The sequence below is a fragment of the Streptomyces sp. NPDC032126 genome (genome assembly GCF_055580085.1).
The window spans coordinates 808,026-864,481 of the sequence record NZ_JBVIMA010000001.1 but is presented as its reverse complement, the minus strand read 5'-3'; the positions used below and the strand labels follow the sequence as shown (position 1 = coordinate 864,481).

At 72.9% G+C, this 56,456-nt stretch carries 49 protein-coding genes and 2 pseudogenes (2 of these 51 cut by a window edge); 30 read left to right on the top strand and 21 right to left on the bottom strand.

All coding sequences use genetic code 11. From position 1 onward, the window contains the following. Positions 1-1,033, bottom strand: the 5' portion of a protein-coding gene (locus ACZ5NW_RS03645; protein WP_468742053.1) for a CaiB/BaiF CoA transferase family protein. 164 nt of this gene lie to the left of the window's left edge; the window shows 1,033 of its 1,197 coding nt (coding positions 1-1,033); it begins with the start codon at positions 1,031-1,033; its stop codon lies off the left edge, out of view. 204 nt (positions 1,034-1,237) lie between these two features. On the opposite strand from ACZ5NW_RS03645, the gene ACZ5NW_RS03640 reads away from it, so the two are divergent. Beyond that, positions 1,238-2,416, top strand: coding sequence for a saccharopine dehydrogenase family protein (locus tag ACZ5NW_RS03640; RefSeq protein WP_468742052.1), 1,179 nt, complete (start codon positions 1,238-1,240; stop codon positions 2,414-2,416). A gap of 43 nt (positions 2,417-2,459) precedes the next feature. On the opposite strand, the gene mmpA is transcribed toward ACZ5NW_RS03640, so the two are convergent. Both mmpA and ACZ5NW_RS03630 read right to left on the bottom strand, forming a co-directional pair. Continuing rightward, positions 2,460-2,606 carry a morphogenic membrane protein MmpA gene (mmpA, locus tag ACZ5NW_RS03635; RefSeq protein WP_468742051.1) on the bottom strand — a complete coding sequence of 49 codons (147 nt, stop codon included), beginning with the start codon at positions 2,604-2,606 and terminating at the stop codon, positions 2,460-2,462. Positions 2,607-2,704: 98 nt separating this feature from the next. Then, positions 2,705-3,400, bottom strand: coding sequence for an endonuclease V (locus ACZ5NW_RS03630; RefSeq protein ID WP_468742050.1), 696 nt, complete (start codon positions 3,398-3,400; stop codon positions 2,705-2,707). Positions 3,401-3,463: 63 nt separating this feature from the next. On the opposite strand from ACZ5NW_RS03630, the gene ACZ5NW_RS03625 reads away from it, so the two are divergent. Further along, positions 3,464-3,760, top strand: a complete 297-nt coding sequence (locus ACZ5NW_RS03625; RefSeq protein ID WP_468742049.1) for a YciI family protein — start codon at positions 3,464-3,466, stop codon at positions 3,758-3,760. Positions 3,761-3,893: 133 nt separating this feature from the next. Here ACZ5NW_RS03625 and ACZ5NW_RS03620 read toward each other — a convergent pair whose 3' ends face one another. Continuing rightward, complete coding sequence (locus ACZ5NW_RS03620; protein ID WP_468742048.1) at positions 3,894-5,045, bottom strand: oxidoreductase; 1,152 nt, start codon at positions 5,043-5,045, stop codon at positions 3,894-3,896. A gap of 256 nt (positions 5,046-5,301) precedes the next feature. Here ACZ5NW_RS03620 and ssgD point away from each other — a divergent pair, with 256 nt between their 5' ends. Next, positions 5,302-5,718, top strand: coding sequence for a spore wall synthesis regulator SsgD (ssgD, locus tag ACZ5NW_RS03615; RefSeq protein ID WP_468742047.1), 417 nt, complete (start codon positions 5,302-5,304; stop codon positions 5,716-5,718). Here ssgD and ACZ5NW_RS03610 read toward each other — a convergent pair. After that, on the bottom strand, positions 5,667-6,554 hold the full coding sequence (locus ACZ5NW_RS03610; protein ID WP_468742046.1) for an isocitrate lyase/PEP mutase family protein: 888 nt from the start codon (positions 6,552-6,554) through the stop codon (positions 5,667-5,669). The genes ssgD and ACZ5NW_RS03610 overlap by 52 nt on opposite strands. Positions 6,555-6,900: 346 nt before the next feature. Between ACZ5NW_RS03610 and ACZ5NW_RS03605 the strand changes: the two genes are divergently transcribed. From ACZ5NW_RS03605 to ACZ5NW_RS03595, 3 genes are all read left to right on the top strand, one after another. After that, positions 6,901-8,514 (top strand): ABC-F family ATP-binding cassette domain-containing protein, encoded by a 1,614-nt coding sequence (locus ACZ5NW_RS03605; protein WP_468742045.1) that lies wholly within the window; start codon positions 6,901-6,903, stop codon positions 8,512-8,514. Positions 8,515-8,682: 168 nt separating this feature from the next. Beyond that, entirely contained in the window at positions 8,683-9,459 is a 777-nt protein-coding gene (ddaH, locus tag ACZ5NW_RS03600) for a dimethylargininase (protein WP_468742975.1), read from the top strand. A gap of 238 nt (positions 9,460-9,697) precedes the next feature. Then, positions 9,698-10,672, top strand: a complete 975-nt coding sequence (locus ACZ5NW_RS03595; protein WP_468742044.1) for an acyl-ACP desaturase — start codon at positions 9,698-9,700, stop codon at positions 10,670-10,672. A gap of 96 nt (positions 10,673-10,768) precedes the next feature. On the opposite strand, the gene ACZ5NW_RS03590 is transcribed toward ACZ5NW_RS03595, so the two are convergent. After that, entirely contained in the window at positions 10,769-11,014 is a 246-nt protein-coding gene (locus ACZ5NW_RS03590) for a WhiB family transcriptional regulator (protein ID WP_468742043.1), read from the bottom strand. A 225-nt stretch (positions 11,015-11,239) separates the two neighbouring features. Here ACZ5NW_RS03590 and ACZ5NW_RS03585 point away from each other — a divergent pair, with 225 nt between their 5' ends. Further along, the gene (locus ACZ5NW_RS03585; RefSeq protein WP_468742042.1) at positions 11,240-12,034 is read left to right on the top strand and encodes a VOC family protein; all 795 of its coding nucleotides are present in this window, start codon (positions 11,240-11,242) and stop codon (positions 12,032-12,034) included. 100 nt (positions 12,035-12,134) lie between these two features. On the opposite strand, the gene ACZ5NW_RS03580 is transcribed toward ACZ5NW_RS03585, so the two are convergent. Then, the gene (locus ACZ5NW_RS03580; RefSeq protein WP_468742041.1) at positions 12,135-13,178 is read right to left on the bottom strand and encodes a LacI family DNA-binding transcriptional regulator; all 1,044 of its coding nucleotides are present in this window, start codon (positions 13,176-13,178) and stop codon (positions 12,135-12,137) included. 114 nt (positions 13,179-13,292) lie between these two features. After that, complete coding sequence (gene ligD / locus ACZ5NW_RS03575; protein ID WP_468742040.1) at positions 13,293-14,327, bottom strand: non-homologous end-joining DNA ligase; 1,035 nt, start codon at positions 14,325-14,327, stop codon at positions 13,293-13,295. 74 nt (positions 14,328-14,401) lie between these two features. Here ligD and ACZ5NW_RS03570 point away from each other — a divergent pair, with 74 nt between their 5' ends. Then, on the top strand, positions 14,402-15,472 hold the full coding sequence (locus ACZ5NW_RS03570; protein WP_468742039.1) for an ATP-dependent DNA ligase: 1,071 nt from the start codon (positions 14,402-14,404) through the stop codon (positions 15,470-15,472). A 517-nt stretch (positions 15,473-15,989) separates the two neighbouring features. On the opposite strand, the gene ACZ5NW_RS03565 is transcribed toward ACZ5NW_RS03570, so the two are convergent. After that, positions 15,990-17,180, bottom strand: a complete 1,191-nt coding sequence (locus ACZ5NW_RS03565) for a zinc-dependent alcohol dehydrogenase (protein WP_468742038.1) — start codon at positions 17,178-17,180, stop codon at positions 15,990-15,992. Positions 17,181-17,443: 263 nt separating this feature from the next. Here ACZ5NW_RS03565 and ACZ5NW_RS03560 point away from each other — a divergent pair, with 263 nt between their 5' ends. Continuing rightward, positions 17,444-18,364, top strand: a complete 921-nt coding sequence (locus ACZ5NW_RS03560) for a DUF3048 domain-containing protein (protein ID WP_468742974.1) — start codon at positions 17,444-17,446, stop codon at positions 18,362-18,364. A gap of 45 nt (positions 18,365-18,409) precedes the next feature. Here the strand turns inward: ACZ5NW_RS03560 and ACZ5NW_RS03555 are convergent, their stop codons facing one another. Continuing rightward, complete coding sequence (locus ACZ5NW_RS03555) at positions 18,410-18,886, bottom strand: MarR family winged helix-turn-helix transcriptional regulator (protein ID WP_468742037.1); 477 nt, start codon at positions 18,884-18,886, stop codon at positions 18,410-18,412. A gap of 211 nt (positions 18,887-19,097) precedes the next feature. On the opposite strand from ACZ5NW_RS03555, the gene ACZ5NW_RS03550 reads away from it, so the two are divergent. The 7 genes from ACZ5NW_RS03550 (at position 19,098) to ACZ5NW_RS03520 (ending at position 25,280) form a co-directional block, all read left to right on the top strand. After that, entirely contained in the window at positions 19,098-19,853 is a 756-nt protein-coding gene (locus ACZ5NW_RS03550) for a CoA transferase subunit A (RefSeq protein ID WP_468742036.1), read from the top strand. Continuing rightward, entirely contained in the window at positions 19,853-20,497 is a 645-nt protein-coding gene (locus tag ACZ5NW_RS03545) for a CoA transferase subunit B (RefSeq protein ID WP_468742035.1), read from the top strand. The genes ACZ5NW_RS03550 and ACZ5NW_RS03545 overlap by 1 nt, the downstream gene beginning before the upstream one ends. Before the next feature lie 88 nt (positions 20,498-20,585). After that, entirely contained in the window at positions 20,586-21,359 is a 774-nt protein-coding gene (gene pcaH / locus ACZ5NW_RS03540) for a protocatechuate 3,4-dioxygenase subunit beta (RefSeq protein WP_468742034.1), read from the top strand. A gap of 5 nt (positions 21,360-21,364) precedes the next feature. Beyond that, complete coding sequence (gene pcaG / locus ACZ5NW_RS03535; RefSeq protein ID WP_468742033.1) at positions 21,365-21,970, top strand: protocatechuate 3,4-dioxygenase subunit alpha; 606 nt, start codon at positions 21,365-21,367, stop codon at positions 21,968-21,970. Next, positions 21,967-23,298: a 3-carboxy-cis,cis-muconate cycloisomerase gene (gene pcaB / locus ACZ5NW_RS03530; protein WP_468742032.1), complete on the top strand. Its 1,332-nt coding sequence runs from the start codon at positions 21,967-21,969 to the stop codon at positions 23,296-23,298. The genes pcaG and pcaB overlap by 4 nt, the downstream gene beginning before the upstream one ends. Then, positions 23,295-24,425, top strand: coding sequence for a bifunctional 3-oxoadipate enol-lactonase/4-carboxymuconolactone decarboxylase PcaDC (pcaDC, locus tag ACZ5NW_RS03525; RefSeq protein WP_468742031.1), 1,131 nt, complete (start codon positions 23,295-23,297; stop codon positions 24,423-24,425). The genes pcaB and pcaDC overlap by 4 nt, the downstream gene beginning before the upstream one ends. Before the next feature lie 63 nt (positions 24,426-24,488). Further along, entirely contained in the window at positions 24,489-25,280 is a 792-nt protein-coding gene (locus ACZ5NW_RS03520) for an SDR family NAD(P)-dependent oxidoreductase (protein ID WP_468742030.1), read from the top strand. A 70-nt stretch (positions 25,281-25,350) separates the two neighbouring features. Here ACZ5NW_RS03520 and ACZ5NW_RS03515 read toward each other — a convergent pair whose 3' ends face one another. Further along, a complete protein-coding gene (locus ACZ5NW_RS03515; protein WP_468742029.1) occupies positions 25,351-28,050 on the bottom strand; it encodes an ATP-binding protein in 2,700 nt (899 codons plus the stop codon). 776 nt (positions 28,051-28,826) lie between these two features. Here ACZ5NW_RS03515 and ACZ5NW_RS03510 point away from each other — a divergent pair. Further along, complete coding sequence (locus ACZ5NW_RS03510; protein ID WP_468742028.1) at positions 28,827-29,879, top strand: DUF2510 domain-containing protein; 1,053 nt, start codon at positions 28,827-28,829, stop codon at positions 29,877-29,879. Between the two features lie 147 nt (positions 29,880-30,026). On the opposite strand, the gene ACZ5NW_RS03505 is transcribed toward ACZ5NW_RS03510, so the two are convergent. Beyond that, positions 30,027-30,641: a TetR/AcrR family transcriptional regulator gene (locus ACZ5NW_RS03505; RefSeq protein ID WP_468742027.1), complete on the bottom strand. Its 615-nt coding sequence runs from the start codon at positions 30,639-30,641 to the stop codon at positions 30,027-30,029. 230 nt (positions 30,642-30,871) lie between these two features. Between ACZ5NW_RS03505 and ACZ5NW_RS03500 the strand changes: the two genes are divergently transcribed. Further along, complete coding sequence (locus tag ACZ5NW_RS03500) at positions 30,872-31,693, top strand: phosphatase PAP2 family protein (protein ID WP_468742026.1); 822 nt, start codon at positions 30,872-30,874, stop codon at positions 31,691-31,693. Further along, positions 31,690-32,679, top strand: a complete 990-nt coding sequence (locus tag ACZ5NW_RS03495) for a DMT family protein (protein ID WP_468742025.1) — start codon at positions 31,690-31,692, stop codon at positions 32,677-32,679. Before ACZ5NW_RS03500 ends, ACZ5NW_RS03495 begins: the two co-directional genes overlap by 4 nt. A 7-nt stretch (positions 32,680-32,686) precedes the next feature. On the opposite strand, the gene ACZ5NW_RS03490 is transcribed toward ACZ5NW_RS03495, so the two are convergent. Further along, the gene (locus ACZ5NW_RS03490) at positions 32,687-33,526 is read right to left on the bottom strand and encodes an LURP-one-related family protein (protein WP_468742024.1); all 840 of its coding nucleotides are present in this window, start codon (positions 33,524-33,526) and stop codon (positions 32,687-32,689) included. A 43-nt stretch (positions 33,527-33,569) separates the two neighbouring features. Further along, positions 33,570-35,621, bottom strand: a complete 2,052-nt coding sequence (locus ACZ5NW_RS03485; protein ID WP_468742023.1) for a phosphocholine-specific phospholipase C — start codon at positions 35,619-35,621, stop codon at positions 33,570-33,572. Between the two features lie 331 nt (positions 35,622-35,952). Here ACZ5NW_RS03485 and ACZ5NW_RS03480 point away from each other — a divergent pair, with 331 nt between their 5' ends. From ACZ5NW_RS03480 to ACZ5NW_RS03470, 3 genes are read left to right on the top strand one after another with little or no spacing between them, the layout of a single operon-like run. Beyond that, entirely contained in the window at positions 35,953-37,017 is a 1,065-nt protein-coding gene (locus tag ACZ5NW_RS03480) for a Rieske 2Fe-2S domain-containing protein (protein WP_468742022.1), read from the top strand. Continuing rightward, positions 37,014-37,211, top strand: coding sequence for a hypothetical protein (locus ACZ5NW_RS03475; RefSeq protein ID WP_468742021.1), 198 nt, complete (start codon positions 37,014-37,016; stop codon positions 37,209-37,211). The genes ACZ5NW_RS03480 and ACZ5NW_RS03475 overlap by 4 nt, the downstream gene beginning before the upstream one ends. Then, complete coding sequence (locus tag ACZ5NW_RS03470) at positions 37,208-38,143, top strand: PDR/VanB family oxidoreductase (RefSeq protein ID WP_468742020.1); 936 nt, start codon at positions 37,208-37,210, stop codon at positions 38,141-38,143. Before ACZ5NW_RS03475 ends, ACZ5NW_RS03470 begins: the two co-directional genes overlap by 4 nt. Positions 38,144-38,188: 45 nt before the next feature. On the opposite strand, the gene ACZ5NW_RS03465 is transcribed toward ACZ5NW_RS03470, so the two are convergent. Next, positions 38,189-38,860 (bottom strand): MmyB family transcriptional regulator, encoded by a 672-nt coding sequence (locus tag ACZ5NW_RS03465; protein WP_468742019.1) that lies wholly within the window; start codon positions 38,858-38,860, stop codon positions 38,189-38,191. Between the two features lie 245 nt (positions 38,861-39,105). On the opposite strand from ACZ5NW_RS03465, the gene ACZ5NW_RS03460 reads away from it, so the two are divergent. The 3 genes from ACZ5NW_RS03460 (at position 39,106) to ACZ5NW_RS03450 (ending at position 40,785) form a co-directional block, all read left to right on the top strand. Further along, positions 39,106-39,750 carry a helix-turn-helix domain-containing protein gene (locus ACZ5NW_RS03460; protein WP_468742018.1) on the top strand — a complete coding sequence of 215 codons (645 nt, stop codon included), beginning with the start codon at positions 39,106-39,108 and terminating at the stop codon, positions 39,748-39,750. Positions 39,751-39,782: 32 nt separating this feature from the next. Next, positions 39,783-40,313 (top strand): toxin-antitoxin system, toxin component, encoded by a 531-nt coding sequence (locus ACZ5NW_RS03455; RefSeq protein WP_468742017.1) that lies wholly within the window; start codon positions 39,783-39,785, stop codon positions 40,311-40,313. A gap of 220 nt (positions 40,314-40,533) precedes the next feature. Continuing rightward, complete coding sequence (locus ACZ5NW_RS03450) at positions 40,534-40,785, top strand: hypothetical protein (RefSeq protein WP_468742016.1); 252 nt, start codon at positions 40,534-40,536, stop codon at positions 40,783-40,785. Positions 40,786-40,791: 6 nt separating this feature from the next. Here the strand turns inward: ACZ5NW_RS03450 and ACZ5NW_RS03445 are convergent, their stop codons facing one another. Together ACZ5NW_RS03445 and ACZ5NW_RS03440 are read right to left on the bottom strand one after the other, a co-directional pair. Then, complete coding sequence (locus ACZ5NW_RS03445; protein WP_468742015.1) at positions 40,792-41,496, bottom strand: 4'-phosphopantetheinyl transferase family protein; 705 nt, start codon at positions 41,494-41,496, stop codon at positions 40,792-40,794. Continuing rightward, entirely contained in the window at positions 41,493-42,350 is an 858-nt protein-coding gene (locus tag ACZ5NW_RS03440; protein WP_468742014.1) for a metallophosphoesterase family protein, read from the bottom strand. Before ACZ5NW_RS03440 ends, ACZ5NW_RS03445 begins: the two co-directional genes overlap by 4 nt. Positions 42,351-42,827: 477 nt before the next feature. Here ACZ5NW_RS03440 and ACZ5NW_RS03435 point away from each other — a divergent pair, with 477 nt between their 5' ends. Further along, positions 42,828-43,976, top strand: a complete 1,149-nt coding sequence (locus tag ACZ5NW_RS03435; protein WP_468742013.1) for an ATP-grasp domain-containing protein — start codon at positions 42,828-42,830, stop codon at positions 43,974-43,976. Positions 43,977-44,156: 180 nt separating this feature from the next. Next, a complete protein-coding gene (locus ACZ5NW_RS03430; protein ID WP_468742012.1) occupies positions 44,157-45,815 on the top strand; it encodes a carbohydrate binding domain-containing protein in 1,659 nt (552 codons plus the stop codon). 294 nt (positions 45,816-46,109) lie between these two features. On the opposite strand, the pseudogene ACZ5NW_RS03425 reads toward ACZ5NW_RS03430, so the two are convergent. The 4 genes and pseudogenes from ACZ5NW_RS03425 to ACZ5NW_RS03410 all read right to left on the bottom strand — a co-directional run bounded on the left by ACZ5NW_RS03425 (position 46,110) and on the right by ACZ5NW_RS03410 (position 52,119). After that, positions 46,110-46,930: pseudogene (locus ACZ5NW_RS03425) on the bottom strand (alpha-L-fucosidase). A gap of 3 nt (positions 46,931-46,933) precedes the next feature. Further along, the gene (locus ACZ5NW_RS03420) at positions 46,934-49,978 is read right to left on the bottom strand and encodes a glycoside hydrolase family 38 N-terminal domain-containing protein (protein WP_468742011.1); all 3,045 of its coding nucleotides are present in this window, start codon (positions 49,976-49,978) and stop codon (positions 46,934-46,936) included. 33 nt (positions 49,979-50,011) lie between these two features. Beyond that, positions 50,012-51,349, bottom strand: a complete 1,338-nt coding sequence (locus tag ACZ5NW_RS03415; RefSeq protein ID WP_468742010.1) for a 6-phospho-beta-glucosidase — start codon at positions 51,347-51,349, stop codon at positions 50,012-50,014. After that, positions 51,346-52,119, bottom strand: a complete 774-nt coding sequence (locus ACZ5NW_RS03410; protein WP_468742009.1) for a DeoR/GlpR family DNA-binding transcription regulator — start codon at positions 52,117-52,119, stop codon at positions 51,346-51,348. Before ACZ5NW_RS03410 ends, ACZ5NW_RS03415 begins: the two co-directional genes overlap by 4 nt. Before the next feature lie 224 nt (positions 52,120-52,343). On the opposite strand from ACZ5NW_RS03410, the pseudogene ACZ5NW_RS03405 reads away from it, so the two are divergent. The 3 genes and pseudogenes from ACZ5NW_RS03405 to ACZ5NW_RS03395 form a co-directional block, all read left to right on the top strand. Continuing rightward, positions 52,344-54,054, top strand: a pseudogene (locus ACZ5NW_RS03405) (beta-galactosidase small subunit-related protein); the annotation flags it as partial. 33 nt (positions 54,055-54,087) lie between these two features. Continuing rightward, positions 54,088-55,953, top strand: coding sequence for a LamG-like jellyroll fold domain-containing protein (locus ACZ5NW_RS03400; protein WP_468742008.1), 1,866 nt, complete (start codon positions 54,088-54,090; stop codon positions 55,951-55,953). Positions 55,954-55,964: 11 nt separating this feature from the next. Further along, positions 55,965-56,456 carry the 5' end (the start) of a histidinol-phosphatase gene (locus tag ACZ5NW_RS03395; protein ID WP_468742007.1) on the top strand. 1,191 nt of this gene lie beyond the right edge of the window, so only the first 492 of its 1,683 coding nucleotides appear in the window; the start codon lies at positions 55,965-55,967; its stop codon lies beyond the right edge, outside the window.

Below are 56,456 nucleotides of genomic sequence, written 5' to 3'. Positions count from 1 at the left end.
CGGAGAAGCGGGGCGCGGGGGCGGGCTGGGTGAGGCCGGCGTGGTCGACGAAGGTGCCGCGGGCGGCGAGGTGGGGGTGGTGCGGGGCCTCGCGCAGGGTCAGGACGGGCGCCACGCACGCGTCGGTGCCCTCGAAGACGGCCGTCCACTCCTCGCGCGTACGGCTCCGGAAGCGGGCCTCGATCGCCGCGTGCAGCTCGCCCCAGCGGGTCCAGTCCTTGTGGGCGTCGGTGAAGCCGTCGAGGCCGAGCAGATCCAGGAACTCGGCGTAGAACTGCGGCTCCAGGGCGCCCACCGCCATGTGGCGGCCGTCGGAGGTCTCGTACGTGCCGTAGTACGGGCAGCCGCCGTCCAGGAGGTTGGCGCTGCGCCGGTCCTGCCAGCCGCCGGCGGCGAGCATGCCGTGGATCATCGCGGAGAGGTGGGCGGCGCCGTCGACGATGGCGGCGTCGACGACCTGGCCCGCGCCCGTCACGCGCGCGTGGTGCAGGGCGGCGAGGACGCCGACGACCAGGTAGAGGGAGCCGCCCGCGTAGTCGCCGAGGAGGTTGGCGGGCAGAGCCGGGGGACGGTCCGGGGTGCCGATCATGCCGAGGGTGCCGGTGAGGGCGATGTACGCGACGTCGTGGCCGGCGCGCTCGGCGAGCGGGCCCTCCTGGCCCCAGCCGGTCATCCGGCCGTAGACGAGCCGGGGGTTGCGGGCGTGGCACTGCTCGGGGCCCACGCCGAGCCGTTCGGCGACGCCGGGGCGGTTGCCCTCGATCAGGATGTCGGCGCGTTCGGCGAGGTCGAGCACGCGCGCGGAGCCGCCCGGGGCCTTGAGGTCGACGATCACCGAGCGCTTGTTGCGGTTGGTGACGTCGTACGCCGGATCGCTCGCGAGCCGGGATCCGCCCGGCCGGTCCACGCGGACCACGTCGGCGCCCAGATCGGCGAGCAGCATGGCGGCGAACGGGCCGGGTCCGATGCCGGCGAGCTCCAGCACGCGCACGCCCGTGAGCGGGCCGTGCCCGGGCGTTCCTGCCGTTGCCATCCAGCCCCCTTGCTGTGACACAACCGATGTAACACCAGTGATGCTAAGAACGGGTTCCATCCGGCACAAGACACGGCGAGCAAGCGCTTAGACAAGTTACTCCGTGTGAGGGCGCGCTCCGATCGGCCCTGCCGTGTCCGCGCCGCACTCCTCACGCTAGCCTCGGCCACCGACAGCGGCAGGGACCGCGCGACAAGGGGTGTCATGAGCAGGCTGAAAAAGACGGACCGTCCGTACGACATCGTGCTCTTCGGAGCCACGGGCTTCGTCGGAACCCTCACCGCGGAGTACCTCGCCGCCCACGCGCCCGACGACCTGCGCTGGGCGATCGCCGGCCGCGACGAGGCGAGGCTCGGGCGACTGCGCGAGCGGCTGCCCGGCGGGGAACGCGTCGGGGTGCTGCGCGCCGACGTGGCCGATCCCGCGTCGCTGCGGGCCCTCGCCGAGCACGCGCGCGTGGTGGCCACGACGGTCGGCCCCTACGTGGCCTACGGCGAGGAACTGGTCGCCGCCTGCGCGGACACCGGGGCCGACTATCTGGACCTCACCGGCGAGCCGGAGTTCGTGGACCTGACGTACGTCCGCCACGACGCACGCGCGCGGGAGACGGGGGCGCGGCTGCTGCACGCGTGCGGCTTCGACTCGATACCGCACGACCTGGGCGTGTACTACACGGTCCGTCAGCTGCCCGAGGGCGTGCCGCTGACCGTGGACGGCTTCGTGACGGCCGACGCCGCCTTCTCGGGCGGCACGTTCGCCTCCGCGCTCGGGCAGTTCGCCCGGGGCCGGCAGATGGCGGCCGCGGCGCGCGACCGGGCCCGGCACGAGCCGCGCCTGGTGGGCCGGCGGGCCACGACGCCGCTGGGCGCGCCCCGGTTCGCCCCGGAGGTCGCCGCCTGGGCGCTGCCGCTGCCGACCATCGACCCGCAGATCGTGCGCCGTTCGGCGAAGGCGCTGGAGCGCTACGGCCCGGACTTCCGCTACCGCCACTACGCGGCCGTGCGTCATCTGCCCGTCGCGGTGGGCGGCGTGGCCGCCGTCGGCGCGCTCGCCGCGGCCGCGCAACTGCCGCCCGCCCGGCGCTGGCTGTCGGACCGGCTGCGGCCCGGCGAGGGGCCGAGCGCGGAGAAGCGGGCGCGGAGCTGGTTCTCGGTGCGGTTCGTGGGCGAGGGCGGCGGCCGGCGGGTGTGCACCGAGGTGTCGGGCGGCGACCCCGGTTACGACGAGACGGCGAAGATGTTCGCCGAGGCGGCGATGGCCCTCGCGCTGGACCCGCTGCCGCCGACGTCCGGGCAGGTGACCACGGCGGTGGCGATGGGCGACGCGCTCACCGAGCGGCTGATCCGCGCGGGGATCCGCTTCCGGGTGGCGGCGCGCCGCTGACCTACGCGAGCCGCCGGCCGTCGAGCGATGCGCCGACCCGTCGTCAGAAGGGCTGGGCCACGAGCGTGTAGATCATGCCGGCTATCCAGCCGAGGCCGGCCAGCACGCCCAGGATCAGGGCGGCGTTCACGGCACGCTCGACGGGGCGGTCGGGGTCGGTGAGGGGCTTGGGGGCGCGGTGCGTCGTCATGCGGGCCAGCCTGCCGGGGCGCGGGGGCGCCGACATCCGTACGGGTACTCAGATGACGTACTCAGGCGACGTACGGGGAGGTGTGCCCCGTGCGGTGCTCAGGCGCCCTCCGTCGCCTCGCGCAGGGCGCTGCGGCACAGGGCGTCGGCGCGGCGGGTGGTCTCCGGGAGGCGGTAGGCCGGGGTGAGCGCGAGGGTGTGGGCGCAGGCGTTGTCGAGGCTCACCCGGTGGCCGACGGAGACGAAGACCGGCTTGACGCCGTCCCGGGTGCGCAGGGCGCGGCCGACCTCCTCGGTGCCGGAGAGGAGCGGGGACGTCGAGCCGCGCGGGGCGGCCGGATCCTCGTACGTGAAGGTGAACGGGTTCTTCGCCACGCCGATGGTGGGCAGGCCGGTGAGCACGCCCAGGTGGCTGGCCAGGCCGAAGCGGCGGGGGTGGGCGAGACCGTAGCCGTCGCACACCACCAGGCCGGGCGGGCAGGGCAGGGCGTCGAGGGCGGCGAGCACGGTGGGGATCTCGCGGAAGGCCAGCAGGCCGGGCACGTACGGGAAGGAGATCCGGCCGACGGCCGTGGCCTCGGCGACGACGTCGAGACTCGCCGCGTCCAGCACGACGGCCGCGGCCGCCACCACGTCCCGCTCGTCGTCGTAGGCGACGTCGACCCCCGTGACGTGCCCGGTCCCGGGCGGTGGCCCCGGCTCGTCGAGCACCACGCGCGTGCGCAGTTCGTCCTGGACGGCTGTGGCCTGTTCCTCGGTCGCGGGCCAGCCCGCGGGAATGTCTACGGTCGTCATGGTGAGGTCGAGCGTACGGGGCCGGGCCGGGGCCGCGGCGGGCCCGGGGGTAGGCTCGCGATCATGTTCGTGCTGGAGCTGACCTACACCGCCCCGCTGGACGCCGTGGACGCCGCGCTCGACGCCCATGTGGCCTGGCTGGACGAGCAGTACGAGAAGGGGGCGTTCCTCGCCTCCGGGCGCAAGAACCCGCGCGACGGCGGCGTGATCATCGCCGTCGCCCCGGACCGCGCCCGGATCGAGGAGATCGCCGCGGGCGATCCCTTCGTCCTCGCCGGGGTGTGTGAGTACCGCATCACGGAGTTCACCGCGACGAAGACGGCTCCGGAGCTGGCGCGCCACCGCGAACCGCTCGGCTGAGACCGGTTCGGACCACGCGGGGCGGTCTCCTCGGCGCGCTGCCACGTAGCGAGAACGTTCACTCCTCTCGCGTCCGCCCACCGGGTACCCCGCTCGCGGAGTCTGCGCGCGCCCGTCCTCGCGGCCCTGTCCGTCAGCGCTCCAGCCGTGCCGCCCTGCCCTGTTCGCCGGAGGCCCAGCAGGACAGGTCGGAGGTGCAGTCCACGGTGTCGTAGGAGCCGGTGTCGACGGTGCGCCAGGTGCGGCCGGCGTCCGTGGTCAGGTCGGTGCCGGTGGGGCCGACGGCGAGGGCGGTGGTGCGGCTGTACGGGAGCCAGGCGACGCCGGAGCGGTAGGCGGGCGGGGGCGTACCGGCGGGGTCCCAGCCGCGGCCGCCGTCGGTGGTCGTGGCGGCGGCCCGCGGGGAGGGCTGGTCGGCGCGGTAGTCTCCGCCGACGGCGAGGCCGTGCACGCGGTCGCGGAAGGCGAGGGCGAAGACGCCGCGCGCGGGGTCGCCGGCGGGGAGAGGGGCGTCGGTGACGGTCCAGGTCCGTCCACGGTCGGCGGTATGCATGATGCGGGCGACCGTGGCCCCGCCGGTGGCCAGCCAGGCGTCCCGGGGGCCCGAGGAGACGAGGCACTGGCCGCTCGCCGCGAAGCCGGCCTCGCCGTCGAGTGCCGACGGCATACCGTCGGCGGGCAGCACCCGCCACGACCGTCCGCCGTCGGCGGTCGACAGTATCCGGAACCGCCCGTCCACCGGGTCGCTCATCGCCAGCCCGTGCCGCCGGTCGAAGAAGGTCATGCAGTCGTAGAAGGCCCGCGCGTCGGTGTTGCGGAAGGTCTCCGTCCAGGTCGCGCCGCCGTCGTCGGTGCGATAGACCCGCGACGCCTCGCCCTCCCCGATCGCCAGCACGACCGCGTGGCGCGCGTCGAACGCCTCGACGTCCCGGAACTGAAGCTCCCGCGCGCCGGGCGGCGAGACGTCGCGCCAGCTCGCCCCGCCGTCCGTCGTCCGCAGCACGGTGCCCTGCGTCCCGGCCAGCCAGGCGACGTCCCGGCTCACGGCGGACAGACCGCGGAACCGCACGGCCGTGGTGCCGGTGTCCTTCGGCTGCCAGTGCGGCACGGCCCCGCCTCCCGAGGTCCGCGCCGGCCCCTGGGCCGGTGTCTGGACCGGTGTCCGGGCCTGGGCGGGGGCGGCGGTCAGCGCGGCCAGTGCCGCCGCGCAGGCCGCCGCCACGGCCGCGATCCGTCCCGTGCGTCCCCGGTGTGCCGTGCCCGTTCGACCTCGCGTGCTCCCCATGCGCCTCATGGCGGGCGAAGCTAGCCCACCGCCCCGGCCGCGTCCAGAGGGACCCCGATCGCCTCAACTGCCCCACGGCGCCCGGGAGAAGAGACACGCGGGTGCCCAGGGAGAAAGATGGGGCGCGCGGGGCATGAAAAGCGGTGACCGAGGTCACTCGACCCGGGTGTGCACGGATCGGCCGGTTCGGACGTCTCTTCCAGTGCCGGCCTCACCCGACCGGAAGTTCGTCCCGCCGTCACAAGGGAGCAAGGCGTTGTCCACCGTCATCGAGCAGCCCGTAGAGGCCCGCCTGGTCGCCGCGGCACCCCGCATGCCGAACATCCCGGCCACCCTGCACTACGACCGTCGTGACCCGTTCGCCGTGCGCATGACGTTCCCCGCCCCGGCGACGCTGGAGGGCGTCGAGGTCTGCTGGACCTTCGCCCGCGACCTGCTCACCGCCGGCCTCCACGGGGCCGAGGGCCACGGCGACGTGCGGGTCCGGCCGTACGGCTACGACCGGACGGTGCTGGAGTTCCACGCTCCCGAGGGCACCGCGATCGTGCATGTGCACTCGGCGGACATCCGGCGCTTCCTGCGGGCCACCGACGAGCTGGTGCCGGCCGGTCTGGAGCACCTTCAGTTCGACCTCGACCACGACTTGGCGGAGCTGATGCGGGACGCCTGCTGACGCGCCTGCCCCATCAGGGAGTTGAACTCCCCGTAGTCGAGTCCGCCGGCCAGCGACCCGTACGTCCCCGCGTCCAGCAGCTCCCGCGCGGCGCGGCGGACCAGGGCGTGCGCGGCCTGGGCGAGGCTCGCTCCCGCGCTCACCCGTGCGACGCCGAGCCCCGCCAGCTCGGCCACCGGAGGTGCGCCGGGTCCCACCATGATGTTCAGCGGGGCGTCGACGCCCTCGGCGAGCAGCTTCACGGTCTCCGGGTCGACGGCCCCGGGGACGAAGATCCCGTCGGCGCCCGCCGCGACGAAGGCCGCGGCCCGCTCCAGGGTGAGGTCCACTCCCCCGGCGCCGCGCAGGAAGGTGTCGATCCGGGCGTTGACGAAGAGCGGCACGCCCGCCGTGTCGGCGGCCTCGCGCGCGGCGGCGATCCGCTCGCACTGCTCGGCGACCGGACGCAGCGGTCCGCCTCCGTCCTCGTACCGGGCGTCCTCGATGTTGATGCCGACGGCCCCCGCGGCGAGCACGGCGCGGACGGTGTCGGCGACTCCCTCCGGATCCCGCGCGTAACCGCTTTCGACATCGGCGCTGACCGGCACCCGGACGGCGGCGGTGAGCGCCGCTACGGTGCTCAGGGCCGTCCCGCGGTCCAGCCGGTCGCCGTCCGCCGTGCCCAGGGCCCAGGCGACCCCGGCGCTGGTGGTGGCCACGGCACAGGCTCCGGCGTCCTCAACGAGCCGGGCGCTCGCGACGTCCCAGACGTTCGGCAGGACCAGCGGCCGGCCGGGGACATGGAGGGCGCGGAAGGCCAGGGCACGGTCGTGGAGTGGGGTGTTCGGCTGTGTCATGGCCGCCACTCAAGCAGTCCGGCGGGAGGGAGCGCTGGCAGGAATCCGACGCCGACGTGATGCCGGGAACGGCCCCCCATAAATTCCGTTGACGCGTGTGCGGGCCCCTCCTACCGTGTACATCGGTTCTGTTGCCGCCGATAGGAGAAGGACATTGTTCGTCTGAGGTCTGAGACACCGCGTCACACCGTTCTGAGGTGTGTGCGTCGCGTGCGACCTCGGCGTTCGAGCCGTCCTTGCGGAGCGGGACCCTCTTCTCGTCTCCGCCCGCGTTTCCGCGGTGGTCGCCGCCCTTCGGTGTCTCGATACGTGTTGCCCTGACCGCGCACGCCATCGTGAGGCCCACTTGTCCATCTCCCTTTCCTGCACCTCCCTCTCCTTCGCCTGGTCGGACGGCACGCCCGTGTTCGACGACCTCGACGTCTCCTTCGGCCCCGGCCGTACCGGGCTGGTCGGCGTCAACGGCTGTGGAAAATCGACCCTGTTGAAGCTGCTCGCCGGTGAACTCGCCCCGGCCGACGGCACCGTGCGCGTAGTGGGCGAGGTCGGCTACCTCCCGCAGAACGTCACGCTCGACACCCACCTGCGCGTCGACGAGGCCCTCGGTATCTCCGCCAGGCGTGCCGCGCTGCACGCCATCGAGGCGGGCGACGCGGCCGTGGAGCACTTCGAGACCCTGGGCGACGACTGGGACGTGGAGGAGCGCGCCGTCGCCACCCTCGGCGAACTCGGTCTCGGCCACATCGAGTTGGATCGCACGGTCGGCGAGGTCTCGGGCGGCGAGTCGGTGCTGCTGCGCCTGGCCGCCCTGCTGTTGCGCCGACCGGACGTGCTGCTCCTCGACGAACCCACCAACAACCTCGACCTGTACGCCCGCAGACGGCTGTACACGGCCGTCGCCTCCTGGCCGGGCGTGCTGGTCGTGGTCAGCCACGACCGTGAACTCCTGGAGCACGTCGACCAGATCGCCGATCTGCGCGGCGGTGAGATCACCCGGTACGGCGGCAACTACTCGGCGTACGAGGCGGCGCTCGCCATCGAACAGGAGGCGGCCGAGCGCATGGTGCGGGTCGCCGAGGCCGACCTGCGTCGGCAGAAACGCGAACTGGCCGACGCCCACGTCACGTTGGCCAGCCGCAAGCGGTACGGGCAGAAGATGTGGGACAGCAAGCGCGAGCCGAAGATCGTCATGGGGGCGCGCAAGCGCGCGGCGCAGGAGTCCGCGGGCAAGCACCGGATCCTGCACGAGGAGAAGCTCGCCGAGGCCAGGGAACGGCTCGACGAGGCGGTGGAGGCCGTACGGGACGACGACGAGATCCGCGTCGATCTGCCGTACACCGCCGTGCCGCCGGGCCGCGGCGTGCTCACCCTGAGGGACCTCCGCCTCGCCCATGGGGCGCGCGTGGACGGTGGCCTCGATCTGCACGGGCCGGAGCGGATCGCGCTGGTCGGGCGCAACGGCGCGGGCAAGACCACCCTGCTGCGGACGATCGCCGGGGAACTGGCGCCGGTGGCCGGCGAGGTGACGGCGCATGTGCCGCTGCGGTTCCTGCCGCAGCGGCTGGACGTCCTCGACGACGAGCTGACGGTCGCCGAGAACGTGGCCCGGTTCGCGCCCGGCGCCACCAACAACCGGATCCGGGCGCGGCTGGCCCGCTTCCTGTTCCGCGGCGCCCGTGCCGACCAGCGGGCGGCGACGCTCTCCGGCGGCGAGCGTTTCCGGGCCGCGCTGGCCGCGCTGATGCTGGCCGAACCGGCGCCGCAGCTGCTGATGCTGGACGAGCCGACCAACAACCTGGACATGGCGAGCGTCCGGCAGCTCACCTCGGCCCTGGAGTCGTACCAGGGAGCGTTGATCGTGGCCAGCCACGACCTGCCGTTCCTGGAGTCGATCGGGATCACCCGCTGGCTGCTGCTGGACGGGGGACTCCGGGAGACCGGACCGGAGGCGCTGGGGTAGGGGACGGCCGGCGGATCGGGCCGTGCGCCGGGCACCAGGGACGTGCGTACGTCTCAGGTCGGGCACGGCCCGGTCGTGCGGGTTTTGCGCGCACAGGCCGGGCCTGCATGATGGCGGACCGGCCCTGCATCATGGATGCCGACCCCCGCCGCCGACCCGGAGAACCCCGTGCCCAGCAAGAAGGCCCTCGTCCGCCGCCCCAGCCCGCGCCTCGCCGAAGGGCTGGTCACGCACATCGAACGGGAGAAGGTCGACATCGAGCTGGCCCGGGAGCAGTGGGACGCCTACGTCGAGGCGCTCGGCGCGCACGGCTGGGAGACCATCGAGGTCGAGCCGGAGGACGACTGTCCCGACTCGGTGTTCGTCGAGGACACCGTGGTGATGTACAAGAACGTCGCGCTGATCGCCCGCTCCGGCGCCGAGTCCCGCCGCGAGGAGACCGCCGGGGTCGAGGAGGCCGTGGCGCGCCTGGGCTGCTCGGTCAACTGGATCTGGGACCCGGGCACGCTGGACGGCGGCGATGTGCTGAAGGTCGGTGACACGATCTACGTCGGCCGGGGCGGCCGCACCAACGCGGTCGGCGTCCAGCAGATCCGCGCCGCCTTCGAGCCGCTGGGCGCGCGGGTCGTCGCGGTGCCGGTGAGCAAGGTGCTGCATCTGAAGTCGGCGGTCACGGCGCTCCCCGACGGCACGGTGATCGGCCACATCCCCAAGGTGGACCGGCCGTCGCTGTTCCCGCGCTTCCTGTCCGTGCCCGAGGAGGCCGGGGCCCATGTCGTCCTCCTCGGCGGCCACCAGCTGCTCATGGCGGCGAGCGCGCCGAGGACGGCGGAGCTGCTGACCGACCTCGGATACGAGGTGGTCGTGGTGGACATCAGCGAGTTCGAGAAGCTCGAAGGGTGTGTGACGTGCCTCTCGGTGCGGCTGCGGGGGCTGTACGCCTGACCGGGTGAACCCTTGCCTCGTCGGCCTCGGGACCTGCGGGTTCCGGGGCCGTTCCGTACCCGCGGGCGCGTGCCTCGGCAGGCCCGGGGAACAACCGGTTCCGGCCGCCTGATCTGCGGCTTTACGCAGTCCTTAAGCTACGGATTCGTAACCTACGGATTCGTAGCCTACGATCCCGTAAGTTCTGGTACCGCTCGCCGGAGTGTTCCACTCCGTTTCACGTCCCCCTGGAGTACCCGTGACGATCACTTCTCCTCACCTCGGCAGCCCCGCCGTCTGGACCGACGCCCGGTTGCTGTACGCACTGGAGGAAGTGGTCGAGAAGGAGCTGAACCGGCATCTGAAGATCGCCAAGGACTGGATGCCGCACGAGTACGTGCCCTGGAGCGACGCCCGCAACTTCCCCGGCTTCTTCGAGGACGGCGAGGCCTGGGACAAGGAGCAGTCGAAGGTCACCGAGATCGGCCGGATCGCGCTGGTGGTGAACCTGCTCACCGAGGACAACCTCCCCAGCTACCACCACGAGATCGCCTCGCTCTTCGGCCGCGACGGCGCCTGGGGCACCTGGGTGCACCGCTGGACCGCCGAGGAGGGCCGGCACGGCATCGTGATGCGCGACTACCTGCTCGCCTCGCGCGCCGTGGACCCGGACAAGCTGGAAGCGTTCCGCATGGCCCACATGAGCGAGGGCTTCGAGTCGGACAACCGGCACTCCATGCTGCACTCGGTCGCCTACGTGGCCTTCCAGGAGCTCGCGACCCGCATCTCGCACCGCAACACCGGGCACCAGTCCGGCGACCCGATCTGCGACCGCATGCTCGCCCGCATCGCGACGGACGAGAACCTGCACATGGTCTTCTACCGCAACCTGCTCAAGGCGGCCTTCGAGCTCGCCCCCGACCTGACCATGCAGGCGGTGCGGGACGTGGTCGTGAACTTCCGGATGCCGGGCCACGGTATACCGGGCTTCGAGCGGGCCGCTGCGCAGATGGCGATCGGCGAGGTCTACAACCTGCGCATCCACCACGACGACGTGCTGCAGCCCGTCCTGCGCTTCCTGAAGATCATGGAGATCGACGGCCTCGGCCCGGAGGGCCGGCAGGCGCAGGAGGAGCTGGGCCTGTTCCTGGGCGGCCTCGACGCGGAGGCCCTGAAGTTCGACGAGAAGCTCGCGGCCCGCAAGGCGCGGATGTCGGCACGCGCCGGGGCCTGAGCACGGACACGCACGCGCGTGACGTCCCGCGACGGCGGTCCGGACGGGGCGCGCGGGCGGGGCGGCGCGGGCGCGGCAGGCGGGGCGGCGCGGGCTTCAGTGGGAGGCGCGCCTGAGCTCCAGGCGTTCCTTCTCGGACAGGCCGCCCCAGACGCCGAACCGCTCGTCGTTGGCGAGGGCGTAGTCCAGGCAGGCGGAGCGGATCGGGCACAGGCCGCAGATCCGCTTCGCCTCGCGCACCGAACTGCCGGGCTCGGGGAAGAAGAAGTCCGCCCCGGTCTGCGCGCACAGCGCCTCCTGCTGCCAGGCGAGATCGGGCATGGGCATCGTGTCGGTGTACATGGCGGAAATCGTGCCGCGCGGCGAAAAACGTTCGATCAACGCGGGATCAACACGGCGCTTCGGGGCCTCCGGCCGCCCTGATGATGCCCCCGGGAGGCGGTCCGGCGCACGGCGGCGCGCGGAACGTCCGCCGGAGCGCGCCCGGCGTGGCTCCGGCGGCGATTGTCAGTGGGCGGTGCCAGACTCGGCAGAGCAGTCAGCGGGATCCTCTCAAGGAGGGCGCAGATGCTCACCACCCGTTTCGTCAACGGTTCCCCGAACTGGACCGACCTCGGCACATCCGACATCGACGGCGCCACCGCCTTCTACCACGCCCTCTTCGGCTGGCAGTTCCTGTCGGCGGGGCCGGACGCGGGCGGCTACGGCTTCTTCCAGCTGGACGGGAGGACGGCCGCGGGCGCCATGCAGACCACCCCGGAGCAGGGCCCGCCGTCCTGGACCGTCTACTTCCAGACCGCGGACGCGCAGGCCACCGCCAAGGCCGCCGAGCAGGCGCACGGCAGTGTGCTCTTCCAGCCCATGGACGTGATGGGCCAGGGCACCATGGCGATCCTCGCGGACCGGGCCGGCGTGCCGTTCGGCCTGTGGCAGCCGGGGCTGAACAAGGGCCTGGACATCGCGAACGAGCCGGGTTCGCTGTGCTGGGTCGAGCTGTACACCCCGGACATCGCCGCGGCCGCCGCGTTCTACAACGCCGTGCTGGGCCTGGAGACGTCGGGGGTCCCCTTCCCGGGCGGCACGTACACCTGCGTCAACCCGGCCGGGGAGAGCGAGGAGGCCATGTTCGGCGGGATCGTCCCGCTGGCCGACGATCCGATCGAGGCCGCGTCGGGTGCGTACTGGCTGCCGTATTTCGAGGTCACGGACGCGGACGCGGTCGTCGCCAAGGCCCAGGAGTTGGGCGGCACCGTGCGCATGCCGGCCACGGACCTGCCCGACGTGGGCCGGATCGCCAAACTGGCCGACCCGTACGGCGCCCGCTTCGCGGTGATCAAGAGCGTGCCGCAGCGCCAGGATTAGCACCGCGACGGCCTGAGCGGCGGGGTGGCGGGGGCAGCATCGCGACGGCGTGAGCGGGCGCGTCGGCGAGAGGTGCGCCGCGGCGATCGGTGCGCGGCCCCTAGGCCGAGGCGCGGCGTATCAGGGTCGTCGGCAGGACCGTGCCCGCCTCCCGCTCGGACTCCGGGGGCGGGGTACGGGGGTCGAGGCGGCGCAGCAGGAGGCGGGCCATCAACCGGCCCATCTCCTCGATGTCCTGACGGACCGTCGTCAGGGGCGGGTCGGTCTGCTCGGCGACCGGCAGCATGTCGTCGAAGCCGACGACGGCCACGTCCTCCGGCACGCGCCGCCCGTGCTCGCGCAGGACGCGCAGGGCCCCGGCGGCGGTGAGGTCGTTCGCGGCGAACACCGCGTCCACCTCGGGGCAGCGGTCGAGGAGTTCACGCATCGCCCGCTCTCCCCCGGCCGCGGTGAAGTCGCCCTCGACGACGAGCGCGGGACCGGCGTCGGCCATGACGTCCCGGTAGCCGTCGAGCCGGTCCACCGCCGACGTCTGGTCGAGGGCCCCGGTGATGTGCGCGACCCGGCCGCGGCCGAGGCCGAGCAGATGGCGGACGGCCGCGCGGGCACCGCCGCGGTTGTCGCTGTCGACGTAGACCGTCGGCGCCGCCTCCCGGCGGCCGTCGCTCCAGCCGGGCCGGCCGCCGAAGACCGTGGGGACTCCGGCGCCCTGGATGAGGCCGGGCAGCGGGTCGTCGAGGTGGAGGGAGAAGACGAGCGCGCCGTCGACGTGCCCGCCGGACAGATAGCGCGCCACGCGCGCGTGGTCGTCGCGGCCCTCGGTGAGCAGCAGTACCAGCTGGTTGTCGTGCGCGGTGAGCTCCTTGCTGATGCCGCGCAGTTGAAGGCCGAAGAAGGGGTCGGCGAAGACGCGCGACTCGGGTTCGGCGATGACCACGGCGATGGCGTCGTGCCGTTTGGTCACCAGGCTGCGGGCGGCCTGGTTGGGCACGTAGCCGAGTTCCTCCACGGCCCGCCGCACCCGTTCGACGAGCGGTTCACGGACCCCGTCCCCGCCGTTGACGACCCGCGACACGGTGGCCCGTGAGACGCCCGCCCGCGCGGCCACGGCCTCCAGCGTCGGTCGTGGGGCGGTGTCGGTCACGGCGGGACTCCTCGTCGCTGGCTGCTGATCAGAATAGCTCCGCAGGCCGCGACCAGCCGGGGCGACGGCCCTCGCCGCCGGGCGGCGGAAACGCGGCACCACCGGGAACACGCGCTACGCCTCGGGCTCCCCCGTCGGCTCGGGACGGCGTGCTCTGCTCGGCTGTACGCGCTTGGGCTCGCCCGGCATCTTCGGGTACTCCGGGGGGTACGGCAGGTCGCCCAGCCCGTGGTCGTGCTCGTCGCGGCGTGCCAGGTCGAGCAGGGCCTCCAGGGAGTAGGCGTGGTCGTCCATGTCGGCGTGGACGTCGCCGAGTTCGGCGAAGCGCGCCGGCATGGTGGCCAGGTCGAAGTCGCGGGGGTGCGCCTCGCCGACCTCGCTCCAGCGCAGGGGCGCCGATACGGGGGCGTGCGGGCGGGGGCGTACGGAGTAGGCGGAGGCGATGGTGCGGTCACGGGCCGTCTGGTTGTAATCGAGGAATATGCGCTCGCCGCGCTCCTCCTTCCACCACTTGATGGTGACCAGGTCGGGCATGCGGCGTTCCATCTCCCGGCCCACCGCGATGGCGGCGCGCCGGACCTCGGTGAAGGTCCACTGCGGCGCGATCGGCACGAACACGTGCAGGCCGCGGCCGCCGGAGGTCTTGGGCCAGCCGCGCAGACCGCCGAACTCGTCGAGGACGGCGCGCAGTTCGTGTGCGGCGCGGACCGCGTCGTCGTAGTCCGTGCCGGGCTGCGGGTCGAGGTCGATGCGCAGTTCGTCGGGGCGGTCGACATCGGTGCGGCGCACCGGCCAGGGGTGGAAGGTGAGCGTGCCGTACTGGGCGGCCCACAGGACGGCCGCCTGCTCGCTGGGGCACATCTCGTCCGCGCTGCGGCCGCTGGGGAAGGTGATGTGGGCGGTGGGGATCCAGTCGGGCATGTGCTTAGGGGCGCGCTTCTGGAAGAAGGACTCGCCGTCCACGCCGTCCGGGTAGCGCTCCAGCGTCGTGGGGCGGTCGCGCAGGGCGCGCAGGATGCCGGGGGCGACGGCCCGGTAGTAGCGGGCGAGGTCCAGCTTGGTGAAGCCGCGCTCCGGGAAGAAGACCTTGTCGGGGTTGGTCAGCCGGACGGTCCGGCCGCCGACCTCCAGTTCCACCGCTTCGCCCATGGGTGCCACGGTAGGCGCCCCGGACAGGACTCGCATATCAGGCGCGGGCCGCCGTGCGGGCGCAGAATCGAGCCATGGATCTGCCGGTGCTGCCACCCGTGAAGCCGATGCTCGCGAAGTCGGTCGCGGCGATCCCGGCAGGCATGCAGTACGAGGCGAAGTGGGACGGCTTCCGGGCGATCGTGTTCCGCGACGGAGCCGAGGTGGAGTTGGGCAGCCGCACCGGCAAGCCGCTGACGAGATACTTTCCCGAGCTGGTGACGGCGCTGACGGAGCGCGTGCCCGAGCGGTGCGTGCTGGACGGGGAGATCGTGATCGCGCGCGAGGGGCGGCTGGACTTCGACGCGCTGACCGAGCGCATCCATCCGGCCGCGTCCCGGGTGCGCACGCTGGCCGAGCGGACCCCGGCGTCGTTCGTCGCGTTCGATCTGCTGGCGCTCGACGACGCGTCACTGCTCGACGTGGTGCTGACCGACCGGCGGGCGCTGCTGGAGCGGGCCCTGTCCGGCGTCACCCCGCCCGTGCACCTCGCGCCGGCGACGACCGATGTCGAGGTGGCACGGCGGTGGTTCGACCAGTACGAGGGCGCCGGCCTCGACGGGGTGATCGCCAAGCCGCTCACCCTGCGCTACCGGCCCGACGAGCGCGTCATGTTCAAGATCAAGCACGAGCGCACCGCGGACGTGGTCGTCGCCGGCTACCGCTTCCACAAGAGCGGTCCGGTGGTCGGCTCGCTGCTCCTCGGCCTGTACGACGAGCGCGGCACGCTCCAGCACGTCGGGGTGTCGGCGGCGTTCCCGGTGAAGCGGCGCGCCGAGCTGGTGGAGGAGCTGGAGCCGCTGCGGATGGACGACGTCGTCGGGCATCCGTGGGCGGCCTGGTCGGACGAGGCCGCGCACGAGGCCGCCCGGCTGCCGGGGGCGCCGAGCCGCTGGTCGGGCAAGAAGGACCTGTCGTGGGTGCCGCTGCGGCCCGAGCGGGTGGTGGAGGTGGCGTACGACCACATGGAGAACGGGGCGCGCTTTCGGCACACGGCCCGTTTCCGCCGCTGGCGCCCAGACCGGACGCCGGAGAGCTGCACATACGCCCAGCTGGAGGAGCCGGTGCGCTATGACCTGGCGGAGATCCTCGGCACCGGGGAGTGACCCCCACCCCACTCCGGGGCACGACCCGCGCGTCGCCCCGGGGCACGGCCCGCACGCGACCTCGAAGCCCCACCCGCACGACGCCCCAGGGCACGGCCCGCACGCGACCTCGAAGCACGACCCCCGCGGCGCCCCGGGGCACGCCCCAGGCACCACCCCGAAGCCCCACCCGCACGACGCCCCAGGGCACGGCCCGCACGCGACCTCGAAGCACGACCCCCGCGGCGCCCCAGGGTGTGCCCCACGCACCACCCCGAAGCCCCACCCGCACGACGCCCCAGGGCACGGCCCGCACGCGACCTCGAAGCCCCACCCGCGCGGCGCCCCAGGGTGTGCCCCACGCACCACCCCGGAGCACGACCCGCGCGCCACCCCGGGGCGCACCCCGCAAGCCGGCGACCCGGGCCGTGGCCCGCGGACCGCACCGGAACGCGCCCCGCGGACCGCCCCGGGGTGTGCCCCACGCGCCACCCCGGGGCGTGTCCCGCGCCCCGCCCCGGCGCCCCCGTCGCGCGGCTCAGGGTGTCATCAGCACCTTGACCGCGCCGTCCTCCTTGCGCTGGAACATCTCGTAGGCGTGCGGTGCCTCGCTCAGCGGGAGACGGTGGGTGGCGAAGTCGTCGACGCCGAGCGGGTCCTCGTCCGTCAGGTAGGGCATGATCTCGTCGCTCCAGCGGCGTACGTTGGCCTGGCCCATGCGGATCTGCAGCTGCTTGTCGAACAGGGTGATCATGGGCAGCGGGTCGGCCGTACCGCCGTAGACGCCGACGAGGGAGAGGGTGCCGCCGCGGCGCACCAGCTCGATCGCGGTGTGCAGCGCGGCGAGCCGGTCGACGCTGAAGCGTTCCGCGAAGGGCCCGCTCAGCCGGCGCGGCAGCAGCGCGGAGGCCTGCTGGACGAGCCGTGCGGCGGCGCTCCCGTGCGCCTCGGTGCCGACGGCGTCGATCACCGCGTCGGGGCCACGGCCGTCGGTCTCGTCGCGGATCGCCTCGATCAGTTCCTTCTCGTGGTCGAAGGCCCGCAGGTCGTACGTCACGACGCCCCGTTCGCGGGCCCGCCGCAGCCGGTCGCCGACGAGGTCCACCCCGAACACCTGCCCGGCACCGCGCACTTGGGCGACGCGGCAGGCCATGTCGCCGACGGGGCCGAGGCCGAGCACGGCCACGCTGCCGCCCGGCGGGAGATCGGCGTAGGCGACGGCCTGCCAGGCGGTGGGCAGCACGTCGGAGAGGTAGACGAAGCGGTCGTCCGGCGGCCCCTCGGGCACCTTGATGGGCCCGAACTGGGCCTGCGGGACGCGCAGATACTCGGCCTGCGCCCCGGGCACCGCCCCGTAAAGGCGGGTGTAGCCGAACAGGGCCGCACCCATACCCTCGCCGCTCACCTGGGTGGTCTCGCACTGCGTGGGCAGGGAGTTGAGGCACATCCAGCACGCGCCGCAGGCGATCTGGAAGGGCACGACGACCCGGTCGCCGGCCCGCAGGTCGGGCACACCGGCGCCGACCTCCTCGACGATGCCCATCGGTTCATGGCCGAGGATGTCGCCCGGGGTCATGAACGCGGTGAGGACTTCGTACAGATGCAGGTCGGAGCCGCACAGGCCGGTGGACGTGACGCGCACGACCGCGTCCGTGGGTTCCTGGATCGCCGGGTCGGGCACGGTCTCCACGCGTACGTCGCGCTTGCCCTGCCAGGTCACTGCCTTCATCGCGGCGCGCTCCCTCCTCCGCTTCCGGGATTCCGGTTCCCGGTGGCGGACGCATGCGGCCCGGGTACCCGGGGGACCTGCGCCGAACCCCCGTAGGGCGGCTCCCGACGCTCGCGGGGGACGGGTATGGCCACCCGTGAACCGACCAGCGCATCATCGAGAAGACGAACGGGGTGGCGACGGTGGACACGCACGCACCGAGAACGCGCGGACGGCGCCGGACGCCGGCCGCCGCGCTGCTGGCCGCCGCGCTGGCGGTCTCGATGGCGCTCTCCCTGACCGCGGGCTGCACCGGCAAGGGCACCCACGAGGACGGGCGGGGCGGCGAGCGCTCCCCCTCGCCCAGCGCGCCGCACCGCACCCCGGCCGGCGGCTCCGTGCTCGCCGTGAAGATCGACAACGCGCCGGACGCCCGGCCTCAGACCGGCCTAAACACGGCGGACATCGTCTACGCCGAGCAGGTCGAGGGCGGGCTGAGCCGTCTGATGGCGGTGTACGCGACCCGGCTGCCCGAGTCCGTCGGCCCGGTGCGCAGCGCGCGCGAGTCCGATCTGGAGCTGCTGCGCCAGTTCGACCGGCCGCTGCTCGCCTTCTCGGGCGCCCAGGGCAAGCTGCTGCCGCTGATCGGCAAGGCGCCGCTGGACGAGGTGACGCCCGGCACGAAGGCCGGTTCCTTCTACCGGGGCCCGGACCGGCCCGCACCGCACAACCTCTATCTGCGCCCCGCCCTGCTGATGCCCTCCGCACCGGGCGCCGCCGCGCTGACCACGGGTTTCCGCTACGGCTCCGCGCCCGTCGGCGGCCGGGTGCTGACCTCGCGCACGGTGCGCTTCCCCGCGGCCGGGTTCACCTTCACCTGGTCGGCGGACCGGCACCGCTGGCTGGTCTCGATGGAGGGCACGCCCACCGTGACGACCGACGGGCAACGGGTGGCCCCGGCGACCGTGGTCGTGCAGTACGTGACGGTGCGCGAGAGCGCCTTCCACGATTTCCTCGGCAACCGAACGCCGTACACCGAGACGGTGGGCTCGGGGAAGGCGCAGGTGCTGCGCGACGGACGCGCCTACGACGTGCGATGGGAGCGCCCGAACGCCACGGTGGGAACGGAGTTCACCACGCCGGACGGCACCCCGGTGAACTTCGCCCCGGGCCAGGTGTGGGTGGTCTTCGCGAACGGATCATGAGCGCGGGCCCCGCGCCGTCCTTGACCCGGACCGAGGCCCCCGTCCCTAGACCCGGCCCTCGCCCTGCGTCACCAACGGCTCGCCGGGGTTGCGCAGCCCCTCCGCCGCGTCCGCGACCCGTTGGATGAGGTCGAGGAACACCGTCTGCTCCGCCGCCGAGAGCGGGGCGAGGAAGACCTGGTTCATCCGGGCGGTGCGCACGGTCAGCTTGCGGTGGGTGCGCAGCCCCTCGTCGGTCAGGCGCAGCAGGGAGCGGCGGCCGTCCTGCGGGTCGCGCACCTTGTCGAGCAGCCCCCGGCGGCCCAGCCGGGTGATCACCTCGGCGATGGTGGACCGGTCGAGCCCCACCCGCTCGCCCACGGTCCGCTGGTCGAGTCCGGGCTCGGCGACGAGCGCGTTCAGGACGGCGAACTGCGGCGAGGTGATCTCCTCGGAGACCATGGTGTTCCACAGCAGGTAGTGCGCCTGCTGCAGCCGCCGGGCGAGGTGCCCGGGATGGGTGGCGAGATCGACCGCCGCCATGTGCCCTCCCCTGGTCGAATTGATCGGTGCACTGAACGATACAACCAGGTCCGGGCAACCGTCTCCCTCCCCGAACTCGGGCACGACCAGCTCAAATGCAAGGGCCTTGACGCCCGTACCGTCCGATGGCAGCGTGAGATCGAGCTGGTCGAAATACTCAGTGCGCTGAGCAATTCCATAGGCGACGGTCGGAAGAGATGGGGCTGCACGGATGGACAAGGTGGTCGCCACCGCTCGCGAGGCGGTGGCCGATGTGCCCGACGGCGCGTCGCTGGCGGTGGGCGGTTTCGGGCTGAGCGGCGTGCCGAACGTGCTCATCGAGGCCCTGTACGAGCGGGGCGTGACGGGCCTGTCGGTCGTCTCCAACAACTGCGGCGCGATGGAGTCCGGCCTGGCGGTGCTGCTGGCCGCCGGCCGGATCACCCGGGTGACCGGCTCGTACATCGGCGCGAACAAGGAGTTCGCCCGCCAGTACCTCGCCGGGGAGCTGGAGGTGGAGATGATCCCGCAGGGCACGCTGGCCGAGCGGCTGCGGGCCGGCGGGGCCGGCATCCCCGCCTTCTACACACCCGCCGGGGTGGGCACCCAGGTCGCCGAGGGCGGACTGCCGTGGCGCTACGACGGCGCGGGCGGCGTCGCGCTGGCCTCACCGCCGAAGGAGGTGCGCGCGTTCGACGGGGTGGAGTACGTGCTGGAGCACGGCATCCGCACCGACTACGCCCTGGTCCGGGCCGCGCGCGGCGACCGGCACGGGAACCTGGTGTTCAACAAGTCCTCCCGCAACTTCAACCCGCTCGCGGCGATGGCCGGGCGGATCACGATCGCCGAGGTCGAGGAGCTGGTCGAACGGGGTGGGATCGACCCGGACGCGGTGCACCTGCCGGGCATCTTCGTCCAGCGGGTGATCGCCCTGACGCCCGGGCAGGCGGCGGACAAGAAGATCGAGCGGCGGACGGTGAGTGGCTGATGGCCTGGACACGCGAGGAGATGGCCGCGCGGGCGGCGCGCGAACTGGAGGACGGCCAGTACGTCAACCTCGGCATCGGTCTGCCCACGCTGATCCCGAACCACCTCCCGCCCGGCGTGGAGGTCGTCCTGGAGAGCGAGAACGGCATCCTGGGCACCGGCCCCTACCCCACCGAGGAGCGCATCGACCCGGATCTGATCAACGCCGGCAAGGAGACGGTGACCGTTCTGCCGGGCGCCTCCTTCTTCGACTCGGCGCTGTCCTTCTCGATGATCCGGGGCGGGCACATCGACGTGGCCGTGCTGGGCGCCATGGAGGTGTCGGAGCGCGGCGACCTGGCCAACTGGGCGATCCCCGGCAAACTGATCACCGGGATCGGCGGGGCCATGGACCTGGTCCACGGGGCCCGCACGGTCATCGTGCTGATGACGCACACCGCCAAGGACGGCAGCCCCAAGATCCGCGCCGAGTGCGCGCTGCCGCTCACCGGCAGGGCGTGCGTCGACCGGATCATCACCGACCTCGCCGTCCTCGACGTGACCCCGGAGGGACTGCTGCTCACCGAGATCGCGCCCGGCACGACCGTCGACGAGATCGCCGCCCGGACCGACGCCGAGATCGTCGTCGCGGAGAACCTGCTGTGAACACCGTCCCTCGCGTGGACGCGGTCCGCACCCCGCTGGGCCGCCCCCTGCCCGCCCGCCGTGCGACGCCCGGAGACCCGAGGAAGCCATGACGCTCACCCAGCACGACATCGACCAGGAGATCGCGGCCGAGCACGCCGCGTACGAGAAGCGGATCGCCGGCGGCGCGCCCGTCGAACACCATCCGCGCCGCGACTACGCGCCCTACCGCTCCTCCCTGCTGCGCCACCCGAAGCAGCCCCCCGTCGCCATCGACGTCAGCCAGGACCCGGAGGCCGTGGAACTGGCCTCGCCCGCCTTCGGCGAGCGCGACATCACCGAGATCGACAACGACCTGACCCGGCAGCACACCGGCGCCCCGATCGGCGAACGGATCACGGTCTCCGGCCGGCTGCTGGACCGCGACGGCCGCCCCGTGCGCGGCCAGCTCGTCGAGATCTGGCAGGCCAACTCCGCCGGCCGCTACGCCCACCAGCGCGAACAGCACGACGCGCCGCTCGATCCGAACTTCAGCGGAGTGGGCCGTACGCTCACCGACGACACCGGTTTCTACCGGTTCACCACGATCCAGCCGGGCCCCTATCCCTGGCGCAACCACGTCAACGCCTGGCGCCCCGCGCACATCCACTTCTCGCTCTTCGGTTCGGCGTTCACCCAGCGGCTCGTGACCCAGATGTACTTCCCCAACGACCCGCTGTTCCCGTACGACCCGATCCTCCAGGCCGTCACCGACGACGCGGCGCGGCAGCGGCTGGTCGCCACCTACGACCACAGCCTGTCGGTGCCGGAGTTCTCGCTCGGCTACCACTGGGACATCGTGCTCGACGGCCCCCGGGCCACCTGGATCGAGGAAGGACGCTGACCGCCATGACGAGGATCGACACCGACCGGCCGGAGACCGTCCTGCCCACGCCCTCGCACACGGTCGGCCCCTTCTACGGGTACGCCCTGCCCTTCGCCGGCGGCGGTGACATCGCCCCGCTGGGCCACCCCGACACCATCACCCTGCACGGCCGGGTGTACGACGGCGCGGGCGACGCCCTGCCCGACGCCTTCGTGGAGCTGTGGGGTCCGGACCCGGAAGGCCGGGTGCCGCGGGTCGACGGCTCGATGCGCCGCGACCCGACCAGCGGCGGCTTCGCCGGCCGCAACGGCGTCGAGTTCACCGGCTGGGGCCGCGTCCAGGCCGACTGGAGCGGGCAGTGGGTGGCCCGCACCCTGCGCCCGGGCGCCCGTGGCGGCGGCGCGCCGCATCTGAGCGTGTGCCTCTTCGCCCGCGGTCTGATGCGGCACCTGTTCACCCGGATCTATCTGCCGGGCGACGAGGCGGCGCTCGCCGCCGACCCGCTGCTGTCGAGGGTGGACGGGGCGCGGCGCGACACGCTGATCGCCGTCGACGAGGGAAACGCGACGTACCGTTTCGACATCCGCCTTCAGGGCGAAGGCGAGACGGTCTTCCTGGAGTTCCAGTGACAGCGGACGAGACGGACAGCGGCCTGCTCGCCCCCGGGTGGGCGGGCTCCCCCGCGGCCCGTGCGACCTCCGACGGCGCCTTCCTCCAGGCGCTGCTGGACGCGGAGGCCGCCCTCACCCGGGCGCAGGCCGCGCTGGGGCAGGTCCCGGTCGCGGCGGCCGACGCGGTGACCCGGGCGGCGGACGCGGGCCGTTTCGACGTACGGTCCCTCGCCGAGCGGGCGCGCGCCGGCGGCAATCCCGTCATCCCCCTGGTCGCCGACCTGACCAAGGCGGTCGGCGCGGAGCACGGCGACGGCGTCCACCGGGGCGCGACCAGCCAGGACATCATGGACACGGCGACGATGCTGGTCGCCGCCCGCACCCTGGACCTGGTCCTCGCCGACCTCGGCCGCATGGAGCGGGCGCTGGCCCGGCAGGCCGCCGAGCACCGTGACACGGCGATGCCGGGGCGGACGCTCACCCAGCACGCCGTGCCGACGACGTTCGGCCTCAAGGCGGCCGGCTGGCGCTCACTGATCCTGGACGCCCGGGACCGGGTGACGCGTGTACGGGACTCCCTGCCCGTCCAACTCGGCGGTGCCGCCGGTACGTTGGCGGCCTTCCAGGCGTACGGCGCCACGGACCCGGGCCCGCTGACCCAGGCGTACGCCCGTGAACTCGGCCTCGCCGCACCCCTGTTGCCCTGGCACACCCTGCGCACCCCGGTGGCCGATCTCGCGGGGGCGCTGGCCTTCACCGCCGGGGCGCTCGGCAAGGTCGCCGCCGACGTGCTGACGCTGTCGCGCACCGAGACCGGCGAGGTGTCCGAGGGCAGCGGCGGCGGTTCGTCGGCCATGCCGCACAAGGCGAACCCGGTCCGCGCCACCCTGCTCGCGGCCGCCGCCCGGCGCGCTCCGCAGCTCGCGGCCACGCTGTACGGCTCGCTCGCCGCCGAGGACGAGCGGCCGGCGGGCGCCTGGCACGCGGAGTGGGAGCCGCTGCGCGACCTGCTGCGACTGGTGGGCGGCGCGGCCGAGCAGGCCGCCGGTCTCGCCGAGGGGCTGCGGGTGCACCCGGAGGCCATGCGCCGCGACCTCGGCCTCACCCGCGGGCTGATCCTCTCCGAGCGGCTGTCCGCCGCGCTGACCCCGCTGCTGGGCCGCGCCCGCGCGAAGGAGCTGCTCACCGAGCTGGCCCGGCGGACCCGCACCGAGGATCGCCCCCTCATGGAACTCCTCGCCGAGGAACCGGAGTTGAAGGGCGTCGACCTCGACGAGCTCACCGATCCCACCTCCTGCACCGGCTTCGCCGGGATCCTCACCGACCGTGCCCTGGAGCGACGTTGACCGAGAAACTCCTCAACCACCGGGTCGAGGGCCCCGCTTCGGCTCCCCCGCTGCTGCTCGGGCCGTCGCTCGGTACGTCGTACGCCCTGTGGGACGAGGTCGCGCCGGAGCTGTCGATCACCCACCGGGTGGTGCGCTGGGACCTGCCGGGGCACGGCGGTTCGGCGGCCGGACTGATCGGCGAGGGTGCCACCGTCGGGGATCTCGCCGACCTGGTGCTGGCGCTCGCCGACTCCCTCGGCGTCGAGCGGTTCGCGTACGCGGGGGTGTCGCTGGGCGGTGCGGTCGGACTGCATCTCGCCGTGCGGCGCCCGGAGCGGGTCGCCTCGCTGGCGGTGATCTGCGCCTCGGCGCACTTCGACGGCGCCCGGCCGTGGCGGGAACGGGCCGAGCGGGTCCGGCGGGAGGGCCTCGGGTGGCTGCTGGAGAGCGCCGACGCCCGCTGGTTCGCGGGCGACTTCACCGTGCCACGGCTCGTCCGGGACCACGCCGAGGCCGACCCACGGGCGTACGCCGCCTGCTGTGACGCGCTGGCCTCCTTCGACCTGCGCGACCGGCTCACCGGCATCGTCGCGCCGACCCTGCTGATCGCGGGACGCGAGGACCCGGCGACCCCGCCCGCCCATCTGCGGGAGATCGCCGACGCCGTACCGGGCGCCGCCCTCGTGGAGATCCCCGGCGCCTCGCATCTGGCGCCCGCGCAGTGTCCCGAGGCCGTGCTGACCGCGCTGCGCGCCCACCTCGACGGCGGTGCCCGGCGGGGCATGGCGGTACGGCGCGAGGTCCTCGGCGACGCGCATGTGGACCGGGCACAGTCCCGGCAGACCCCGTTCACCGCCCGCTTCCAGGACTTCATCTCCCGCTACGCCTGGGGCGAGATCTGGACCGACCCCACGCTGACCCGCCGCGAGCGCAGCATGATCACCCTCACCGCGCTGGTCGCGCACGGGCACTACGACGAGCTGGCGATGCACGTCCGGGCGGCGCGCCGCAACGGGCTCACGCCGGAGGAGATCGGCGCCGTACTGCTCCAGACGGCCGTGTACTGCGGGGTCCCGGCGGCGAACTCGGCGTTCGCGACGGCCCAGCGGGTGCTCGCCGAGGAGGAGGACCAGGCGGGAGGGTGACCCCGCCAGTGGTGGTGTCAGACACACCAGGCTCTCCCGGGCGCCGGTGTCTACCGTGGAGGCATGTCCACCATCCTGATCACCGGCGCCACCTCCGGTCTCGGCCGGTACGTCGCCTTCGAACTGGTCCGCTCCGGTCATCGCGTCCTCGCCCACGGCCGCGACCCGGGCCGCACCGAGCTGCTCGTCGAGGAGCTGCGGGCCGAGGGTGAGGCCGACGGGTTCGTCGCCGACCTCGCCTCGCTCGACGCGACCCGCGCGCTGGGCGCCCGGGTCGCCGAGGCCCACCCCGACCTCGATGTGCTGATCAACAACGCGGGCGTGGGCGCGGGTTCACCCGGCGCGGGCCGCGAGGTGAGCGCCGACGGGCACGAACTGCGGCTGGCGGTCAACTACTTGGCGCCGGTCGCCCTGACCCGGGCCCTGCTGCCGGTGCTGCGGGCCAACGCGCCCGCGCGGATCGTCAACGTCGGCTCGGTCGGGCAGGAGCCGGTCGACTTCGACGATCTCGGCTTCACCCGGGACTACGACGGCTTCGCCGCCTACCGCCGGGCCAAGTTCGCGCTCGCCGCCCACACCTTCACCCTGGCTGAGGAGTTGGCGGGGTCCGGGATCGCCGTGAATGTGCTGCATCCGGCGACCTTCATGGACACGGCGATGGTACGCGAGGGCGGGGTCACGCCGTGGAACACGGTCGCCGACGGGGCGCCCGGCGTCCTGGCACTGGCCACCCAGGACCTGGGCACGGGCGGCTACTTCGACGGAACGCGTCCGGCGCGCGCCCATGAGGCCACGTACGACCCGGACGTACGCAAGCGGCTGGCCGCGACCACGGCGGCGCTGCTGGACGGGTGAACGGCCGCTCCGGCACTGGGCCCGACGGCACTGAACACCACCGGACGCGACCGCGCTGAACGCCCTTGTCTCACCGGGTCCCCAGCGTCCGCAGCCCCTCCAGTTCCTCCAGCGCCCGCTGTGCCTGGTGCGCCAGGCCGTCGGCCCCACAGGAGCGGGCCAGCGTCAGACCCCGGCCCAGTTCGGTGGCGGAGCGGGACAGGATGCCGTACTCGACGCGGGCCGCCGCGTGTTCGTACTGGCACGGCGACGCCTCCAGGTAGGTGACCGCCTGGGCGGCCAGCCGGACGGCGCGCTGACCGGTCTCCAGGGCGGCGGCGCAGCGCAGGGCCTCGCCGATCGCGGTGTCGGTGCCGATCCGCTCGGCCTGCCGGCGGGCGTCCGCGGCGAGCCGGGCGGCCCGGACCGGGTCCTCGGTGGCGAGGGCCCGGGCGAGGTCGACCGCCCAGGGCACCATGACCGGGTTGAGATGACCACGGACGGCGGCCGCCTTCGCGGCCTCCTCCAGCTCGTTCACCCCGTCCTGGGTGCGGCCGACGGCGAGCAGCAGCCGGCCGCGCACCGAGCGCGGGTCGGGCAGCACGATGGTCGACGGGTAGGGCGGTGCGAAGTCGTACTGCTCGGCGACCTCCCATGCCTCCTCGACATGACCGCGCGCGAGCAGGGTGTCGACCAGGTTGCAGGTGGCCGACCAGTACAGGGGCAGGCCGCGGCCGACGCGCTCGGCCAGCGCCAGCCCCTCGCGCAGGTGCTTCTCGGCCTCCTTCAGCCTGCCGCGCCTGCGGTGCCCGAGGCCGACGTAGGCGTGGGCCAGGGCGAGATGGCCGCCGCTCCAGCGGGCGGACTCGTAGGCGTTCAGCGCTTCCGTGAACAGGGCCTCGGCGCGGTCGAGGCGGTCGGTGTAGGCGTAGGAACTGGCCAGCATCATCGGAAGTTCCAGGCCCCACTCGGTGTCGGTCCAGCCGAGCCCGGGTGCGAGGCGGCCGTTGACCAGGGCCCGGTCGCACACCTCTACGACCTCTTCGGCGTTCTCGCCGTGGGTCATGGCGTCGAAGCCGCGCAGGATCAGCAGGGCCCGTTCGGCGTTGTCCCGGCCGGTGCAGGTGGCGGCGAGCTCGGCGAGGCGCTCGCTGCGGCCGGGCGTGGTGGTCTCGCCTACGTGGAGGCCCTCCCACATGAACTGCGCGGCCTGCAGGCGCATCCGGGCCGGTCCGGGCTCCAGCCGGGCGGCCTCCGCCTCGACGGTGCGGACGGCCTCCTCCAACTGGTCGTTGTGGAGCAGGGCCTGGGAGAGCCGGAAGACGGCGCCGACGCGTGCGTCGCCCTCCAGGCCCGGCATGGCGAGCGCTTCCCGGAGGTGCTTGATGGTCTTCGCGGGCGCGGTGAGCAGGGTGGCGCAGCCCAGTTCGTAGAGCACGCTCGCGTGGACCTCGGGGCGCGGCGGCTCGGCCAGGGCGCGCTCAAGGCAGCGGCGGGCCGCGTCGGGCGCGCCGACGGCGAGGTGTTCACGGGCGGCCTCGCGCAGCTGCTCGACGAGTTCCTCGTCGTCGTCCGGGTGGACCATGAGCAGATGCCGGGAGGCGGCCGCCACGCCCTTGCCGGCGTCGGTGACGACCTGCGCGGCGATGCCGTGCATGGCCCGGGCCAGCCCCTCGGGGACGGAGTTGTAGACGGCGGTGGCGATCAGCGGATGCACGAACATCAGGTCGCCGTCGTCGGCCGGGCCTGCGGTGGCGTCGGGGGCCTTCAGGATGCGGGCGTTGCAGAGCAGTTCGGCCCAGCGCCGGGCGTCGTCGCGGCCCAGGCCGGCCAGCCGGGCCACCTGCTCGACGGTGATGCCGGCGCCGAGGATCGCCGCCGCCCAGGCGAACCGCATGGCGTCCACGCCCAGGCCCTCCAGGCGGGCGACGAGACCGACCCCACGGGCGGTCTTGTTCAGCGGGCGCAGTTCGATGGCGGAGGACTCGGTGGGCTCGAAGTCGGCGTCCTGGACCTTGGCGAGGAGTTCGACGGTGTCGTAGGGGTTGCCGCCGGTGACGGCCCACACCTCGCGGCAGAACGGCGCGTCCGCGTGGTCGCCGACGGTCGCGCGGGTGAGGCCGGCGACGGCCTCCGGGGTGAGCGCGCTGAGGCTGGTGACGTCCCGGCCCGCGACGGCGTCGACCGCGTCGAGGTAGCCCGCGCGCTCGCCGCGCGCCTCGCCGTTGCGGCGGGCCACGACGACGAGGACGGGCAGGTCGTCGAGGCGTGCGGCGAACGCGGCCAGCCAGCGCAGGGTCTCGTGGTCCGCCCAGTGCGCGTCGTCGATGAGCAGTACCAACGGCCACTCGCGCCGCGCCAGCCTGCGGACGGCGGCGACCAGGCCCTCGGTCACGCCCTGCGGGTCGGCCTGCGGACCGCCCGGCTCCGCTATGCCGAGGGCGGGGCCGGCGATCTCGTACCAGTCGCCGAGGTACTCGCGGGCCTCCTCCGGCAGCATCTGCAGCAGCGCGGGCTGCAGCAACTGCCGTACGACGTTGAAGGGGACGGACTTGAGGGTCTCGCCGCCTCGCGCCGACCACACGGTGCAGCCGGCGGCCTCGGCGATGCGGTGCGTCTCGCCGAGCAGGGCGGTCTTGCCGAGTCCCGCGTCACCGCGGAACACGATCAGACGGCCCGAGGACGACTCGTCGGCGCGGAGCGCCTGCACCGCCCGCCCGATGGCTGCGACTTCCTCGTCGCGCTCCCACAGGGAAGCCGAGGCGGCCGCCGCAGGCCGTACCTCCGTCATCCCGCTACCTCCCCAAGTCGCCCGAACGACGTACAGAACCCGAGGGTAGCCCCCTCGCGTCTCCCACGGTGCGCGGTCCGGCCAGGAGTTGCCTCTTCGAGTGACATCGGCTAGGAGGGGACGACCCCGGGGGCCTGCGCGGAACCGACGGGACGTCAACGATGGACAGCTTTCACGGAATTGACGCCGGGTCTGGTGGAGGGGCGGGGGCGCGCGCTGAGTCCCGCGGGCGTGCGCGGTGGTGCGACTGCGGCGAAGGCCGTCCCGGCGGGGGGCGGGGAGGGTGGCCGAGACCGGGGGCGAGCGGGGCCGGGGTGGTGGTCGTGTCCGGCGGGGGCGGGGCCGGGGTGGTGGCCGTGACCGGCGGGGGTCAATGGCCGTGCCTGGCCGGGTGAATGCCGTGCACGGCAGGGGCGATGGCCGTCCCGGCGGCGGGTCGGACCGGGCGGGGGGCCATGTCGGGCGGGGGCGTACTGGGCTACGAGGTGGTCACGGACGCGGGCCATGTCGGACCCGGAGGCCGTGTCGGACCCGGAGGCCTTGTCGGCCGGGGCCGTGTCGGGCGGCGAGGTGGTCGCGGGTGGGGGCCGTGATGACGGGGCGGTGTCGGGCGGCGACCGTGCCGAGTTGCGAGCCGGTCACGGACCGGGGGCCGTGACGGCGGGGGCCGTGTTGTCGGGTGGCGAGGTGGTCGCGGGTGGGGGCCGGTTGTGCGGCCGGAGTCGAAAGGCCCTCCCTCTCATCCCCCTTTCACCCACGCCTCATACGGTGGGGGCATGACGCAGGTGACTCCTCCCGGGTGGTATCCCGACCCGGGGCAGACAAGTGACGGTCCCGCCACCGAGCGCTGGTGGGACGGCAAGGCATGGACGGATCAGACCCGCCCCGCGGGCTCGGCCGCCGCATGGGGTCCGCCCGCGCAGGCGCCCACCGCCGAGGCACAGCCCGGCTTCGCCGCCCACCCGACCCAGCCGGCCTTCCCGGCCCAGCCGGCCCAGTCGACCTTCCCGGCCTATCCGGCCTATCCGGGGCATCCCGGCTACCCCGCCGCGCCGGCGCCCAAGCGCGGACTGCGCACCGGCATCGCCGTCACCGCCGCGGTCGCGCTGCTCGCCAGCATCGGGGTCGGCGTATGGGCGCTGACCAAGGGCGACGGTGGCAGCGACCGCCCTGGCACCGTGCAGGGCCCCGGCGGCCAGAACGGCGGCCCCGGGGGCCAGGGCGGCTCCGGCGGCGACGGCGGGTCCGGCGGCTCCGGCGGTGCCTCGCCCTCGCCCCGTCGGTCCGAGGCACCGAAGCTGAAGAGCGGCTCGGTGCCCGACCCGGTGAACGGGATCAGCATCCCCATCCCGAAGGGGTGGACCGGTCAGCAGATGAGCGTCGGCGCTCAGGTGACCAACGACACGACCTACAAGTGCCCCGGCGACACCGCCAAGACCTGCACCAAGGGCGGCTTCTACTCGGTGCCCGCCGAGGCGCTGGGCACCAAGGGCACGACGGCCGAGCAGGTGGCCAAGGCGGACATCGCCGCCAACGCCCAGGAGTCCTACGGCGGCGCCACCTACGGCTCGATCACCTCGCACCAGGTACTCGCCTCCCGGGCGGTGACCGTGGCGGGCCAGAAGGGCTACCTGGTCCGCTGGAAGGCGATCACCAGCAAGGGCGCCGACGGCTACGTCGAGTCGCTGGTCTTCCCCGCGCCGGCCGACACCGGCCGTCTCGTGGTGCTGCGGTTCGGCCTGGACGCCGACCAGCCGGTGTCGGTCCTCGACACCGTCGCCGAGGGCATCGCGGTGTCCAAGGGCGGCGGCAGCGGGCAGACCGTCTGATCGCCCCCGGGACGTCGAACGGCCGGGTGGGGCGCCCCTCCGCTCAAGGGGAACCCCACCCGGCCGGGGGGTGCGCGCCGCCCCCGTCCCCACGGTGCGGCGCGGACAGGTCACCGTCCAGTCATCCCGTGGACGGCGGCCTGAGTCTCAGGTGAGGCCGAGTGCCGGCAGTACGGCGGCCTCCACGAATCTCAGGAGATACTCCGAGTCGGCGTACTCCCCTTCGATCACGGGCCGTACCCGCACCACGCCGTAGAACTGCAGGGGCACGAAGTCCAGCGCCGGGTGGTCCGCCGGGACCTCGCCACGCTCGACCCCGCGCCGCAGGATCCCCTTGAGCGCCTCGATCTCCGGTTCCACCAGCGTCTCGCGCAGCGCCTGCTGGAGCTCGGGGTCCTGCATCACGGCGTGACCGAGGGCCTGGAGCAGGCGCGTGTCCTTGCCCACTGTCTCGCCGCCCGCCCGGGCGGCCGCCCGCAGATCGCCGGCGAGCGTACCGGTGTCGATGCCGGCGAAGCGCACCTGACGGCAGGACCGCAGGGCCGCCGCGACGAACTGCGGCTTGGTCCGCCACTGGCGGTAGAGCGTCGACTTGCTGCAGCGGGTGCTGGCGGCGACGCCCTCCATCGTGACGGCGTCGTATCCGCATTCGCGGACCTGGTCGAGGACGGCGTCGAAGAACTCCTTCTCACGCTCGGGCGTGATCTTGGAGCGGCGCGAGGCGGCGACCGTGTCCGGTCCGTCCGCGGCCTGCGACGTCATCGGCTTCTCTCCTCGCTCGTCCGCCGGGCCTGCGCTCCGGCTCTTCGGTCCAGTGTGGCGCAGATCAATCGAATCCATCGATACGCCAGTGTACCGGTACTCCACCGTATCGGTACACTGGCGTATCGGAACGGACTCGTATCGATGAGTTTTCCACGCGCCGAGGGTCTGTACTGCACGACCTGCAAGACGCACGACCCACGCACCACCGTCAGCGAAGGGGCCGGGGGATGAATGCCCGCACCGAGCCTGCAGAAGCGGAGTCCGACGAGACGCCGCGGCCGCCCATAGTCCGCGAGTTCCTGCTGGTCGCAGGGCTCTTCCTCGTCTATAAGTTCGGCCGCCAACTGGCGACCGGGCACACCGCCGAGGCGTATCGCAACGCGCACGACGTGTGGGACGCCGAGCGGTGGCTCCATCTGCCGGGCGAGGGCTCGGTGCAGTCGCTGCTGCTGCACGGCGACTCGTTGGCGCACATCGCGAACACCTACTACGCGACGGTCCACTTCCCGGCCACCGCGGCCTTCCTGATCTGGCTCTACCTGCGCCGGCCCGCCCACTACGTCTGGGCGCGCCGGGTGCTGGCCGCGGTCACCGCCACCGCGCTGGTGCTGCATCTGGCCTTCCCGCTCGCCCCGCCCCGGATGCTCACGCAGGCCGGACTGGTCGACACGGCGCGCGTGTACGGGCCCTCGGTGTACGGCCCGCCGCAGACCGACCATCTGTCGAACCAGTTCGCGGCGATGCCCTCGCTCCACTTCGGCTGGGCGCTGATGCTGGCGATCGGCCTGATCGTGGCGACCAGGTCGCGCTGGCGGTGGCTGTGGCTGCTGCACCCGCTGCTGACCCTGCTGGTGATCGTGGGCACGGCCAACCACTACTGGCTGGACGCGCTGGTGGCGGCCGTGCTGCTCGGCGCCGCTCTCGCCCTGCTCCCGCTCCCGCTGCCGTTGCGCACGGCGAGCGCGGCGAGCTCGGCGGGACGCGGCGCGCGCACCCTCGTAGCCGGAAAGGCGCGCGAGGGGAAGACACTCGTGGGGGCGGGCCGATGAGCGCCACCGTCGTCGCCGTCGTCCTGTCGCTGTTCTCCGCCGTCGCGTACGCGGCCGCGGCCGTCGCCCAGGAGCGGCTGGCCGCCCGCTCCCCCGGCACCGGCCTGGTGCGGCTGCTGGCCGACGGCGCCTGGTGGGGGTCGGTCACCCTGAACGGCTCGGCGGCGCTGCTGCACGTGGTGGCGCTCAAGTACGGTCCGCTGACGGTGGTGCAGCCGCTGGGCGCGCTGACCCTGGTCGCGGCGGTACCGCTGGGCGCGCGGGCGGCGGGCCGGCGGGTCAGCGCGGCCGAGTGGCGCGGCACCGCGTTCACCCTGGCGGGGCTGGCCGCGATCCTGGTCACCGCGTCCGGCCCGGCACCCGACGACGTGCTGAGCGTGCCGGAGGCGGTCGCGGTGGCGGGTGCCACGGCGGCGCTGATCGGACTGCTGGCGCGGCCCGGCACCCGGCCGGGGCTGCGGCACGCGACCGCGTCCGGGTTCGCCTCCGGCGTCGCCTCGGCGCTCACCCAGACGGTGACGGTCGCGGCGACGGACCGCTCGGGTCCCCTGCTGAGCGTGCAGGTGATCGGGGTGGCGCTGCTGGTCGCCGCGTTCGCGACCGGCGGGCTGCTGCTGTCGCAGACGGCCTACCGGGACGGCCTCGGCGCGCCGCTGGCGGTGGTGACCCTGGCCAACCCGGTGGCCGCCGCGGTGATCGGCCTCGCCCTGCTCGGCGAGCGCCTCCAGGGCGGCCCGTCGGGCGTCCTGCTCGCGCTGGCGGGGGCGGGCCTGGCGTCGTGGGGCGTGCTCCACCTGTCCCGCGCCACACCCGAACCACCCGTCCCGACCGAGGGACGGCTGCCCGGGTACGACGACCAGGGGGCCTACGACGGCGAGGCCCACCCCGTCGCCGCCGTGCTCGCGCTGCACCCGGGGTCGGCCTCGGCCGAACCCGTGTTGGTGCCCCGGCCGGCTGCCGGGCCGGGGCATCTGACGCCGCTGTGAGCCGGGCTCAGCCGAAGCCGCGCGCGTCCTGCTTGAGGGCCGTGTCGACGGTCAGCGCCGTGGCGACGACGAGGCTCAGCAGAGGCTCGGGCAGCTGGTAGTGGATCTGCAGGACGTAGTTGTCCGCGGTCGTGAACAGGGTCTTGGCGAGGCCTTCCCAGGTCTTGGTGATCCGGGCGACCTCGTTGTCCGCGTGGTCGACGATCGCGAAGTTCCAGGCCCGCCAGTTCTCCGCCTTGATGGCGCCGACCTGCTGGCCGTTCGCGTTGATGGCGAAGTTGATCTTCCCGAAGATGTTCTGCTGGCCGATCTCGCCGACCGGCTGTCCGTCCGGACGCTGTACGACGACCCGCGACTTGAAGATCTTCCCGGGCCGCGTCAGGAGCAGCACGGGCTGACCGTAGGCGTCGCGGATCTCCAGCTTCGTGGTCAGGAACTGATCGATGCTGGCGAGGAAGCGGACCACCTTGCGCAGGGCGCTCTGCCCGACCTGGACGACCGAGCCGAGCTCGCGGCCGTTCTGGTCCATGACCTTGTACTCGTTGGTCAGCTCGATCAGCTTGGCCTTCTGGTTCACCACCAGGACCGGCTCGGTGAACAGGCTGCCGCCACCGGGGCCGCTGGGCGCGACCCCCGCCTGCTGCTGGACCTGGCGCTGTACACGGGCGTCGGGCCCGGTGGCCTGCGCCGGGACCGACGGCGCCGTGCGGACCTGCTGGGCGGCCTGCCCCTGCTGGTCGGCGTGGGTGTGCTCGGTCCACTGGGTACCGTCCCAGTAGCGCAGCGTCTGGGGCGCACCGTGCGGATCCGGGTACCACCCTGCAGGTGTGTTCGAATGCGTGGTCACCGGGGCACACTACCGTGACGTGGCCGGAAGTCCACCGGTGCCCTCATTCCGTCACCGTGGCGGGGTCGCTGACGCCTTCGCAGCCGTTCTCCACATGTCCGGCGAACCGGCGGTGGAACGCCGCGTCGGCGTCCGAGGTGACGGTCAGGTCGTACCAGCGCCTGCTGGCGAGGAGGCCGACGGTCCGCTTCAGGACGGCGCCGGGCCGTACCGTCACCGCCGTCGTCCGGCCGCCGTAGCCGTCCCGCACCTTCAACCGCACCGCTTCGGAGCCCTTGTTGGTGAAGGTCAGCTCGATGTCGTCGCCGACGTGCCGGGCGACGACCTCGGGGCCTGCCGCCGTGCCGGATCCCCGGAAGGAGCGCAGGAAGCCGTTGGGGCCGTGCACGGTCAGGTCGTAGGAGCCGCCGGAGTAGGCGCTGTTCCAGGTGTCGGAGAGGGTCTTGCCCGCCTCGGTCGTGTAACTCCACGGTCCGTCGGTGCGGTTGCCGGAGGTGACGAGGAAGGCGGCGCCGGCCTTCGGGCCGGAGGCGAAGGTGAGCGTGAGCCTGCCGGCCGCCGCGTCCAGCGAACCGTCCACGCTCGGGGCGTACTTGAGCGGGCGGGTCCGCCGGAGGCCGGGCTCCTGCTTCGGCAGGACGGGGTGCGCGGGCGGCGTGGGGACGTAGTCGGGGTGGCGCTCGCGGTCCGGGGGCCGGTAGCCGTCGGTGTCGGGCAGGGCGACCGGCCGGGTGTCCTTGCGGGAGAAGTCGAAGGCGGCGGTCAGGTCGCCGCAGACCGCGCGCCGCCAGGGCGAGATGTTCGGCTCGTGCACCCCGAAGCGGCGCTCCATGAACCGGATCACGGAGGTGTGGTCGAGCGTCTCGGAGCAGACGTAACCGCCCTTGCTCCAGGGCGAGACGACGAGCATCGGCACCCGCTGGCCGAGCCCGTACGGGCCGGCGGCGTGGCGGCTGTCGCCGGTGAAGACGTCCGGGCCGACGTCGACGGTGGACCTGCCCTGCGCGGCGGAGGCCGGCGGGAAGGGCGGGACCAGGTGGTCGAAGAAGCCGTCGTTCTCGTCGTACGTGATGAACAGGGCGGTCTTCGCCCAGACCTCCGGCTTCGAGGTGAGCGCGTCGAGGACCTGGGCGATGTACCAGGCGCCGTAGTTCGCGGGCCAGTTGGGGTGCTCGGTGAAGGCCTCGGGGGCGACGATCCAGGAGATCTGCGGCAGCCTGCCGCCCTGGACGTCGGCCCGCAGCTGGTCGAAGAAGCCCTCGCCCTTGCGGGCATCGGTGCCGGTGCGGGCCTTGTCGTAGAGCGGGTCGCCGGGCTGGGCGTTCTGGTACTGCTTGAAGTAGAGCAGGGAGTTGTCGCCGTAGTTGCCGCGGTAGGCGTCGGAGATCCAGCCCCAGGAGCCGTTGGCGTCGAGTCCGTCGCCGACGTCCTGGTAGATCTTCCAGGACACCCCGGCCTTCTCCAGGCGCTCGGGGTAGGTGGTCCAGCCGTAGCCGGCCTCGTCGTTGCCGAGGACGGGGCCGCCGCCCTGGCCGTCGTTGCCCGTGTAACCCGTCCACAGGTAGTAGCGGTTGGGGTCGGTCGAGCCGATGAACGAGCAGTGGTAGGCGTCGCAGATCGTGAAGGAGTCGGCGAGCGCGTAGTGGAACGGGATGTCGTCGCGCTCCAGATACGCCATCGTCGTGGCGCTCTTGGCGGGTACCCACTTGTCGTACTTGCCGCCGTTGAAGGCGACATGGCCGTCGTTCCAGCCGTGCGGGAGGTCCTGGAGGAAGGCGAGGCCCAGGTCGTCGGCGTCCGGGTGGAAGGGCAGGACGTCCTTGGTGCCGTCGGACTGGTGCCACACCGGCGCGCCGTTCTGGAGGGTGACCGGACGCGGGTCACCGAAGCCGCGGACGCCCCTCAGCCGGCCGAAGTAGTGGTCGAAGGAGCGGTTCTCCTGCATGAGGACGACGATGTGCTCGACGTCCTCGATCGACCCGGTGCGGTGGTTCGCGGGGAGGGCCGCGGCGCGCTCGATACTGCCCGAGAGGGCGGTGAAGGCCGTGGTGGCGCCCGCGAGCTGAAGAAATCGGCGCCGGTTGACTTCGGGCATGGGTGAGGACCTCTCGTCCTTGACGGTGGTTGACCGGCCGGGTCCATGACGTGATGCGCGCGGAAGGAGTGTTCCAAGAGCACCGAACGTCAGGGAAGGGTCGGGTGGCGCGCATGTGAAAGTCGTCCGTACGCACGGTGTGTTGACCGGAATCCGACCCCTTCGCGGGGCGGCTCACCGCGCCGCCGCCACGGGTCTTCCGTGAGGCGGAAGTCCCGTTGCCACCCGCCGCGCCGCTTCCCGACGATGACGCCATCGCGAGAGAGAGCGGACGACGCCGCCGTCGCGGACCGAAGCGATGGAGCCGTCGCGACCCGAGGGAGCCGCCACCATGCCCCACATCACCGCCTTCGCCCGGAATCAGTGGTATGTCGCCGCCTACAGCGAGGAGATCGGCCGGGATCTGCTCGGCCGGACCGTCCTCGGGGAGCCGATCGTCCTGTACCGCACCGAGGAGGAGGGCACGCCCGTCGCCCTGCACGACCGATGCGTGCACCGCCGCTACCCGCTGTCCGAGAGCGGCCTGGACGGCGACCGGATCGTCTGCGGCTACCACGGGTTCACCTACGACACGACCGGCACCTGTGTGTACGTCCCGGGACAGCGGCGCGTCCCGCGCACCGCCCGCGTCGCCTCCTACCCGGTCGTCGAGCGGGACTCGCTGATCTGGGTGTGGATCGGCGACCCGGCCCTCGCCGACCCGGAGACCGTCCCGCGGGCCCGCCATCTCGACTCCCCCGGCTGGGTCACCGTCCGCGGCATGGAGCCGATCGACGCCGACTACGGCCTTCTCGTGGACAACCTGCTCGACCTGTCCCACGAGACCTATCTGCACGGCGGCTACATCGGCACCCCCGAGGTCGCCGAGACGCCGATCACGACGGAGGTCGACGAGGGCGCCGGCATCGTCCGGGTGAGCCGGCACATGGACGACGCCGAGTGCCCGCCGTTCTACGCCCGTTCGACCGGCATCCAGGGGCGCATCACCCGCTGGCAGGACATCGAGTACCACGCGCCCTGCCTGTATCTGCTGCACTCCCGGATCGCGCCGGTCGGCGTCCTCCCGGAGGCCGACGGCAGCGATCCCCACGGCTTCCACACCGAGATCACCTACGCCATCACCCCCTCGTCCGACGGCCACGTCTACGACTTCTGGATGGTCTCCCGGGACTGGGCGACGGACGACGACGAGGTCACCGCCTTCCTGCGGGGCAACAACCACACGGTGGTCATGCAGGACGTCGACGCGCTCAACCTGCTCCAGCGCACCCTCGGCTCCGAGCGGGCCGGCTACCAGGAACTCAGCATCAACATCGACACCGGGGGCCTCGCCGCCCGCCGCATCCTCGCCCGCCTGGTCGAGGAGGGCGACAAGCCCGTGGAGCCGGTCCGGTGAGCGGCGGTTCCACCGGGGAGGTCTACCGCGTCGACTGGCTGCCGGGGACCGACGTCCTGCACGGCACCTGCCACTGCGGCGCCGAGCACACCGCCGAGGACCCGGTCGCGATGTGGGCGTGGATGCTCGGCCACCCGGAAGGACACCGGACGCGCCCGGAAGACCACCGCACGCGGGAGAGCAGCGACTCGTGACCGTCTACGAAGCCGAACTCGTCGTCGACCGCATACAGTCCGCGGCCGACGGTGTACTGTCGTTCGTCCTTCGGGATCCGGCCGGCGACGACCTCCCCGCCTGGGCGCCGGGCGCCCACATCGACCTGCTCCTGGCCCCGGGCCTGGAGCGTCAGTACTCCCTGTGCGGCGATCCGGCGGACCGTTCCGCCTGGCGGATCGCCGTCCTGCGCGAGCCCGACGGGCGCGGGGGATCCGCCCACGTCCACGAGCGCCTGGGCCGGGGCGACGTGGTGCGGGTGCGCGGCCCGCGCAACCACTTCCCGCTGCGGCCCGCACCGCACTACCGCTTCATCGCGGGCGGCATCGGGATCACCCCCGTCCTGCCCATGCTCGCGGCGGCCGAGGCGGCGGGCGCCCAGTGGTCGCTGTTGTACGGCGGCAGGACGCGCCGGTCCATGGCGTTCACCGAGGAGCTGGTCCGCTACGGCGACCGGGTCACCATCGCGCCGCAGGACGAGACCGGGCTGCTCGACCTCGACGCCGCGCTCGACGGCCTGCCGTCCGGCGCCCTGGTCTACTGCTGCGGTCCGGGCCCGCTCCTGGACGCCGTGGAGCGGCGCTGCCCGGCCGCGGCGCTGCACGTCGAACGGTTCCAGGCCCGGGCCCAACCGGACGGTGAGGAGCGGGAGTTCGAGGTCGAGCTGGCGCGCAGCGGACGTACGCTGACCGTCGCGCCCGGCGTCTCGGTCCTCGACACCGTACGCGCCGCCGGGATCGAGGTGCTCTACTCCTGCGCCGAGGGAACGTGCGGCACCTGCGAGACCGACGTGCTGGACGGCACCCCGGACCACCGGGACTCGGTGCTCACCGCGGACGAGCGGGAGGCCGGGGAGACGATGATGATCTGCGTGTCCCGCTGCCGGGGGGAACGCCTCGTGCTGGACCTGTGAGCCGACCGAGGCGCCGTCGGCGACCTGAACGCCGACGGTGCCCGGTCAGACCTCGGGGGTGGCGGGGACCACGCTGAGATGGTTCGCGGTGCGTCCGGGGCGGCGGGCCCTGCGGGTCGCCGGCGCGGGGGGCGGCTCGCGCGGGACCATCGTCAGCCGCGTGAAGCCCATGTCCTCCAGCGCCCTGGGGGTCTCGCAGACGAGCCGGACCTCGGTGGCGCCGCGGCGCGGGTCGGGGTGGACCAGGAAGCGCACCGATCCGTCGCACTCGGCGGCGTCCGTGCCGACCGTGCGGATCCAGTGCGGCAGCCCCTGCCGGTAGGCGGCCTCCATGATCGGGTCCTGGGCGATCTCCCGGCGGATGGCCTGCAGCTCGTGGTCGTGGCTGTGCCGCTCCAGGGCGGCCGCGAAGTACGCCAGCGCCGGCAGGAACCAGCTCGCCTCGTGCTCGCCCAGGACCGTACCGGCGTCCGGGTGGAACAGCACGAACCGGAGCAGGCTGTCGCACGGCATCGCCGTGGGATGCGGGCCGACCTCCCGGAAGAGTGTCTCGAAAGCGGTGTTCGCCATGGTGACGCCCCAGCGCAGGTCGAGCACGACGGAGGGGAAGGGAACGGCTTCCAGCAGCGCGGCGTAGTCCCGCAGGTACGCCTGGGACTCGGGACTCTCGGGGACGGACCGCGGTACGGACCGCTGCCCACCTGCCTGATACGCCATCGGGAGGTCACCCCTCTTGCCTGATGCGGCCTTCACGCGGCGCCCCGATCCTGCTGCCCAGGTACTCGCGATGTCAACTATCGTGGCATTCGGCGCTTGTTGACGGCTGAAATTGGCCACAGTTGTGGCGAGACCTGGATGCGGGTTCCAAACACCCGTTAGTCTCCGGGCTGTTCACGGCGCCTCTCCCCACCGGCTGAGGGGGCGCCGGTGAGGGGACGGCCCACAACGTAGGAGACCTGTCGGTGACGGATGGCTTCGAGGTTCCGGGCGCCACGGCGACGGCTTCGCTGAACGCCGTCACCGCCCGTGTCGCCGCGCTCGCCGACCGGCTCGGCGTGCCGCACGCGGAGGTCTTCGACACCGGGCGGCTGTCCGTCGCCTCCGGTGTCCCGGAGTCCGTGGTCAAGGCCCTCCTGAGCGGCCGCCCGGCGGGCGAACCGGACGTCCAGGCCCGCTTCCTCCAGCGCCTGGACCTGCTGCGGCGCACCCGGCTCAAGCCCAACGGGCGCAAGTACACCCAGCAGGAGATCGCCGACGGCGCCGGCATGTCGCGGCAGCAGGCGGGCGCCCTCATCAACGGCGACCGCCGCCCCACCATGGAGCACTGCGACGCCCTTCAGCGTTTCTTCCGCGTGCACGCCGGATTCCTGACCGCCGAGGACCCCGAGGCCCTCGCGGGCGCCCTCCAGCACGCCGAGCAGGAACTGCTGCAACGGCTCGCCCAGCGGGAGGCGGCGGCCGTGGACCCGCTGGAACGGCTGCTGCAGGACCACGGGGTGCGCGGAATCGCCTGGCGGGCCGCCCAGCTGCCCACCGACCAGCACCGCGACAAGGTCGCCGAGTGGCTGGACATGCTTCTGGAGAGCGTGAAGCGGCCCGAGACGTGATCCAGGGGAGGACTGTGGGCATCGGTAGGCAAATGCGGCGGTTGTGCGGCGAGTTGGTCGCGGAGGTGACCCTGCCCGCCCCGGCGGCGCCGGCGGCCCTCTACACGGCGCTGTGCGACGCGATGAGCAGACGCCGCGGCCGCCCCGTCCACTTCCGTACGGCCGCGTTCCCGGTGGGCACCGCCAGCGGGCTGTGGCTCGACATGGCCGACCAGGACCTCGTCGTCATCGAGGAACGCACCGCCCCCGACCACCAGTTGGTGATCCTCGGCCACGAACTGTGGCACATGAAGGCCGGGCACAGCGGCCACCACGTCGAGGGCGCCGCGGTCGCCGCGCGCTTACTCGCCGACGGCGCGGATCTCCAGGCGACCGTGCACAGCGTGGCCGCGCGCACCCGGTTCGACCTCGCCGACGAGAAGGAGGCCGAGCGCTTCGGCCTGCTGCTCGCCAGCAAGTGCCGTACGTGGCTGGCGGGTTCGGCGGGGCGGGGGCGCGGGCAGCGGGACCATCTGGCGGGGCGGATCGAGGCCTCGCTCGGCTACCCGGGGCCGCAGGGCTGAGAGACGGCCGGACCGGTGCCGGGCCAGTTTCACGGTTCACCCGCATGGCGTCGTGCGACCGGCGCGTCGGGGGACGGCTCGTTTCCGCTGAGCGGGCGAACCGGAGCGCAGCACGGCCGGATTGTCAGTGGTGCCCGGCAAGCTGGGGGGTGCGCCGCCGCACGGGGGCGTACGCGCCCGCCGGGCGCGTGGCAGCCGACGACACGGGGAGAGCCGACCGATGCCCACCACCGCCGTACTGACCGACCGGGAGCGCACCGCCGTCCAGGCGTATCTGCGGCTGCTGCACACCGTGCGGGCCGCCTTCGACGCCCCCCGCACCGATGTCTCCGGCCCGCCGCACCATCGGCTGCCCGTGGTGATCCCGCCGTCGGTGCTGGCGGAGGCGGACCAGGCCCTGGCGGCCGCGGGCCTGACGGGGCACGAGGAGGACTTCTTCCGGCTGTTGAGGACCTGGTGCCCCGACGTGTGAGCGGTCTCAAACGAACGGCACCGTGATCGCCGTGGCGACCAGGCCCCGCTGGACGGTCCAGCGGCCGTCGAAGTGGGTGACGCGACGGCCGTCGACCACCGGTCCGGGGACGAGGAGGCGGGCGCGCAGGGTGCCGTGCGCCAAGGCGCCGGAGGCTGCGGCGCCGGGCGCCGGCACCAGGTCGATGTCGGCCTCGGAGAAGTCCAGCCACTTGCGGGTCAGGGGGAACCACGCCTTGTAGACCGACTCCTTGGCGCTGAAGAGCAGGCGGTCGCCGTGCAGCTCGGGGCGGTCGGCGGCCAGCCGGCGCAGCCGCTCGCGCTCGGCGGGCAGCGCGACCGCGTCCAGCACACCGTCGGGGAGGCGGTCGTGGGGTTCGGCGTCGATACCGAGGGAGGCCAGGTCGGTGGCACGGACCAGGGCGGCGGCGCAGTAGCCCTCGCAGTGGGTCATGCTGCCGACCAGGCCGTCCGGCCAGGTCGGCGCGCCGCGCTCACCGGACAGCACGGGCTGCGGGGGCACGCCGAGCTTCTCCATGGCGCGCCGGGCGCAGGAGCGTACGGCGGCGAACTCGCGGCGCCGCTTGGCGACCGCGCGCGCCACCAGCACGGCCTCCTCCGGGTACAGCGCGTCCTCGGTGTCCGCGGCGGCGATCTCGGCACGGTACGCCTCGACGGAGACCACCTGCTCCGGCAGCAGCTCCTCGATCACGCGGTCTCTCCCTCCACGGGAAGGACGGGGCGCAGCCGGCCGGGCGGCCCGGGGCGCTTGCTCCACTCGCGCGGATAGCCCACCGACACCTCCTCGAAGCGCACGCCCTCGTGCCAGGTGGTGCGCGGGATGTGCAGATGGCCGTAGACCATGGCGGCGACCCGGAAGCGGCGGTGCCAGTCCGCCGTGAGGCGGGTGCCGCACCACATGGCGAACTCGGGGTACCACAGCACGTCCGTGGGGTGCCGGTCGAGGGGGTAGTGGTTGACCAGGACCGTGGGCAGGCCGGCGGGCAGCTCGGCGAGCCGGCGCTCGGTCGCCGCGACGCGGGCCCGGCACCAGTCCTCGCGGGTCGGGTAGGGATCCGGGTGGAGCAGGTACTCGTCGTTGCAGACGACCCCGGTGCCGCGGGCGTACGCCAGGCCCTCCGCCTTGGTCGTGCAGCCGGACGGCAGGAACGTGTAGTCGTACAGCAGGAACAGCGGCGCCACGACGGCCGGGCCGCCGGGGCCCTCCCACACGGGGTACGGGTCCTCGGGCGTGACGACGCCCAGGTCGCGGCAGACCTCGACGAGATGCTCGTAGCGCTCCACGCCGCGCAGGGTGACCGCGTCCTTGGGGTGGGTCCACAGCTCGTGGTTGCCGGGGGCCCACAGGACCTTGCGGAAACGGCTCGCGAGCGTCTTGAGCGCCCAGCGGACGTCCTCGACGGTCTCGGCGACGTCGCCGGCCACGATCAGCCAGTCGTGCTCCGACTCGGGCCGCATCTCCTCCACGAGGGCGCGGTTCTCCGCGTAGCTGATGTGCAGATCGCTGATGGCCAGCAGCCGCCCCGCCGCGCTCTGTGTCGCCATCGCCCCGATTCCCCCCGCCGCCGACCACACGCGCCCCTCACGCGCACACGAATGCCACCACGACAACACATCCCCGGCCCGGGGACAAGGCGGCCCCGGCCTCCGGCGGCTCGCGAGGGGGGGCGGTCGGCGGCGCTCGGCGGGGGCGTGGCGGCTCGCGGTGGGGGCGTGTGGTTCGGGGTTCGCTCGTCGCCCGTGCCTCAGCGCACCGGAAGCACACCACTGGGCGCACGGGGAGCGCGTCGGGGTCCGCCGGGCCCTCTCCGCCCCACTCTGGCGCACCAGGTTCCCCGTCGCGGCAGGATCGGAAAATCCGTAACACGCGCGTTGCACGCGAGGCCCTTCGCAGGCCGTATGATCGCCCCAACACCACCGCCATGAACTTGCTTTCACGCAGGGCGGTTTGGTGTCCCTCCAATCCCCCTGCCCGGGCCGGGCCCGCTTCGCCCTGCCCGCGAACCATGAAAGGCGGCCTGCATGGTCTCTCGCGTACGCGTCTGGCTCAACCGCACGTACGCGGAGAACGTGTTCTTCATGGATCAGCTGCGGCGAAATCCGAGCGATCGCGCGGTCGAGATCCACGCGACCCATGGTGACGCCGACTCCCCCGTGCTGGCCGCCGCCGACACCGCCGACCTGGAGCCGGAGGGCCTGTCCCCCGCCGCCTACGTCGAATTCGCCCTCGACCAGTGCCGGCGTCGCGGCATCGACGTGTTCGTGCCCCGGCTGCACCAGTCGGCGGTCGTCGCGCACCGCGCCGACTTCGAGGCGGCCGGCACGGCCCTGCTTGCGCCGCCGCCGGAGGCCGTGGCCGTCTTCGAGGACAAGGTGATCGCCTACGAGGCCGTCCAGGCGATCGGCGTGCCCGTGCCGCCGTGGTGGCGGGTGCGCGACGCCGACGAACTCGTCGCCGCGGTCGAGGAGTTGGAGGCGGCCGGACACAGGGCGTGCTTCAAGCCGGCGTCCGGCGCGGGTGGCGTGGGCTTCCGCGTCGTCACCCGCGCCCCGTTCTCCCTCATGCACCTCAACGGCTTCCCCAGCTCCTATGTGCAGCTGGACCTGGTCGTGGCCGCGCTGCGCGAGGCCGACGAGCCGGTGGACCTGCTGGTCATGCCGCGCCTGGAGCAGCCGGAGGTGTCAGTGGACTGCCTGACCGGCCCCGACAACCGCGTGCGGATGGCCATCGGCCGCACCAAGAACGGGCGGCGGCGCGGCTTCACGCTGCACGAGCAGTGGCTGGAGCCGGCCCGCCGGATCGCCGAGGGCTTCGGGCTGCACTACCTGTCCAACATCCAGTTCCGGATGTTCGGCGAGCAGCCGGTCCTGATGGACGTCAACACCCGCCCGGCCGGCGGGCTGCACCAGCTGTCCCTGTGCGGTGTCAACGCCCCTTGGGCGGCCGTGCAGTTGGCGCTCGGTGAGGACCCGGGCGAGATCGAGCCGCCGTTCCTGGGCCAGGACTACACGGTGGTGTCGGGGCCGCGCCCGCTGCGCCCGGTGACGCTGCCGCCGCAGCGGATCGAGGAGCCCGAGACCCTGCTGCCGGTGGTGCCCGCACCCGCGCCGGAGCCGGTCGACACCGTCCCGTCCGTCACCACGGACACGGCCGCCGCCGCACCGGCGTAGGGCCTACGACCTCACTCCACACTCCAACCGGTCTGGACCAATCTCGGTGCATCCCCTTGACACCGGGATTGGTCCATACCATTTTGGTGGGCGCACCACCGCACATCCGTGCACTCCCGAACACCCCCATCCCTTCAGGGAGATCGTGTGCACCCCACCACCACACCCCACAGACGCCCCGTGCGTCGTCTCCTCGCCCTGCTCGGGACCGCCGCCCTCGCGGTCGGCGGGGCCATCGCCCTGCCGGGCACCGCCCAGGCGGCCAACATCCTCGGCAACGCCGGCTTCGAGTCCGGCGCGCTCTCCCCCTGGTCGTGCACCGGCAACCTCGGCTCGATCGTCTCCTCCCCCGTGCACGGCGGCTCCAAGGCCCTCGCCGGAGCGGCCAGTTCGAGCGACAACGCCCAGTGCAGCCAGACCGTCGCGGTCCAGCCCAATACGACGTACAGCCTCAGCGGCTGGGTACGCGGCAGCTACGTCTACCTCGGCGTGGACGGCGGCGCCTCCACCTGGACGACGTCGCCGTCGGCGTACAGCAAGCTGTCGGTGTCCTTCACCACCGGCGCCTCGCAGACCAGCGCGACGATCTATCTCCACGGCTGGTACGCCCAAGGCACCTACTACGCCGACGACATCAGCCTCGACGGCCCCGGCGGCGGTGGCTCCGACACCCAGGCCCCGACCGCGCCGACCGGCCTGACCTCCACCGGCAGGACGTCCTCCAGTGTCTCCCTGTCGTGGAACGCCTCGACGGACAACGTCGGAGTGACGGGGTACGACATCTACCGCGGGTCGAGCCAGGTGCTGAGCGTCTCCGGAACCAGTGGCACCGTCAGCGGGCTGTCCCCCAGCACGAGTTACACCTTCACCGTCAAGGCACGCGACGCCGCCGGGAACACCTCCGCGGCCTCCAACGCCGTGACCGTCACGACCGAGGCGGGCACCGGCGGCGGCACCGGCTTCAAACAGGCCGCGCCGTACCTCTACGAGGGGTGGGGCGACCCGCCGAGCCCGAGCACGGTGATGAGCTCGACCGGCGTCAAGTGGTTCACCATGGCGTTCGTGCTGGACGGCGGCGGCTGCAACCCGATGTGGGACAGCAACCGGCCGCTCACCGGCGGGGCCGACCAGACCGCCATCAACCAGATCCGCGCCGCCGGCGGTGACATCGTCCCGTCGTTCGGCGGCTGGCAGGGCAGCAAGCTCGGCGCCAACTGCTCCTCGGCGAGCGCGCTCGCGGGCGCCCTCCAGAAGGTGATCGACGCCTACGGCCTGAAGGCCGTCGACATGGACATCGAGAACACGGACGAGTTCGAGAACGAGGCCGTGCAGGCGAGGATCCTCACCGCGCTGAAGACGGTCAAGGCCAACAACCCCGGCCTGCGGACCATCGTCACCTTCGGCACCTCGACCACCGGGCCGACGTACTACGGCAACCGCCTCATCGAGCAGGCCAAGTCGCTGGGCGCCGACATCGACGTCTTCACCATCATGCCGTTCGACTTCGGCGGCGGCTCCGACATGTACGGCAACACCGTGAACGCGGCGGAGGGGCTGAAGACCAAGCTGAAGTCCACCTTCGGGTGGGACGACGCGACGGCCTACGCCCACATCGGGATCTCCGGCATGAACGGCCTGTCCGACCAGCAGGAGAACACCACCCCGGCGATCTGGACCCAGATCCGCGACTGGTCCAACAGCCACCACATCGCCCGGCTCGCCTTCTGGTCGGTCAACCGCGACCGGCCCTGCCCGGGTGGCGGCGTGGTCAGCAACTGCTCCGGCATCAGCCAGAACAACTGGCAGTTCACGTCCATCACGGCCGGCTTCACCGGCTGACCCCGACCGCACACCGCCCCGCACTCCCTTCCCCTCCCCTCCCCCCGGCTTCACGGCCGGGGGGATTTTTCTTCGCGAAGGGGTGTATCAGGAGGCCGGCCCGTTGCTCATAAGAGTGGAAGACACCCCGGGAGACAACGGGGGACAACGGGGGACACAGCACGACCGGGGCCGATGGGGGTCGGCCACGGGGGACACAGGGGGAAGCACCGGGGCCCGCGGGGGTCGACGGGGGATCGGGGTGGTCGGCCGCTGTCACGGGGAGCGGCCGACCACCCCGAAGAACGCTCCGGCTCAGAATCTGCCCGAACCGCGGTACAGCTCCAGCTCGCCGTCCCACAGTCCGCGTACGTTGATCTCGGCGCGCGAGGCGTCGAAGAGGATCAGGTACAGCGTGCGGCGGTCCGGGGAGAGGGTGCTCGGGCCGTAGTGGTGGCCGGCCGGCAGACCGCGCACCGTGCGTACACGGCCTCGGCGTGCCGGGCGATCCAGTCGCCGAGTCCCTCCAGCCGTTCGGCCTGCTCCGCCGGGATCGTGCCGTCCTCCCGCGGCCCCACGCTCAGCAGCAGATTGCCTCCCCCGCCGATCGTCTCGGCGAAGTAGCGGATGAGCTGGTCGACCGACTTGTGGTTGTGGTCGTGGTGCTGGTGCCCCCAGGAGTCGTTGATCGTCAGGCACAACTCCCAGGGACCCTCCGGCGGCACGACCGGGGCGCCCTGTTCCGGTGTCGCGTAGTCGCCCTCGCTGAGCATGCGGGCGTTGAGGACGACGTCCGGGACCTCGGAGCGGCCTCGCTCGCGCAGGGCGTCCGCGTAGCCGGCGAGCAGGTCGCGGCCCACGTTCAGGTCCCCGTACGCCGTGTCCCACAGGGCCACGCCGTCATGGTGCCGGCTGGTCAGCACGGCGTACTTGGCGCCCGCACGGGCGAACAGCGCGGCCCACTCGCGGGGGTTGTAACGGGACGCCGTGAAGCGGTCCAACTGGGACATGTACCGGTCGTACGGGACGATGTCGTCGTAGAACGACCAGGACTCCTGGACGCCGTCGACGGCGTAGATGCCCCAGTGGACGAAGATTCCCAACTTGGCGTCGGTGAACCAGGGTTGGATCGGCACCGGTCAGCTCCGCCGCAGGCGCAGGGTGAGGATCTGGAAGGGGCGCAGGGTGACGGACACGTCGTCGCCGTCGAAGTCCGCGTCTTCCAGCGGCCGTTCGAGCAGATCGGTGACCTGTGCGCCGGCGAGCGGGAAGCCCGTCGTCAGAACGCCCTGGGCGCGTCCGCCGCGCGACTCGTACAGGCGCACCACGACGTCGCCCGACCCGTCGTCGGCGAGCTTGACCGCCTCGACGGTCACGCCCTCGCCGGACACGGAGACGACCGGGTTCGGGGCGCCCGCCGCGTCCGCCACCCGCAGGGGCAGGTTGAGCGCGTAGCCCTCGGCGACGGCGTCCTCGATGCGGGCGCCGGGCAGCAGGGAGTAGGTGAAGCGGTGCCGGCCCTGGTCGGCCCCCGGGTCGGGGACGCGCGGCGCGCGCACCAGGCTGAGGCGGACCGTGGTGGTCGTACCCCCGTCCTCGCGGACCGTGCGGGTGACGTCGTGGCCGTACGTCGAGTCGTTGATGACGGCGACGCCGTAGCCGGGTTCGCCGATGTGCACCCAGCGGTGGCCGGAGACCTCGAAGCGGGCCGCCTCCCAGCTGGTGTTGGTGTGGGTGGGCCGCTGGACGTGGCCGAACTGGATCTCGGCGCTGGAGTGCGGCGCCCGGATGTCCACCGGGAAGCCGGCCTTGAGGAACTTCTCGGCCTCGTGCCAGTCGATGTCGGTCTCGAAGTCGACGCGGGGGCTGCCCGCGCGGACGGTGATGGTCTGGGTGATCGTCGAGCCCTTGCCGAAGGAGCGGGTGACGCGGATCGCGCCGAGCAGCGGGTCCTCGTCGACCACGGTGATCTCCGAGGCGTCCAGCAGGTCCGTGTAGCGGTTGCGGTAGTGCTTGTCGACGTCCCAGGCGTCCCAGCAGTTCGGGAGGTCGGTGTGCAGACGGAGCAGATTGCCCTGGCCGGCGAGGACTTCGCGCTGGGCCCGCAGATCGTATACGGACGACAGTGTGCCGTCGTCCGCCACCTGTACACGGACGATCCCGTTGTCGAGCGTGCGGCCCTCGACCCGTACGGGCGCGGGTGCCTGCTGGGCGGCGGCCACGGGGGCGCTGCCGTTCGCCGGCACCTCGACGTACACCGGTACGCCCGTGGCCGTGCGGATCACCTCGGCCCGGTCGAACGGGCTGGTGTTGAACACCCGCGTCCCGCCGGCCCCCAGCGCGGCCACCGCCTCGGCCGTCAGCGCCTCCAGCTCCCCGGCCACGCGCGCGTACTCCGCCTCCGCCTCGCGGTGCACCCAGGCGATCGACGAGCCCGGCAGGATGTCGTGGAACTGGTGCAGCAGGACCGTCTTCCACAGCCGGTCCAGCCGCTCGTACGGGTATGTGTAGCCCGGCGCGTGCAGGGCGGCGGTGGTCGCCCACAACTCGGCCTCGCGCAGCCGGTGTTCGCTGCGCCGGTTGCCCTGCTTGGTGCGGGCCTGGGAGGTGTACGTCGCCCGGTGCAGCTCCAGGTACAGCTCGCCGACCCACACCGGGGCGTCGGGGTACTCCTCGCGGGCCTTGGCGAAGAACGCGTCGGGGTGCTCGACCTCGACCCTCGGGGAGCCCTCCAGGTCCTTCAGCCGGCGCGCCCGCTCCATGATCTCGCGGGTGGGGCCGCCTCCGCCGTCGCCCCAGCCGAACGGGGCCAGGGAGCGCGTGGCGCCGCCCTTCTCGCCGTAGTTGCGCACCGCGCGCGCCATCTCCTCGCCGCTGAAGCGGGCGTTGTAGGTGTCGATGGGCGGGAAGTGGGTGAAGATGCGGGTGCCGTCGATGCCCTCCCACCAGAAGGTGTGGTGGGGGAACCGGTTGGTCTGGTTCCAGGAGATCTTCTGGGTGAGGAACCAGTCGTTGCCGGCGAGCTTCGCGAGCTGCGGGTAGGCGGCGGTGTAGCCGAAGGAGTCCGGCAGCCAGACGCCCTTGGTCTCGATGCCGAAGTGCTCGATGAAGAAACGCTTCCCGTGGACGAGTTGACGGGCGATGGCCTCGCCGCCGGGCAGATTGCCGTCGGCCTCCACCCACATGCCGCCGACCGGCGCCCACTGGCCCTTCTTCACGGATTCCTGGATGCGGGCCCACACCTGCGGGTAGTTGTCGCGCACCCACTCGTACTGCTGGGCCTGCGAGCAGGCGAAGACGAACTCCTCGTACTCCTCGGCCAGCGCGGTCACGTTGGAGAAGGTCCGGGAGGTCTTGCGCTTGGTCTCGCGGATCGGCCACAGCCAGGCGGAGTCGATGTGCGCGTGGCCGACGCCGGAGATCCGGTGGGCGCTGGCGTGCGCGGGCCGCGACAGGACGGGCCTGAGGGCCTCGCGCACGGCGGGCGCCGAGCCGGAGACGTCGTCCAGGTCGAGCAGGTCCATGGCGCGGTCGAGGGCGTGCATGATCTCGTGCCGGCGCGGGTCGTGCTCACCGAGCTGCACCATCAGCTCGCGCAGCACCTGGATGTCGAGGTCGAGGTGCCAGACCGGCTCGTCGAGGACGGCGAGCTCGGCGCGGCGGAATGTATACAGTGGACGGTCGCCCGCCGTCAGTACATCGCCGAGCGGCGTCGGTCCGGCGAAGCCGTTCGCCAGGATGTCGGGGTTGGACGCCGCCTCCACCAGATAGTCGATCTCCTCGCCGCCCACCGCCGGGTTGGCCACCGGCACGTACTGGTTGAGCGGGTTGACCGCCTTCAGCGGGGTGCCGTCGGTCCGGTGGACCAGGGCCTCGGCCTGGTTGCCGGGCCAGTCGCCGGTGAAGCCGAGGTCGATCACCGACTCCACACGCCGGCCCGCCCACGCGGCGGGGACCGTCCCGCGCATCCGGAACCAGGTGGTGCCCCACGGCGGACCCCAGGGGGTGCCCATCGCGAACGGCTCGTACGCGGCGGCCGCCGCCTCCTCGAAGGTCACCGGCTCGCCCGGGGCCTGCCAGGCGGTCACCTCGAAGGGGACGCCGGCCGCGTAGATCGCGGGCCTGATGCGCTGGGTGTGGAGGCGCTCGACGCGCTCCTCGATCCGGGTGCGTTCGTCGTGCATGAGGTCTCCAGAGGCCAAGAAGAGGGAAAGCGCTTACTCAAGGTACGCCAGACCCGGATGGACGGCCGTGTACCCCTCGACCAGCCGCCGGGCGACATTCACCGAGTCCACCAGCGGGTGCAGCGCGAACGCCTTCACCGCCGTCGCCCGGGAGCCGGACCCGGCGGCCGCGAGCACCTCGCGCTCGACCGCCTTGACCGCGCAGACCAGGCCGGTGGCGTGGCCGGGCAGCGGGTCCACGGCGACCGGGTGGGCGCCGTTGGCGTCGACCAGGCAGGGCACCTCGATGACCGCGTCCCCGTCGAGCACGGACAGGGTGGTGCGGTTGCGCACATTGAGGATCAGGGTGGTGCGCTCGTCCCGGGCGATGGCCCGCATCAGGGCGAGGGCGACCTTCTCGTACCCGCCGGACAGGTCGTCGGCGTCGCGCTCACCCGCGCCCGCCGTCTCCCGGTTCTCGGACATGTAGGTGGCCTCGCGCTCGGCGCGAGTGCGGTCCCAGGCGGCGAGGGCCGCCGCGTCGGGCCGCCGCATCTCCTCGTAGAAGCGCGCCTGCTGGTCGGCGAGGAAGGCGCCGCGGGTCTTCTCGGCCTCCTGGTAGGCGCGGACGGCCTCGCGGTTGAAGTAGTAGTAGTGCAGGTATTCGTTGGGGATCGCGCCGAGGGACCGGAGCCAGTCGACGCCGAACAGCTTGCCCTCCTCGAAGGAGCCGAGCAGTTCGGGGTCGGCGAGCAGACGGGGCAGTTCGTCGCGGCCGGCGACGCGCAGGCCGCGCACCCAGCCCAGGTGGTTGAGGCCGACGTAGTCGATCCACGCCTCCTTCGGGTCCGCGCCGAGCACCCGGGCGATACGGCGGCCGAGGCCGACCGGCGAGTCGCAGATGCCGATGACGCGGTCGCCGAGGTGGCGGGACATGGCCTCGGTGACGAGGCCGGCGGGGTTGGTGAAGTTGATGACCCAGGCGTCGGGGGCGAGGCGGGCCACCCGCCGGGCGATGTCCACGGCCACCGGGACCGTGCGCAGGCCGTAGGCGATGCCGCCGGCGCCGACCGTCTCCTGGCCGAGGACGCCCTCCGCCAGGGCGACCCGCTCGTCGTCCGCCCGGCCCCGCAGTCCTCCGACGCGGATCGCGGAGAAGACGAAGTCGGCGCCGCGCAGCGCCTCGTCGAGGTCGGTCGTCGCGGTCACCCGGGGGGCGTCGTCGACCGCCGACGCCTGTTCGGCCAGTACACGGGCGACCGCATACAGTCGACTGTCGTCCAGATCATGCAGAACGACCTCGGTCACCCGCCCCTCGCCGCGGTCCGCCAGCAGCGCCCCGTACACGAGCGGCACCCGGAATCCGCCGCCGCCCAGAATCGTCAGTCTCACGCCCGCACCTTTCCCGGTCCGCCCGCCACGATCACCTCGACGTCGGCCTCCTGGAGGGAGGACCGGGTCGCCGTGTCCGGGGGCGCGTCCGTCACCACCACGTCCAGGTCCTCGGGACCGCAGACCTTCGCCATGCCCGTGCCCGGGAACTTCGCCGCGTCCGCGAGGAGCACGACCCGGTCGCTCGCCTTGATCATGGCGCGCTTGACCGGCACCTCGACGACCGTCGTGTCCATCACCTGCCCGCCCGGGCGCACTCCACTGGTGCCGAGGAAGAGCCAGTCGGCGTGCAGCTGGCGCAGATTGTCCTCGGTGAGGAAGCCGACCAGGGAGCGGTACTCGCGGCGGACCATGCCGCCCAGCAGCACGAGCTCGATGTCCTCGTCGTCGGCGAGCTCCTCGTAGACCACCAGGTTGCTGGTGATCACGGTGAGCCGGCGGCCGTGCAGCCGGCGGGCCAGGCGGTAGGCGGTGGTGCCGATGTCCAGCAGCACCGACTGGCCGTCCTCGATCATCGACGCCGCCCGTTCGGCTATGGCGTCCTTCTCGGCCACCCGCACCTCGGCGACCTCCGCGAAGGGCTGGTCGCCCTCGTCCGCGACGGCACCGCCGTGCACCCGGGTGAGCAGGCCGTCCTCCTCCAGTTTGACCAGGTCGCGCCGGATGGTCGCGGGGCTCACGCCGAGCTGCTCGGAGAGGTCGGTCACGGCCGCGGGCCCGCCAGAGCGCAGGGCCCGCAGGATGAGTTGGTGTCGTCGTTCTGCCAGCACACGATGAACACTACTCGTCATCTTCAATCAGATCCATGCTCACTTCTGCTCGGATGTTGACCAATCTCGCAGAGGGGCGCACGATTCCGGTCACTGAAATAAAAGGTTTTGACGAGAGGACGCCTCCGTGGACGATGACCGGCCCGATGTCCTGCTGGCCGGGCTGCTCTTCTACGACCTGGTCCTCACGGGCCTGGGCCGGCCGCCCACACCGGGCGAGGAGAGAGGCGGACATCGAGTCCCACGACCACGCCCATGAGATCGCCGACGACCCGCGCTATCTGAACGCCTTCGTCGACCGGGTGGCGCGCTTGGTGCTGCGCGACAAGAACCACCCCTCGGTGATCGTCTGGTCGCTGGGCAACGAGTCCGACTACGGCGCCCAAGCGCGGCTGGGCCGATCCGACGGTGGGCTCCGACATCGCGTGTCCGATGTACGCGCCGCTGGAGGACTGTGTGACGCACGCGCTGTCCGGCGAGCAGACCAAGCCGCTCATCCAGTGCGAGTACTCCCACGCCATGGGCAACAGCAACGGCACGCCGGCCGACCACTGGGCCGCCATCGAGTCAACGCCGGGCCTTCAGGGCAGGTTCATCCGGGAGTTCTGGGACCACGGAATTCTCCAGCGCGTGAGCGATGGAAGACCGGTCGGGCGCGCGGGCGCCGGACTGTATGACAACGGTGTCGCCGCGCCCGGCCACCGCTGGGCGTACGGCGGCGACTTCGGCGAGCGCGATCACGACGGCCCGTTCATCGCGGACGGCGTCGTCTTCCCCGACCGCACTCCGAAGCCGGTGATGTACGAGCACCGCGAGATCGCGGCGCCGGTGCGGATCCGGCTGTACCGGCACGAGGGCGTGGTCGTCTCCAACCACCAGCACGTCCGGGACCTGACGTGGCTGGCCGGCGAGTGGGAGCTGACGCTCGCCGACGGCGGCACGCTGACCGCGCCCGCCGAACTGCCCTCTCTGCTCCCCGGCGAGACCCGCGTGGTGCCGCTGCCGTTCGACGTGCCCGCCGACGGCGGCGAGGCGTGGCTGACCCTGCGCGTGACGACCGCCGAGGACCTGCCGTGGGCCCCGCGGGGCACGGACGTCTGCGCACCCCAGCTCCTGCTGCGGGCGGCACAGCCTCCGGCCGCCCCGGTCGCGGCCGCCCCGGTCGCCACCGGTCGGATCGAGGTGGACGCCGACGGGCTGCTCGTCCATCCGCTGCTGACCGCCGCCCCCACGCTGTCGCTGTGGCGGGCGCCCACCGACAACGACGAGCTGGGCGGGATCGCGCCGCGCCGGCGTGCCTGGGGCCTCGACGGCCTCGTGCGCACACCGCTGTCGGTGGAGCGCGACGGCGAACGCGTCACCGTCGTCGCCGAGTACGCGGGCACCGCCGGAGTGGTCCGGCACCGCCAGGTGTTCACGCCGGTCGAGGGGGGGATCCACGTCGACGAACGGGCCGATGTACCGGCCCGGTTCGACGACGTGGCCCGGGTCGGCTCGGTCTTCGAGACCGTACCGGGCCTGGACCTGCTGGAGTGGTTCGGACAGGGCCCGTGGGAGTCGTACCCCGACCGCGCCGCGGGAGCGCCGGTCGGCCATCGCTCCGTGCCCGTGGACCGGCTGTTCACCCCGTATCTGCGTCCCCAGGAGAGCGGCGGCCGGCACGGCGTACGGCGGTTCACGCTGTCCGCGCCGGACGCCACCGGGCTCTCCGTCACCCTCGACGAGCCGCGCCAGGTGTCCGTCACGCGCTACCGCGCCGAGGACCTGACCCCCGTGGCCCACCACGACGAACTGGTGCCGCGCGCCGGATGCGTGGTGCACCTCGACGCCGCGCACCGGGGCCTGGGCGCGGCCTCGTGCGGCCCCGACACCTTCCCCTCCTATCGCGTCGCACCGGGCCCGCACCGCTGGAGCTGGACCCTGCGCGTCCTGTGAACTCCCCCGTACCTCCCCCTTCACGGAGCGACCGTGTGCACTTCGTCCCACCACGCCCTGCCCTCGCACGCCCAGTCCGATCCCACCCCTGGTGAGGCGCCCCGGGCGGGCGCAGGGCGGCGCGGCTTCCTGCGGGCGAGCGCGCTGCTCGGTGCCGCCGCCACCGCCACGGTCGCGCTGCCGGCCGCCGCCGAGGCGGCACCGGCGACGGCACCGGCCGCCTGGCGCCCGGACCCCGACAGCCGCCGCTTCACGCTCGCCGTGATGCCCGACACCCAGTACCTCTTCGACGGGCCCAGCATCGACAAGGCGCCGGTCGAGGCGTCGCTGCGCTATCTGCTGGAGCACGGCCGGGACGAGAACATCGTGTTCCTCTCGCACCTCGGCGACCTCACCCAGAACGGCAGCCGGGCCGAGATGGCCGCGATCGGCGAGGCGTTCCGCATCCTGGACCGGCGCGGGGTGGGCTACAGCGTCCTGGCCGGCAACCACGACGTCAGATCGTCGACGGACGACCAGCGCGGGCCGACCCCGTACACGGACGTCTTCGGGCCCCGGCGCTTCCAGGGCCGCAAGACCTTCGGCGGTGCCTCCCCCGACGGCTACAACACCTTCCATCTCTTCCGGGCCGCCGGACGCGAGTGGATGGTGCTGGCGCTGGACTGGCGGCTGTCGGCGCAGGGCTACGCCTGGGCGAGGGACGTCCTGGCCCGGCATCCGAGGACGCCCGTCGTCCTCACCACGCATGAACTCGTCGTCGCGGACGACACCCTCTCGGCCTACGGTCAGCAGCTGTGGGACCGGCTCGTCGAGGACCACGACCAGATCTTCCTCACGCTCAACGGGCACTACTGGCCGGCCGGACGGGCGACGCGCAAGAACGCGGCGGGACATGACGTCCACCTGCATCTGACGAACTATCAGAACCGGTACTTCGGCGGCGCCGCCATGATCCGCCTCTACCGGTTCGACCTCGACCGGAACGTCATCGACGTCGAGACGGTCTCGCCGTGGATCCTCGGCCGGGCGGCCAAGGGACTGAACGAGCTGGAGCGGCGGGAGATCGAACTCAGCGGTGACGCCGACCGGTTCACCGTCGACATCGACTTCGCCGACCGGTTCGCCGGCTTCGACCCGGTGCCCGCGCGTCCGGCGCGGCCCGCCGCGCGGATGCTGGTCCCGGGCACGGTGGCGTACTGGCGCTTCGAGGCGCCGGTGGACGGCACCGTGCGCGACCTGTCGGGGCGTGGCAACGACCTCGCGCTCGTCAGCGTGGGCGGCGGCACGCTCGGCTGGTCCGGCGACCACCACCCCGACCAGCCCGCCCACGGCAGCCTGGAGTTCCAGGGCTTCAAGTCCCCGCTGCGGGGCGCCTATCTGCGCACGGTCGACGGCGCGCCCCTCAACACGGCGACGTTCGAGCGCGGTTACACCATCGAGGCGTTCTACCGTCTGCCCGCCGACTGGGATCCGGCGCATCACGCCTGGTCGGGCCTGATCAGCCGGACGGGTACGGGCGGTGCGGCCGGAAAGACCGCCGACGACCCGGACGAGCCGCTGGCCACCCTCTCGCTGTCCAACGACCGTGAGCCGCAGTGGGCGATGCGCCCGCTCGACCAGGAGGGCATCGCCACCAACTGGGGCCAGGAGACTCCGCTGGAGACCTGGTGGCACCTCGCGGTCGTCAACGACGGCACGCACACCACGCTGTACGTCGAGGGCTGCCGGGTGGTGCGCAACCCGAAGGCGCCGGCCGTCGGCATCGCGTCCGTCGGACGGCCGTGGCTGCTGGGCGGCTACGAGTACGGCGGCACGATCGACCAGATCCTGCACGGACGCCTCGGCGACGTGCGCATCGTCGAACGGGCGCTGCCCGTCTCCTCCTTCATGAACCACTGACAGGGATCACCATGACCGACCAGCAGCTGCCCGACTGGGCCGACCCGTCCGTCCCGCCCGCCGCCCTCGACCCGCAGGGAGTGTCCCGCCGCGGACTGCTGCGCCGCGCGGGCCTGTTCGGCGCGGCCTTCGCACTGGGTTCGGCGGCAACGTCCGCCGCGGCCGCCCCCGCCGCCGCCTCGCCGACGCGCCACGGCGGTGAGGACCCCCGGCTTGCCTACCTCGTCGGCGACCACCACATCCACAGCGTCTACAGCCACGACGCCAAGTACACGTTCTCCCAACTGGCCGCCTCGGGCGGGCGGTACGGGCTCGACTGGATGGTGTTCACCGAGCACTCCAACGTCGGGCACGCCCGCTACGGGGCCCCGCTGGAGCACGACGAGATCCTCCGGACCCGCGCCGAGAACCCTCGCCGGCTGATCTTCCAGGGCCTGGAGTGGTACATCCCGGCCGCCGAGCACTGCACGGTGTTCGCCGCGCCCGGCCCGAACGAGGTCGAC

Coding starts and splice junctions, on each gene's coding strand:
- ACZ5NW_RS03630 (WP_468742050.1), bottom strand. CDS start 3,400: ATGACGACCGTAGACATTCCCGCGGGCTGGCCCGCGACCGAGGAACAG.
- ACZ5NW_RS03510 (WP_468742028.1), top strand. CDS start 28,827: ATGACGCAGGTGACTCCTCCCGGGTGGTATCCCGACCCGGGGCAGACA.
- pcaH (WP_468742034.1), top strand. CDS start 20,586: ATGACGCTCACCCAGCACGACATCGACCAGGAGATCGCGGCCGAGCAC.
- ACZ5NW_RS03520 (WP_468742030.1), top strand. CDS start 24,489: ATGTCCACCATCCTGATCACCGGCGCCACCTCCGGTCTCGGCCGGTAC.
- ACZ5NW_RS03495 (WP_468742025.1), top strand. CDS start 31,690: ATGAGCGCCACCGTCGTCGCCGTCGTCCTGTCGCTGTTCTCCGCCGTC.
- ACZ5NW_RS03620 (WP_468742048.1), bottom strand. CDS start 5,045: ATGGGGAGCACGCGAGGTCGAACGGGCACGGCACACCGGGGACGCACG.
- mmpA (WP_468742051.1), bottom strand. CDS start 2,606: ATGACGACGCACCGCGCCCCCAAGCCCCTCACCGACCCCGACCGCCCC.
- ACZ5NW_RS03515 (WP_468742029.1), bottom strand. CDS start 28,050: ATGACGGAGGTACGGCCTGCGGCGGCCGCCTCGGCTTCCCTGTGGGAG.
- ACZ5NW_RS03625 (WP_468742049.1), top strand. CDS start 3,464: ATGTTCGTGCTGGAGCTGACCTACACCGCCCCGCTGGACGCCGTGGAC.
- ACZ5NW_RS03480 (WP_468742022.1), top strand. CDS start 35,953: ATGCCCCACATCACCGCCTTCGCCCGGAATCAGTGGTATGTCGCCGCC.
- ACZ5NW_RS03485 (WP_468742023.1), bottom strand. CDS start 35,621: ATGCCCGAAGTCAACCGGCGCCGATTTCTTCAGCTCGCGGGCGCCACC.
- ACZ5NW_RS03440 (WP_468742014.1), bottom strand. CDS start 42,350: ATGGCGACACAGAGCGCGGCGGGGCGGCTGCTGGCCATCAGCGATCTG.
- ACZ5NW_RS03500 (WP_468742026.1), top strand. CDS start 30,872: ATGAATGCCCGCACCGAGCCTGCAGAAGCGGAGTCCGACGAGACGCCG.
- ACZ5NW_RS03435 (WP_468742013.1), top strand. CDS start 42,828: ATGGTCTCTCGCGTACGCGTCTGGCTCAACCGCACGTACGCGGAGAAC.
- ACZ5NW_RS03610 (WP_468742046.1), bottom strand. CDS start 6,554: ATGACACAGCCGAACACCCCACTCCACGACCGTGCCCTGGCCTTCCGC.
- pcaG (WP_468742033.1), top strand. CDS start 21,365: ATGACGAGGATCGACACCGACCGGCCGGAGACCGTCCTGCCCACGCCC.
- ACZ5NW_RS03570 (WP_468742039.1), top strand. CDS start 14,402: ATGGATCTGCCGGTGCTGCCACCCGTGAAGCCGATGCTCGCGAAGTCG.
- ACZ5NW_RS03505 (WP_468742027.1), bottom strand. CDS start 30,641: ATGACGTCGCAGGCCGCGGACGGACCGGACACGGTCGCCGCCTCGCGC.
- ACZ5NW_RS03560 (WP_468742974.1), top strand. CDS start 17,444: ATGGCGCTCTCCCTGACCGCGGGCTGCACCGGCAAGGGCACCCACGAG.
- ACZ5NW_RS03450 (WP_468742016.1), top strand. CDS start 40,534: ATGCCCACCACCGCCGTACTGACCGACCGGGAGCGCACCGCCGTCCAG.
- ACZ5NW_RS03585 (WP_468742042.1), top strand. CDS start 11,240: ATGCTCACCACCCGTTTCGTCAACGGTTCCCCGAACTGGACCGACCTC.
- ligD (WP_468742040.1), bottom strand. CDS start 14,327: ATGGGCGAAGCGGTGGAACTGGAGGTCGGCGGCCGGACCGTCCGGCTG.
- ACZ5NW_RS03565 (WP_468742038.1), bottom strand. CDS start 17,180: ATGAAGGCAGTGACCTGGCAGGGCAAGCGCGACGTACGCGTGGAGACC.
- ACZ5NW_RS03550 (WP_468742036.1), top strand. CDS start 19,098: ATGGACAAGGTGGTCGCCACCGCTCGCGAGGCGGTGGCCGATGTGCCC.
- ACZ5NW_RS03465 (WP_468742019.1), bottom strand. CDS start 38,860: ATGGCGTATCAGGCAGGTGGGCAGCGGTCCGTACCGCGGTCCGTCCCC.
- ACZ5NW_RS03455 (WP_468742017.1), top strand. CDS start 39,783: ATGCGGCGGTTGTGCGGCGAGTTGGTCGCGGAGGTGACCCTGCCCGCC.
- ACZ5NW_RS03640 (WP_468742052.1), top strand. CDS start 1,238: ATGAGCAGGCTGAAAAAGACGGACCGTCCGTACGACATCGTGCTCTTC.
- ACZ5NW_RS03545 (WP_468742035.1), top strand. CDS start 19,853: ATGGCCTGGACACGCGAGGAGATGGCCGCGCGGGCGGCGCGCGAACTG.
- ACZ5NW_RS03590 (WP_468742043.1), bottom strand. CDS start 11,014: ATGTACACCGACACGATGCCCATGCCCGATCTCGCCTGGCAGCAGGAG.
- ACZ5NW_RS03420 (WP_468742011.1), bottom strand. CDS start 49,978: ATGCACGACGAACGCACCCGGATCGAGGAGCGCGTCGAGCGCCTCCAC.
- ACZ5NW_RS03555 (WP_468742037.1), bottom strand. CDS start 18,886: ATGGCGGCGGTCGATCTCGCCACCCATCCCGGGCACCTCGCCCGGCGG.